This window comes from Sphingobium algorifonticola (genome assembly GCF_004005485.1).
Taxonomy (GTDB): Bacteria; Pseudomonadota; Alphaproteobacteria; order Sphingomonadales; family Sphingomonadaceae; genus Sphingobium; species Sphingobium algorifonticola.
Genome location: NZ_RZUL01000003.1, coordinates 400,078 through 457,748 on the forward strand (window position 1 = coordinate 400,078; position 57,671 = coordinate 457,748).

Below are 57,671 nucleotides of genomic sequence, written 5' to 3' on the forward strand. Positions count from 1 at the left end.
CGTCAGGGACTTGAGCTGCGCCTTGCAATAGGGGCACCAGGCCGCCGACCGGAAGAAAACGATCAGCGCCCCTTTCCGCCCCTTCATTTGGGCAAGGGAGACAGGCTTGCCCGCGGTGTCGCGCACCACGGCCTTTGCGGGGAGCGGCGCACTTACTGCGATCCCGATGCCGCGCCCCGCCGCCTCGGCCTTTGCGAGGCTCGCGGTGTCAGCGGATGCGCCGCCGGTGCCGCTGAACGATAATGCCAGAACCAGCGCAATATGCCGCGCCCAAATCCCTTTATTGCCCACCATCCGTAACGCCCTCTGCATCGACACCTTGCGGCAGCACGACTGCGGACCAGCTTTTGTCCGCAACCAGATACTTCTTCGCCAGGGTTTGCAGGTCGGTTACAGTGACGGACAATATGTCGCTGCCCAGACTTCGGGTAACGTCGATATAACGGGAATCGCGCGTCGATCCGGCGACCTGCTGCATCCAGAAGGCGTTGCCCGTGCTCGCGCGCGCCAACAGTTGCCGCATGGGCTGCACCGCCCGCTGCAACTCATCGTCGCTGGGGGGCCGCGCTACCAGATCGGCTGCGGTGTCCTTGATCATCTGGAAGAAATAGCCGACCTTTTCCGGCCTGATCTGGCTATTCACCAATATGTAGCCGCCGCTGTCATAGGAAAAGGGCCAGCTGTTCTGGACGCTTGGCGAATAGGCCGCGCCATCGATCGACCGCATCTTCTCGAACAGGCGGTCGTTGAAAATCTGCGCCAGAATCTCGAGCTGGCGGCTTTCCTTCGCCAGCGCAAAACCGCCGGATGTCGGCCATGCCATTACCGCTGCGGCCTGATCCTTGTCGCCCAGATGACGCAGCACGACCGGCTTTTCATTATGTGCCGGAAAGCGGATGAGGCGGTTGGCGGGGGGCACGGGCTTGTCAGCGCGCTTCGGCAGGGCGCCAAAGGTCGCCGCGACCTGCGCGATTGCGTCCTCGGCCTTCACCTGCCCGAAAATCTGCACTTCGATCGGGCCGGAGGCCAGGATCGGCTGCCACGTCGCGCGGAAGGCTTTGGGCGTCAGCGCCGCGATCTCCGTCTTGTCGGGGGTGCGGTAACGCACGTCCTTGTCACGCAACAGCCAGCCAAGATCGCGCCCGAGCACCGCGTCGGCGGAGGTCGAAAGCGTATCATAAGCCGCCGTCATACCCGCCTTCACCCGCGCGATCGGTGCCGGGTCCCATCCGGGATAGGCCAGCTTCGTCGCGAACAGGCGAAGCTGGTCGGCATAGTCCGCCGGACGCGTGACTGCCGCCATCTGGAACGCATCGTCGTCGATCGAAAAGTCGAACCCCAATCGACGGCCGTTGGTCAGCTCGTCCAGCTCGCGCTGCCCGAGCTTGCCAATCCCGCTCGCCACCAGCGCATAGCCCGCCGCCCAGCTTGCGACGGGCCTGGTCGGGGAAAAGTCCTGCTGGCCATGGCCGAAACGCACGGTGATCCGCACCTTTTCCGGCTCGGCATCATTGGCGAACAGCACCAACTTTACGCCGTTGGCAAAGGTGATGGTTTCGAGCGCGAGAACGCCGACCGGCTCGCGCGACACGACCTTGCCCGGCGCGCCGAGCTTCGGCAGGTCCGCCATGGTCACGGCCTTTTCCTTCAGCCGCACGCCCTGCGCCGCCGCCACCGGTGCCTTCAGCGCAGCGTCCAGCCGGGCCTGCGCATCGGGCTGTGCCGCAGGCAAAGTCAGCAGCGCGCGCGACACGTCGGCGGTGAACAGCCGCTGTGTCGATTGCAGCAGCTTTTCGGGCGTCATGGTCGCCTTCGCACCCCGAAAAATGTCGAGCGCCGCCTGCGGACTGACCACAGTCTCGCGAATGTCCACGGCGTTGACGAGGTCCCAGGCCTGCTTTGAACCGGCTTCCGTCCCTGCATTTTCCACCTGAATGGCAAGCGCGGTGTCAAACTGCGCATATTCGCGCGCTATCTCTGCGGCGGTCGGCGCGATCGTCTTGGCATCCTCGATCACGGCGCGCACGTCGGTCAGCGCCTTGGCCCAGTCATCACCGATCGGCATGATGCTGATGAACGTGCCATCCACCGAACGCGCGACGTCCTGCTGCTCGACATTCGCCTGCAGGAAGCTGCCCCCTGCTCGCGCCGCCTGCTCCAGCCGCCGGTTGATGATCTGGAGCGCCAGCACATCGGTCAGCTTGTTCTGGTTGTAGACAATCGTATCGGCGCGTGGCCGCCAGGGCCGCAGAAAGGCGTAGCTGATCCCCGTCGGCACCCCCGGCTCGACGATGACGCCAGCGGCAGGTCGCGCGGGATCGGGATCGCCGAAATCGGGCGCGGGTGCGCCCTGTCCTGCAACGGTCCATGCCGTGAAATGCTTCGCGATCAAAGCCTCGGCCGTCGCCGGATCGATATCACCGGCGATCGAAATCACGGCGTTTTCAGGCCGATACCAGCGGCTGTGGAATGCCTCCATCCGCGTGGCGGTGGCGGCGTTCAATGTTGGCGTGGTGCCGATCGGCGTCCGGTTTGCCATCCGTTGCCCGGCGAACAGAAAGGCGCGGGTGCCGTCGCTGACGCGCGAACCGGGGCCTTCGCCTTCGCGCTTTTCCGCCAGGACGACCGCCCGTTCGGCATTCACCGATGCATCGACGATATTGGGATCGGTCATCATGCCCGCCAATATCTTCATGCTTTCGTCCAGCCCCTGCGGTGTCGCCTGCGGCAGGTCCAGCGCATAAGTGGTGCCGGTCGCGGTCGTCTGCGCATTGCTGTCGCTGCCGAAGGTCACCCCCAGCCGCTGCCAGATGCGCTTGGATTCGCCGTCGGGTACGTATTTGGACCCGCGAAAGGTCAGATGTTCCATGAAGTGGGCGTAACCCAGTTCGTCAGGCTCCTCCATGAGCGCACCGGCATCGATGCGCAGCCGGATCGCGACCTGGCCCGGAGGCACGCCATTGCGCCTGACCGCATAGCGCAGGCCATTGGGCAATATGCCGAAATGCCACGCGGGATCGATCGGGACATCGCTGTTCTCATACAGCCAGGGCCGCGTCTGCGCGCTGCCCGTCGCCGACGATGATGCCGCCGTGGTGGCCGTGTCCTGTGCCTGCGCCGGAAGCGGCAGGCCCGTCAGCAGCAAGGCGAGGACGGAAAGCGAAGTGGCGGAGCGCCGGAGGGATATTGTCATATCCCGCCAGCGTAGCGCGCTTTTTCTGAATGACCACTGACAAAGCTATCGAGGACCATTCCGTTTCCGGTCATTCCCCAAAGCATGTTCGGTTCCCCCTCCCCAGCCGTTCGGTTCGAGCCTGTCGAGGACTAGTTGTCGACAGACGCATCTCGACAGGCTCGATGCTGCTCGAAACGAACGGCTTTGGGAGATTGGCCAGATCAGTCTTACCGACCGCCGACCCTTTGCACGGCGCCCTTGTGTGCGCCCACGCCGTTGCGGTTGCGGGGACGAAACGGCCGCTTCGCCGGTCCTGTGGCATCGCCGCCTGCGCGATGACCGCGGTCGGCCCCGCCCCGGCCCTGATCGCCACGCCCATGCGCGCTGCGACCATTGCCACCTTCGCTGCCCTTCTTGGGCGGCGCGGGCTTGGGCAGGTTGCGAACCGCTTCGGCGAAGTTTTCGGGCAGCGGCGCTATTTCACAGCGTACCCGCGTCACTTTCTCGATGGCTTTCAGATACTGCCGCTCGTCATCCGCCACGAAGCTGATGGCGATGCCTTCCGCCCCGGCGCGGGCCGTACGGCCGATGCGGTGGACATATTGCTCGGCCACATTCGGCAGTTCGAAGTTGATGACATGGCTGACGCCCGACACGTCGATACCGCGCGCGGCGATATCGGTCGCGACGAGCAACTTCACCTGCCCCGCGCGGAACGCCTGCAACGCCGCGGTGCGCTGACCCTGGCTCTTGTTGCCATGGATAGCGGCCGCCGGGATGCCCGCCCCTTCAAGGAAACGTACGACCCGATCTGCCCCATGCTTGGTACGGGTAAAGATCAGCGCCCGCTCGATCGGCTCGTTCTTGACCGTGATCGTCAGCAGCGCCTGCTTTTCCGCCTGATTGACATAGGTCGCATATTGCTTGACGCGCTCGGCCGTGGTCGATTGCGGCGCGACTGACACTTTGACCGGGTCGACCAAGAACTGGCTGCCCAGATCGGCAATGGCCTTGGGCATGGTGGCGGAGAAGAACAGGCTCTGGCGCTGCTTGGGCAGCATCTTGTCGATGCGCTTCAGCGGCTGGATGAAGCCCAGGTCCATCATCTGGTCGGCTTCGTCGAGCACGAAGATTTCGACATGGCCAAGGCTCAGCGCGCGCTGCTCGATCAGGTCAAGCAGGCGTCCGGGTGTCGCCACCAGAATGTCGATGCCGCCACGAAGCTGGTTGATCTGCTTGTTGATGGGCACGCCGCCGAACACAGTCGCAACGGACAGCTTCATGAACCGGGCATAATCGCGGAAGCTGTCGGCAATCTGCGCCGCCAGCTCGCGCGTCGGCGAGAGCACCAGCATGCGGCACCCCTTCTGCGGCGTCAGCTTCGGGTTCTGATGGAAATAGTCGAGGCTGGGCAGCGCAAACGCGGCGGTCTTGCCGGTGCCGGTCTGGGCGATGCCGCACAGGTCGCGGCCGTCCATCAGCGCGGGAATCGCCTGCGCCTGAATCGGCGTCGGCACGGTGTAATTCTTGGCGGCAAGCGCCTGCAGGATAGGCTCGGCAAGGCCGAGTTGCTGGAAAGTTGTCAAAATGATGTACTCACAGTGGAGCGTCGCGCCCTGGTCATTGCGACACGCAATGCGGGCACGAGGCGGGTTACGAAACGACCCGCGTGAAAAGGGAAGCCTCAGGCAAAGCGCAGGTCATTGGCCGGTCCTTTGCTCTTCGGGAGCTGGGACGATCACGCTACCAATCGCTACGGGGTCATAATGACCCGGATGCTGCGCTGCATCGCCGCTAGACCTAATCACCAAATAATGCAAGAAAATTACGCAGAACGTCAAAAGCCCGCCACGTGCGATCAGCAGGCGGCGGGCTTGATGCGCGTTGGCATCGCGCGGTTCAGAGCTGCAATTCGGCGTGCTGCCCTTTCATTTCGGACTTCACATCGCCACCGATCAGCAGCTTGAACATCCCCTTCAGCGAGATGTCCGCCGACCATATTTCGGCGTCGCCAAGGTCGAACCGCAACATCAGAAGGTTGGGATCGTCGCGCCCGCCTTCATACCAGGCGGCGACATCTTTGGACCAGTGCGCATCGATTACGCGCGCGTCGGTTTCCTCGACCAGATTGCCCGATATGCATGCAAACAGATGATGATCCTTGCCGGCGAACTGCGCCATCGCCGGACCGCCCGATGCCAGACGATTGTCGCGTGAGGTATAGAACCAGAAGGCGCTGTCGGCATCGCGGTCAAGCTGCGCCGTCATCGGCACGCTATGCTGATGCCCCGTGCCATCCGCGGCATGTGCGCCAGTCAGGCCGACCATCAGGAACGGGCTGTCGGCCAGCGCGGTCCAGAACTTGTCCTTGATCATATTCGTGTCGGTCATGCCGCACTCTCCTTGTCGTTGTCCGGTTTGTGGTAAGCACCTGACGCGCAGGCTAGTTCCCTTTGGACGGCCGAAAGAAAAGCGCGCTTGATCTCGATCATTTCCCGCCCCACATGGCAGTGATGCTGATAGAGACAGAAACCACACCGAATCCGGCCACCTTGAAGTTTTTGCCGGGGCAGCCGGTGATGACCAGCGGCACCCGCGATTTCGCCGACGCCGATGAAGCGGAAGCATCGCCGCTCGCGGCTGCGCTGTTCACGCTGGGCGATGTGGTTGGCGTATTCTTCGGTTATGATTTCGTGTCCGTCACGCTGGCACCGGGATCGCACTGGCCCGATGTGAAGCCGGACGTGATCGGCATCCTGCTCGATCATTTTTCGGCGGACATGCCATTGTTCCACGGCACCGCGTCCGGCTTTGCCGTGCCTGCGGACGAAGCGTTCGAGGATGATCCTGCCGATGCGGAGATCGTCGCACAGATCAAGGAACTGATCGAAACCCGCGTGCGTCCTGCCGTGGCCAATGACGGCGGCGACATCGTCTACCGCGGGTTCGACAAAGGCAAGGTGTTCTTGAAGATGCAGGGCGCCTGTGCAGGCTGCCCATCATCCTCCGCGACGTTGAAGCAGGGCATCGAATCGCTGCTCAAACATTATGTTCCTGAAGTGACTGAAGTCCGCGCAGTCTGATAACGGTTGCGCCGCACACTCATTTCACAGCCGTTACCCGTCCAATCATAGCTAGGGGAGTTTACGACATGGCCGACGCTTTGCCGCAGGAGGCTCTCGACCAGATTTTCGTGCAGGCCCGCAGCTACAACGGCTATTTCGACAAGCCGGTTCTGGAAACCGATCTGCATGCGATCTGGGACATGATGAAATGGGGGCCGACATCGGCCAACCAGCTGCCGGCGCGCCTCATATGGTGTGTAAGTCAGGAATCGAAGGATAAGCTGGCGGCGCTGTCATCCGGCACGAATGGCGACAAGATCCGCAAGGCCCCCGTCACGGTCATCATCGGCATGGACGAGAATTTTCACGAACATCTGCCCGAACTATTTCCGCCTGCCGATGCGAAATCATGGTTTGACGGCAATGAAGCCTTGCGCAAGGCAAGCGCATTTCGCAATTCCAGCCTGCAAGGGGCCTATTTCATCATTGCCGCGCGGGCGCTCGGTTTCGATACCGGGCCGATGTCAGGCTTTGACAATGCGGCCGTCGATGCTGCCTTTTTCGGCGACACGCCTGCCGTCAAGTCGAACTTCATTTCGACGCTCGGCTATGGCGATCCTTCGACGGTCCACCCGCGCCTGCCGCGCCCGGCATTTGGCAAGTTCAACCGGATCGATTAACGGCCGTAACGACCGGTAAGGCGGGAAGGCTTGATGAGGCGCGGCAGTTGCGGACCCTGGTGATAGAAACGGCGACGCAGGCGCTCTCGCTTGCGTTGCTGGACGATGATGTCGTGAAAGCCGCCGCTCATGAGGCAGTCGGGCGTGGTCATGCGGAAAAGCTCGTTCCCGCCATTGCCGCACTGCCCGGCGGCGGGCGCGCCGATGCGATAGCCGTCGACGTGGGTCCGGGCAGTTTCACGGGTGTGCGTATCGGCCTGGCGGCAGCGCGGGCACTGGCGTTCGCCTGGAATGTCCCGATCACCGGCTACAGCGCGCTGGCTTTGGTGGCGGCTGCGGTGTGCCGGGAGCATGCTGTCGGACAGGATATTGTGGTGGCCATGACCGGCGGCCATGGCGAACTGTTCTGGCAGCGTTTCGATTGCGCCAAGGGCACCGCAAGGACTGACCTTGCCTCAACACCGATCGAGACGCTGGCCTCCATGATCGATGATGCCCGCGTGTACGGCAGCGGCGCTGCAAGCCTGATCGCTGCGCGCGGCCATGGCCAGGCGATCGATGCGGACGTCCGGGCGACCGACTATATCCTGCTCCGCCCCCATGAGCGGCATTTGCCCGTCATGCCCTTGTATGGACGCGGCGCCGATGCCCGGCCGATGGCGGATGGTCCGCTTGCACCCGTGCGATCGTGATCCACGGCCTCGTCCTTGAGCGGCACGAGCAGAGTGACCGCAAGGCGCAGGCCGCTGCCATGTCGGTAATGGACAAGGCGTTCGATCCGGCCTTTGGCGAGGCCTGGAACCTCTCGCAACTCGCCGGGATGATGGCGATGCATGGCAGCTGGCTTACGCTCGCAAAGCTGGATGCTGCGGTCCTCGGCTTTGCGCTCGTGCGGTCGATCTTCGACGAGTCGGAACTGCTCCTGCTGGCGGTCGATCCGGGCTGGCGCGGTCGCGGGATAGGATCGGCGCTGTTGAACGATTGTATCGCATTGGCACGTACGCGCGGCATCGCCATGATGCATCTGGAAGTACGCGCGGATAATATTGCGACAAAACTCTACAAGAATACAGGGTTCTTGCACGTCAATACCCGTCCCGATTACTATCGCGGAAATGATGGAAAATTGCGTGATGCGTTAAGCTATCGACTGGATTTGTGATTTATCCGCCTATTCACCTTGAAACTGTGAAACCGTGGTACTATTGGCAACTGACCTGCTCCGCACCATAATTCTGGACAGGGTCGCTGGATAAATCTCGGGAGTTGCATGATGGAAGAACAAAATGCCCAGTCGGAAATGCTCATTACGTTGACATCCGACATTGTTGCCGCGCATGTTTCGAACAACAGCGTGGCCGTCTCTGATCTTCCCGTTCTGATCCAGAATGTTTACGGCGCACTCGCCGGACTTTCGGTGGTGGCCCCTGTGCCCGAAGTGAAGCAGGAACCTGCGGTCTCCGTCCGCGCCTCGATCAAGCCCGACTACATCGTCTGCCTGGAAGACGGCAAGAAACTCAAGATGCTGAAGCGGCATCTGATGACGCATTATCAGATGACGCCGGATGACTATCGCGCCAAATGGGGCCTGCCTGCGGATTATCCGATGGTCGCGCCCAACTATGCCGAACAGCGCCGTACCCTTGCGAAGAAGATCGGCCTGGGCACCAAGCGTCGCCGTCGCGGGGCCGCGAAGTAATCGTCACGATCAACCCGCAAAAGAGGGGCGCAGCCATTTCGCTGCGCTCCCTTTCGCATCTGCGATAAATTGGCTAGGCTTGCTTCATGCATCCCTTGAATCGCAAAGCAGGCCGTCATGAACCGCAAAATTGATGTCGAGGCCCTGTGCGCCGAAAAAGGTCTGCGCATCACCGAGCAGCGCCGCGTGATCGCGCAGGTGCTGTCCGATGCAGAGGATCATCCCGACGTCGAAAAGCTGCATGCCCGCGCCGCGGCGATCGATCCGGGTATCTCGATTGCGACCGTCTACCGCACGGTGCGGTTGTTTGAGGAAGCGGGGATATTGGAGCGGCACGATTTCGGCGACGGCCGCGCGCGTTATGAAGCCGCCCCGGAATCGCACCACGATCATCTGATCGACGTGGAAACCGGCAACGTCATAGAGTTTGTCGATCCGGAACTGGAACAGTTGCAGCGGATGATTGCCGCAAAGCTAGGCTTCCGCCTCGTCGATCACCGGATGGAACTGTACGGCGTCGCCATCGACCGAAAGAGCTGAATTGCAGACGCTGCCACTGGCGGCGCGCTTTCGCCGCACCCGCCGCATCGCGGCACTGCTCGACGTACTGCTGCTGTGCCTGATACCGCATCTGTTGTGGCGCCTTCTGCGTCTGCGGTCCCCCTGGCCGCGCATTTTTCTGCGCCTTGCGACTTTCGCCGTAGGCGCGCGGACACGCATCATCGGCACACCGCTGCGCAAGGACGTGTTCTTTGTCGCTAATCACTTGAGCTGGATCGACATTCTGGCAATGGGTGGCGTCACCGGCACCGCCTTCGTCTCGAAAGACGACGTGGGGGACATGCCGCTCGTCGGCTGGCTCGCCCGCCAGAACAACACGCTCTTCATATCGCGCACTCGCCGCCAGGATGTGCGCGAGCAGGCAGAGACATTGCGTGCCGCTCTCGCGGGGCATCAGCCGGTCACGTTGTTTCCCGAAGGCACCACGGGGTTCGGCCATGAACTGCTGCCGTTCAAGCCCGCTCTGCTCTCGGTGATGTTGCCACCCCCGCGCGATCTTCGGGTGCAGCCGGTCTACATCGATTACGGCCCGGCGGCGGCGGACATTGCCTGGCACGAACCCAGCCTTGCGGACAACGCGCTGCGCCTGCTGACGCGGCCGGGCACGCTGACCGTGACGCTCCATTTCCTGGCGCATTTCGATCCACGGGACTTTGCCGATCGTAAGGCCCTTGCCGCCGAAAGCAGAAAAAGGATCGCGGCGTGTCTGCCGCCTATCGCCACCCCGCCCGGCACTGTATAGCCGGGGGGATGAATCGCCCCCTTTTGCCCAGCAAGCACGTTCCTGCCGTCCGCATTTCCGGCACGCCCGCAACATTCCACGTCAAGTCGTTCGGCTGCCAGATGAACGTCTATGACGGCGAGCGCATGGCCGAAATGCTGGGTGCACAGGGCATGACGGCCGCGACGGGTGCCGACAGCGCCGATCTGGTTGTTCTGAACACCTGCCATATCCGCGAAAAGGCGGCGGAAAAGGTCTATTCCGACATAGGCCGTCTGCGGCGGGAGGATGGCACGCGCCCGATGATCGCCGTTGCCGGCTGCGTGGCGCAGGCCGAGGGAAGCGAGATATCGCGCCGCGCGCCGAGCGTCGACATCGTCGTCGGCCCCCAGGCCTACCACAATCTTCCTGCCCTGATCGGCAAGGCTGTGCGGGGGGAAGTGGCGCTCGATACCGACATGCCGGCCGCCTCCAAGTTCGGCAGTCTGCCCGACCGACCAAAGCAACCGCGCCCCATGGCCTTTCTGACCATTCAGGAAGGCTGCGACAAGTTCTGCACCTATTGCGTGGTGCCCTATACCCGCGGCGCGGAAATCAGCCGCCCATGGTCCGCCATCCTCGACGAGGCGCAGGCACTGGTCGACGGCGGCGTCCGGGAAATCACGCTGCTCGGCCAGAATGTCAACGCCTGGCAGGGCACCGACCCGGCCGGAAGAACACAAGGCTTCGACGGGTTGATCCGCGCGCTCGCTGCGCTGCCCGATCTGGCGCGTATCCGTTACACCACCAGCCACCCCAATGACATGACCGAAGGCCTCATCGCGGCCCACGCCGAAGTGCCAAAGCTGATGCCGTTCCTGCATCTGCCGGTGCAATCGGGCAGCGACCGCATCCTGAAGGCCATGAACCGCAATCACAGCGTGGAGAGCTATCTCGCCATCCTCGAAAAGGTCCGCGCAGCGCGCCCCGATATTGCCCTGTCGGGTGATTTTATCGTCGGATTTCCCGGTGAGACGGACGCCGATTTCGAAGCGACCATGGCGCTGGTCCGCGATGTGGGCTATGCCATGGCCTACAGCTTCAAATACAGCGCCCGCCCCGGCACGCCCGCTGCCGACATGGCCGACCATATCCCCGCAACCGTAATGGACGCGCGTTTGCAGCGGCTTCAGGCCCAGCTCAACGCCGATCAGATCGCCTTCAACAGCCGCGCCGTCGGGCAGTGCGTCCCCATTCTCCTCGAACGCGAGGGCCGCTATCCGGGCCAGCGCATCGGCAAGACTCCCTGGCTGCAATCGGTGCATGTGACGGCGCCCGATTATGCGCTGGGTGACATGATCGACGTAGACATCACGGCGACCGGGCCGAACAGCCTGGCGGGTGACCTGAAGAAAAGGATTGCTGCTTGAGCGAAACCGCCCGGAGGAAACCCTGATATGGCCAAGAAGCACCACGCCCGCGCCGAACCCGGCGAGCGCGCCCGGCTTGAAGTGGTCTTTGAGCGATCGGACCTCCTTGGCACGCTGTTCGGACAGTTCGACCAGAATCTCGTGGCGATCGAAAACCGCCTCGGCGTGTATATCGCCGCGCGCGGCAATCGCCTGCAGATCGAAGGCATGGCGGAAGCCGCCGCCCGCGCGCGCGATGTCCTGACCGGTCTCTACAACCGTATCATAGAGGGGCAGGCGATCGATACCGGCGCTGTCGAGGCCGTGATCGCGATGTCGGCGGAACCGACGCTGGACGGCATCATCCGCCACGATGTCGCCGAACCGCCCAAGGTGATGATCCGCACACGCAAGAAGACGATCGTGCCGCGGTCGCCCACGCAGATCACCTATATGGAGGCACTGTCACGCCATGATGTGATTTTCGCGCTCGGCCCGGCCGGCACCGGCAAGACATATCTCGCCGTCGCCCAGGCCGTCAGTCAGCTTATTTCCGGCAGTGTCGACCGGCTCATCCTGTCGCGTCCCGCGGTGGAAGCGGGGGAGCGTCTGGGTTTCCTGCCCGGCGATATGAAGGACAAGGTCGATCCCTATCTGCGGCCACTGTATGATGCGCTGTACGATACGTTGCCGGCCGAACAGGTCGAACGGCGCATCGCCTCGGGTGAAATCGAAATCGCGCCGCTGGCCTTCATGCGCGGCCGGACGCTCGCCAACGCCTTCATCATCCTCGATGAAGCCCAGAACACCACCATCGCGCAAATGAAGATGTTCCTTACCCGCTTCGGCGAGAACAGCCGGATGGTCATTTGTGGCGACCCCAAACAGGTCGATCTTCCGCAACCCGGCGCGTCCGGCCTGGCCGATGCGGTGGCGAGGCTTGAAGGCGTGGAAGGCATCGCTGTCGTCCCGTTCGGCATTTCTGACGTGGTGCGCCACCCCGTCGTCGGACGCATTGTCCAAGCCTATGAGGGGCCAGATGCTTGACGTCGCCCTCATCCGTGAAAGCGCCGATTGGCCGGGCAACGTGGACTGGGACGGGCTGTCACTGGCCGCGGTGACCACCGCGATTCGCCACAGCCTGAACGCGGATTTTGAAACCCAGGCCGCGACCTACGAGATCGCCGTGAAGCTGACCGACGACGACGAGGTCCAGTCGCTCAACCAGGCCTATCGCGGCAAGGACAAGCCAACCAATGTGCTGTCCTTCCCGATGGTCCAGCAGGATTTGCTGGAAGCGACGGCCAATACCGACGACGGCGAAGTCCTGCTCGGCGACATTGTGCTCGCGAGCGGCGTCGTGGCCGCAGAGGCTGCCGAAAAGGGCGTCAGCATCGCCGATCATGCGACACATCTGATCGTCCACGGCACGCTGCACCTTCTGGGCTATGACCATATGAACCCGGTGGATGCGGAAGCCATGGAAGCGTTGGAAATACGCGCACTTGCCTCTATGGGCCTTCCTGACCCATATTCGGAACATTAACCGCAAGGACGAACAGACATCATGGCTGACGATGGCCCGGCACCCGCAAAGGAAGCGGACAGTAGCAGCGGCAATGAAGGCGGCTTATGGAGCGGCCTCAAGAGCCTGATCTTCGGCGAGGAAAGCGAGCACAGCCTTCGCAAGGAGATTGAGGAAGCCATCGACGAATATGACGAGGACGACGAGGATCGCCGCGCGCCGGCATCCAAGGGCGATCTTTCGGCGATCGAGCGGCAGATGCTGCGCAATCTCCTGCATTTCAGCGAGCATACTGTCGATGATGTCGCCGTGCCGCGCGCCGACATCATCGCTATCGAGGAAAAGGCCAGTTTCGCCGAGCTGGCGGCGTTGTTCGCCGACGCGGGGCACAGCCGCATTCCGGTCTATCGCGACACACTCGATACGATTGTCGGCATGATCCATATCCGCGATGCCTTCGCCATATTGGCGGGCAACGCCCCTCCCCCAACCACGCTCGCACCATTGATCCGGCAGCCGCTCTACGTGCCCGAAAGCATGGGCGTGCTCGATCTGCTGGCGGAAATGCGCGCCAAGCGGACGCATCTTGCAATTGTGCTCGATGAATATTCGGGCACCGAGGGGCTGCTGACATTCGAGGATCTGGTCGAGGAGATCGTTGGCGAAGTCGAGGACGAGCATGACGACGCGCCTCAGGCGCTGCTGATCGCCCTTGATGACGGCATCTGGGACGCTGACGCCCGTGCTGAGCTGGAAGACGTCGCCGAAGAGATCGACGCGCGCCTCGCGGACATAGAGGAAGACGTCGACACCCTGGGTGGCCTTGCCTTCGTCATTGCCGGTCGCGTGCCGGAAGTGGGCGAAATATTGCTGCACGAGGACAGCGGATGGCGGCTGGAAATCACCGCCAGCGACAGCCGTCGCGTCACGCGGCTGCGGCTGCATCCGCCGGTCGATCGCGATGAAGCGACCGAGGATTGAGCGCTTCCCTTGCGTATCGGCGTCGAGCGATGCAGCTTGGCCTCGTAACCGACGGGGGATCCGATTCGATGGATAGCGTGAACTGGGATGCCCCGGCGCAGCTGCATGAACGCGATGACGCGGGATCAGACATGTTCGTCGAGTTCCGAACGCTGAAGACCGGGGCACTCGCCGACCTCATTGCCCATGTCCAGACTTTGCCAAGCGAACAGAAGGCGCGGCTCGTAATCGACGCGACGGGCGTCGGATCGCTCAATATTCATGACATCACGGCTCTCGCCGCCCGCCCGGATTTCCCCGCGTCGCAAACCGACGCTTAAGCCGCCGGACGCTTAAGCCCCCGAAAGATTGCGCGCGCGCTGCCGCCATGCGTCGGCCAGCAGCGGCATGTCGGCCAAGTGTCGTACCGCCCCCTTGTCCTGCTTGTGACCGCCGCCGATCAGCAGCCGGAATACACGGGCAACCGGCCATTCCGGATGCGGCCGCGCGATCATGTCCATCGTCATGTCTCCGTCCGCGTCGGCTTCGCCCTCACGCACGACGCGGAAATAGAGGCCGGACCGCCCCGTCTTGACGATCGTCGCCATGACATCGCGTCGCCCGAACCGGTGGTCGAGCTTTGAACAGGGCTGACGGCCATGGCTCACTTCGATGATCGCGGTGCCCAGAGTAAAGCGGTCGCCGATGCACAGCTGTTCTTCGTCCAACCCCACCGATGCGATATTCTCGCCAAAGGCTCCGCAGGATTCCAGCAGCGGATGATTGCCCATGTGCGCCGACCAGAACGCATAATGGTCTTGCGGATAGAGATGGATGGCCTTGTCCCAGCCACCATGATGCACCGTATCGGCTACGCTGTCGCCTTCGAGACCGAGCCAGCCGATACGCACCCGGCCTGATACCGGTGTTTTGGCGATGGCACTATACTGGCCATCCCTGAAGGGCACGGGCTTGCCGGTAAGCAAAGCGATGACGGACAGGCGACTCATGACGTCTTGTCGCAAATCCATCGCCTTTTTTCCAGCCGACCGGATCGCCTAATGTCCGGTCAGTTCCGAACCGAGCTTAAGCACCTGCGCGCCATTGTCGCTGTCGATCAGATAGGCCGGGTTGTCGTCGCTGCCATTGCGGGAGACTTTTGCGCCTTCGATGGTTCGTTCGACATGCCTGTCAAACCGCTCCACCACTTTCCCGCGCCCGACGCCCGTGCCCCAGTTCCATCGCACCCGCTGCCCTTTGCGAAAATGCGTATCCTGCCGCACCGTAGCCGTCATGCACACTCTCCTTTCCTGACGCATAAAGCAGCGGAGGCACCGCCGGTTCCCTTGGCCTTTGTGCCGCTGTGCGTTAAGGCGCGGCGGATGGACGCCACCGCCCTTCGCATCGCCCTGTTCAGCGGAAACTATAATTATGTCCGTGACGGCGCGAACCAGGCGCTCAACCGGCTGGTCGGCTATCTTCTGCGTCAAGGCGCGCAGGTGCGCGTTTATGCACCCACCGTGCGCCAGCCTGCTTTTCCGGCGACCGGTGATCTCATGAGCGCGCCATCCTGGCCGATTCCGGGGCGCGGCGAATATCGCATTCCGCTTGGTCTGTCCCCTGCCCTTCGTCGCGATCTGAAGGCCTTCGCGCCCAATATCGTCCATGTGTCCAGCCCCGATCCCCTCGGGCACCGGGCGCTCAGTTGGGCGCGCAAGCGCGGATTGCCGACGGTCGCCTCGGTCCATACCCGTTTTGAAACCTATCCGCGCTATTACGGTCTGGCCTTCATGGAGCCGTTGATCGAGGCGATGCTGCGTCGCTTTTATCGCCGCTGCGATGCGATCGTCGCCCCGTCCGATTCGATGGCGCAACTGCTGCGCGATCAGCGCATGAATTATGATGTCGGCATCTGGACGCGCGGGATCGACCAAGACATCTTTCACCCGGACCGTCGCGATCCGGCCTGGCGGCGCAGCCTGGGCATCGCCGACGAGACGCCCGTAATCGGCTTTGTCGGTCGTCTGGTGATGGAAAAGGGTCTGGATGTCTTTTCCGACAGCATCATGCTGTTGCAGCAGCGCGGCGTGCGGCATCATGTCATGGTGGTGGGCGATGGCCCCGCACGAAGCTGGTTTGAAAACCGGCTGCCAGATGCAAGCTTCTTGGGTTTCCAGAGCGGCCCCGACTTGGGGCGCAGCGTTGCTTCCATGGACATGCTGTTCAACCCATCGGTCACCGAAACGTTCGGCAACGTCACGCTGGAGGCGATGGCCTGCACGCTGCCGACGGTCGCCGCCCGGGCGACCGGCAGTGAGTCGCTCGTCACCGATGGCGTGACGGGGCGTCTTATCCGCCCCGGCGCGATCAGCCAATTCGCGGATGCGCTGGAAACATACTGCACCGATGCCGACAGCCGCCAGCGCGCGGGCGCGGCCGCCCATCGCATTGCTGCGCGCTATGGATGGGATCAGGTCAATCAGGCCCTCGTTGATACCTATGTGCGTATCATTCGCCAGCGCGAACGCGGCGCTCTCGCGCTCGCCAGCCCGGTGCCCTGAGCCTGGGATGGCGGATCTGTTCGGCAGCATCGAAACGAACGCTACGCCGCCCGAGCGTGCCGACGCGCCGCTGGCCGACCGCCTGCGCCCGCGCACTCTGGCCGACGTCGTCGGGCAGGAGCATCTGACCGGACCGGATGGCGCGATCGGGCGGATGGTGGCGGCGGGCCGGTTGTCCTCCATCCTCTTCTGGGGTCCGCCCGGAACCGGAAAGACGACCATTTCCCGCCTGCTCGCCGATGCCGTGGGCATGCGGTTCGAGCCGATTTCTGCGGTGTTTTCGGGCGTCGCGGACCTTAAGAAAGTCTTCGCGGCCGCGCGCGACCATGCCCGTATCGGTCAGAAGACCTTGCTGTTCGTCGATGAAATCCATCGGTTCAATCGCGCGCAGCAGGACAGTTTTCTGCCCTTTGTGGAGGATGGCACGGTCACGCTGGTCGGCGCCACGACCGAAAATCCCAGCTTCGAACTGAATGCCGCGCTGCTCTCCCGCGCGCAGGTGCTGATTTTGCGGCGGCTGGATGCTGTCGCCCTTGAACAGCTTTTGGCGCGCGCCGAAGCCCTCATCGGCCTCCCCCTGCCGCTGACCCGGCAAGCGCGCGAGGCGCTGATCGCGAGCGCCGACGGCGACGGGCGTTTCCTGCTCAACCAGGCGGAGACGCTCTATTCGGTCGCGATTACCGAGCCGCTCGATCCCGCCGCGCTGTCCGCCCTGCTGCATCGCCGTGTCGCGGTGTATGACAAGGATCGCGAAGGCCATTACAATCTGATTTCCGCGCTCCACAAATCGTTGCGCGGGTCGGACCCTCAGGCGGCGCTTTACTATCTGGCGCGGATGCTGACCGCCGGGGAGCAGCCGCTCTATGTCCTGCGCCGTCTGGTCCGCTTCGCGAGCGAGGATATCGGCCTTGCCGATCCGCAGGCGCTGGTCCAGTGCCTTGCCGCAAAGGACGCCTATGACTTTCTCGGGTCGCCCGAAGGCGAACTGGCGATCGTGCAGGCATGCCTCTATTGCGCCACTGCGCCCAAATCCAACGCTTCTTATGCTGCACAGAAAGCGGCGTTCCGCACTGCGCGCGATACCGGATCGCTGATGCCGCCGCAGAACATCCTGAACGCGCCGACAAAGCTGATGAAGGACATCGGCTATGGCGCCGGCTACGCCTATGACCATGATGCGCCCGAAGGCTTTTCCGGGGCAAATTACTGGCCGGACGACCTTGCGCCGCAGATCTTCTACACGCCCACCGATCGCGGGTTCGAGCAGCGCATCGCCGAACGCATGGCCTGGTGGGACGCCCGCAGGGGCAGTGACGAAGCGGAATGAACGCCACGCCGCGGTTCGAGCATTTCGCCGTCATCGACTGGTCGGGACAGGCCGTGGAGCGACCGGCGGGCCTTGCGCTGGCGCATGCGCGGGCGGGCGATGACGCGCCGACACTGCTGCGCCCCGAACGCGGCTGGAGCCGGGCGGCACTGGCGCAATGGATCGCCGACCATGGCCGCGCCGCTACCCGCATGCTGATCGGGATGGACCTGTCACCTGCCTTCCCCTTTGTCGATCACGGCAGCTACTTTCCGGGATGGGATGCATCACCCCCCGACGCACATGCGCTGTGGGATCTGGTCGAGGCCCTGTCCGCCGACGATCCGCACCTCTCGGTCGGCAGTTTCGTCTCCCATCCGCAGGCACGCCGCCACTTCCGTCAGCATCGCGATTGCGGCGATTTGTTTTCCGGCGGACGCGGCCGCTTCCGGGTCTGCGAACATGGGCAGGCGGCAATGCGCCTTTCGCCCTACAGTTGCTTCAATCTCGTGGGCGCGGCGCAGGTCGGCAAATCCAGCCTCACCGGCATGCGTGTCCTGCATCGCCTGCGCAATATTGTGCCGGTCTGGCCGTTCGATCCGGTGCCCGGCAATGGCCCGGTGATTGTGGAAATCTACACCGCGCTTGCCGCCCGTGCGGCAGGGCTGCGCAAGGGACTTTCGAAGATTCGCGACGGGATGGCGCTCGATGCTGCTCTGGCGGCGCTGGACAGCCGCCCCCATGTGCCGCTTGCCCGCTATGACGATCACAGCACAGACGCGCTGCTCACGACCGCATGGCTGCGTCGGGCGGCGCAGGACGTCCGGCTGTGGCATCCCGCCACCATGACGCGTGAAATTGCCCGCACAGAGGGCTGGACCTTTGGCGTATTGTGATAGTAAGGGCATGGCGCGCGACTGGAGCGCCGGATTAGCACAGTGGTAGTGCAGCGGTTTTGTAAACCGAAGGTCGCGGGTTCAAATCCTGCATCCGGCACCAGCCTTCAACCGATGAGCAGGCTGAGCATCATCCATCCCGGCAGCGTCGCCACGCACAAATAGGTGCCCAGCGGAATGGGGCGCGCCCTATCCAGCCGTCCCTGGCGCACGGCGGTGATTGCCGTAACCAGCAACGCACTCAGGCTGGCGATGAGGAGGACGAACGGCAACGCCTGCCAACCCATCCAGGCGCCAATCGCGCCGAGCAGCTTTGCGTCGCCCAGACCCAGCCCCTCCTGCCCGCGCCACGCCCGATAGGCCAGAGCCGCCGCAAGCAGCGCGCCATAGCCCGCCGCTGCACCGATCACCCGGTCCCAAAGCGCCAGGTCGGTCGTCCACAGGCCAAGCGTGAAGCCCAGGAAGGCAAGCGGCAAGGTCAGCCGGTCGGGCATCCAGAAATGCCGCCAGTCGAGCACCGCCAGCGTCAGCAGTATCCAGCCCAGCACGGCCCATCCGGCGGCAGCCGGGAACGGCGCAAGCAGGAAGGCACCCGCCCCGATCGCCGCGCACCCCAGTTCCATGGCGAAATGCAGGGCCGCGATGGACCCGCCGCATCGTCGGCATCGACCGCGCAGGGCCAGCGCACTGAGCAGCGGGATCATCTCCAAAGGTCCCAATGGCGCGCCGCAGCTGTCGCAGGCGGAGCGGCCGGTCACGACCGATCGCCCCTGCGGCCATCGCATCACCAGTGCGCCCAGAAAACTGCCGATGATCGCCCCGGCACCGGCACCAATGCCCAGCATTGCCAGAGGCGTCACAATGTGCCGTCGACCTTCAGCACAAAGCCGTCACCCGCCGCCGTGAAGCCCGCGGCGCTCAGGCCCTGCGCCAGCGCCGGATCGCTGTTGCGCACCCGCATCGTCGCGCTGTAGCGGCCATCGCCGGTAATGCGCAGGTTGAGTGTCTCCAGCCCGGACTGGCTGACGAGCGGCACCATCAGGGCGCCACCTTCGCAGCGCACATCGCCAGTCAGGCCCTGGCTCAGATTGACGCCGGGTATCTCCCCGGCGATGGCCACCCGAACACGGCCTTCGGCATCGCCGCATATATCGCCGGTAAAATAGGCGCTGACATCCACGAACTCGGCGGAGCCGATCGGCAAGGGCGCGAATGTCGTGCCCAGCGGCACCCGGCCGGTGACGTCGTCGATACCGACACGCCCGCCTAGGCCAAAGGTGAGCGCGCCCGCGATATCATCGGGCGTGCCTGTCTTGCGCCACAGATCGATGCGTGCGCGGCCAAGAAGAAGCGGGAAAGGCGAAAGCCCCGCATTGACCGTCCCGATCGGAACATCGCCGATCGCAAGCTGCACGATCCGTCCCGACCACAGGCTGCCACTGATGCCACGCGCGCTGACACCCTGCTTCTCCAGCCCGATCATCGTCGCCGCCGTGCGGAGCGGCAGAAACAGGACAAGCCCGATCACGAAGGCGAGCACCAGCCCCCAACGCGCCCGCCTGCTGAGCGTCAGCCCCATCATGGTGCAGCTTTCTTCAAAATGGCGCGCACCGACAGCGCGCCGCTGGCAGTGGACGGCTGCACCGTCAGGCTTTCGACGACCACGCCCTGCGCCTCTATGGCGGAAAGCCAGCCGAACAGGGCCGTCGGCCGGGCGGCGGCGATTGCGATTTCGACGCGCGCGTCGCCCTGCGCCTGTATCCGCTCCAGCATGAACCCGGCGTCGCCCGCACTCTGGCCGATCATCTGGTCGAGCGACCCGGTGACGCCCGCCACGGCGGCTTCTGGCGTTTGCAGCGCCTTCACTTTCGCGCGTATAGCCATATTGCGGTCGAGCGCCGCCGCTTGTCGCTCACGCGCCGTTTGCATGCCGCGTTCCACCGGCCGGGCAATGCCCAGCCAGATCACCACGATCGCAAGCAAAACGCCCATCACAGCGATCAGCAGCCGCTCACGCTGGCTAAGCGCGGTCCACCAGGCGCGCATCCCGCTCATGGCCGCACCGTTATGTCGGCAACGATGCGGCCGCTGTTGTCCTGAGACGATGTTGCGGTGATCGTGAAGCCCGCCGCCTGCAATGCCAGCAGCACCACGTTGATATCCTCCGCCTTGGACGCAGCCAATGTCGCCTTCACCATGCCGTCCGCGCTCCGGTCTAGCAAGGTCAGCGCCACCGAAGGTGCGCCGCGCATCGCAGAGAACAGACCCGAAACCGGCCCGGAAAAGCCATAGGCGCCGGTTCCGCGCGCCGCCAGCATAGCGTCGATTTCCCGCTCCGCCTGTTCCGCATCACTCGCTTGCGGCAGGACGGCGCGGGCGACCGCGATCGTTTCCGCGTCAAGCCGCCGCGCATCGCCGTTCAGGCGCAGTAGGGCGATCAGCGCGATGCAAAGGCTGACGAGCGCGATGAAGCCACACCACATAGCGATGCGCGCAAGCTGACGCCCGTCCACCGCCTGTCGCGTGCGTTTCGCAAAAACCGATGTGCGCACATTGACATGCGGTGCCGATAGCGCCGCAATCGTGGCGGCGCGGACTGTGTCTTGCGGCAGGTCGATCACGGCCGCATCCCCGATCAGGACCGGTGCCAGCGGATCGTCGGCATCGAGGGCCAGCGCCGCGCCGCGCAGCACCCGCGCCGGGCCGATCTGCCCCCGGACCAGGCCGTCCTCGGGCAGGGGCAACAGAAAGGCCGTGGGAATGACGATGTCGGGATCGATCGCATGATGCTGCGCCCACAGCAGCCAGTGTTGCATGTCGGCGCGCGCCACCACAACCACCTGATGCGCGCCTGCTGTCGCGTCCGGCTCCAGCGATACCGCCAGCAGCGTGTCGGCCGGTGCCATGCTGCGGTCCAGCGCCGCGATCCGCGCCGCTGCGCGCGCCTGTCGCGGCGGCAGGTCAGGCATCGTCACGCTGTGCAACACGGCTGCCGCAGTCGGCACCACCAGCATCACCATCGCACCGGACGGCAGCGCCTGTAGCCCGCATGCACTCAGCCAGTCGGTGCCGGTGCCGGTCTGCACGACGCCGCCATCGGCCACGCGCCACCATGTCGGGGCGTCATCGGCCGCATCGGGCAGCATCACGATCAGGGCATCGCGCGGCGTCATGACTCTTCGCCCCAATGGCGATAGACGATACGGGCGGGGATGGCCTGCGCGTCGATCAACGCTGTATCGTTCAACTCCACGCCCCCCAGTTCGACCAGAACATCGACACGAAACCAGCGGCTGGTCAGCTTGGCCTGTGCATTGACATCACCCGACGGCACGATGCCGGATCGCCCCGGCAAAGCCCAGAATGTGTTGAGGCTCCCATAGCCATCGGCCGGGCGTTGCGCCAGCCATTGCCGCGCCTGCTCGACGGTCACTTTGCCAGGCAAAAGCATGGCGAAAAGCGGGGCCTGCTGGGGCAGCAGCGTGTTGACGTTGATCGGTGACAGGTCGCTGACGGGCAAGGCGCATACCCAGGGGCGCAGGACGCCGTAAAGCGCAGGCGTGACACCCTGGACCGCGCGCAGCTCGCTCGCGTCGACCATGAAGCGATTTGCGGTGCGATAGGGCTGCGCGAGGCGCAGATAGCTCTCGTCCTCTCCACCGCCCGGTTGCGGAACGGCATCGCTGTCGATCCAGTCGGCAAGCGACGCGGCAACGCCCTGCGCCCGGCGCTCGTCGATGCCGAGCGCCTGCATCAGCGCCACGAATTGTACTATGCCCACCGGCCGGGTCTTCAGGTCTGCGGCATTGTCGCCGGTCACTACGCTGTTGAGGTTGAAGCAATTGCCGCTGTCGGTCACGCGCGCGGTCGCGGTGCCGCCCGGCACCGGCACGGCCTGCGCCGCGCCGAGCCATCCGCCCGCCAGCGTCGTGCGACCGGGGCTGGCAGCAATCAGGTCGGCGATGCGCTGGCGGGCGATGGTCTGCGCTGCATCGGCATAAGCGCGGGCCTGCGCCTGCGCCCCGGCGTTGGCCGTCAGACGGGTAGCGAGGGCCACGCGCTCCAGCGCGCCTGCGGCAATGATCGCCATTACTGCAACGAGCAGCAGCACGGTCAGCAATGCCGCACCGCGTTCCCCGGGATGGCACCGATCACGCACCGGGCACCCCGCCATCGCTTGCAACCCTCGTCTGTTCCTCCGGGCCGGGACCGACGGCATAGACCAGGGTCACCGGCGGCGCGCCTCGGCGCGCGAGGCGCAGTTCCACGGCCAGCGGCAGCAGATCGGGCTGCGTCGGCATCCATTGGCCGATCCATTCGCCGCGCGCATTGCGAAAGCGTAGTGCGGCACTCTCCAGATCGGTCAGCAGCGGCGCCGGTTCGCGCGCCGTCGCGCCATCCACGGCATCATAGCTGCGCCGTTCCAATCGCCCCTCGCGCAACCAATATTCGACCTTTTGCAGCGACGATCGCGGGCTGTCCCCCAGATTGGCGCGGCCGCCGCGCACGAACTGAAGGATCGGCGCGGACTCGCCGCCGGGATTTGCAAAGAACGCGGGGGCCAGCGTACCCAATTCGGTCCGGCTGATGCGCGCCGTCGCCTGCCCAAGATCGGCGGAGAGGGTACCATCGGCGCGCTGCACGGCGGCGAGATCATCAAGCCGCAGTTTGATCGCCCCCTGCGCCGAAACGCTGTTCCCCAGCAGCAGGACACCCGCCCCCGCGATCAGCGCGAATATCGCCAGCGCCACCATCAACTCGATGAGGGTAAAGCCGTTTGCGCGGTCGCTCATGGCGCGGCAGCCCGCACGAACGTCAGCACGGCGGGCGATCCCCCGCCATTGCCCGCGACCTGAAGGTCAACACGCACGAGGCGGCTGTCGTCCAGGCGCGTGACCGCGCGCGTCCAGCGCCAGCGTTGCCCGCCATTGTCGACAATGCCATCGTCCTTGCCGACCGGCGTCGGCCGCGGGTCGGTCTGCCACTCGACCATCAGGTTGCGGGCCACGATCTGTGCCATCACCTTGCGGTCCAGATCGGCGGCGGTGCGAATGGTCACGCCCTGCAAGCGGATCAGCGCGAGCGCGGCGAGGCTGAACACCGCCAGCGCGACGAGCATTTCCAGCAACGTAAACCCGGCGTCCTGCCAATCACGCCTAGCCATCGACCAGCACTTTCCCTGCCATGTCGACCCGTACCGTCACGGCCTCGCCGTCGCGTTGCAGCCGCACGGCCAGGATGTCGTCGGGCAATCCCGTGCCGTCGAAAATCAGTTGCCGCTGCCCCGCTTCGCCCAGCACGGCGCTGGTTCCCTGACGCCAGTCGGTCGTGACGAACGGCTTGTCCTCGATCGGCACCCATTGCCGGTCGCGTCGCCGCTCGAAACCATAGCCGGAGGGCGATACCCAGACGGCCATCGGCTGCGCGCCGACGATCGCATTGTCCCGCGCCGCCGCCACCCGAGCGGCAAAGCGTTCGGCATCGTCCATCACGCGCCCGCGCGGATCGGGGATAGACAGCATCACTGCGACCGACGCCAGCCCGATGATCGCGATAACGACCATCAGTTCCACCAGCGTGAAGCCGCGTTCGGCGGAACGCCTCACGGGCGTGAAGCCGCGCTGGTTGACACTCCAGCGCGTCCCCGCGACGGCGGGGACCCAGGTTTTGGGACGCGGTTCCCCGTTCACACCAAAAAGCCCTCGCTGCAGCCTGGACTATATCTCGCTGGAATAGATGTCCGCATTGTCACCCTCGCCGCCCGGCTGGCCGTCCGCGCCCAGCGAATAGATGTCGAACGGTCCCTTCCGGCCCGGCACCGCATAGCGATAGGCGCGTCCCCAGGGATCGTCGGGCAGTTTCTTGATATAGCCCCCGCGCCGGTAGCGTGCCGGTTGCGCCAGGGTCGCGGGTGGCGTGAGCAGCGCCTGCAATCCCTCGGTCGCACCGGGATAATTGAGATTGTCGAGCCGATACTGGTCGAGTGCCTGCTCGATGGTCGCGACGTCGGCCTTCGCCTTTTCGACACGCGCCTGATCGGTCGCCGGAATGACGTTGATCGCCACGATTGTCGCCAGAAGGCCGATGATGACGATGACCACGAGCAGTTCGACCAGCGTGAAGCCGTGTTCGGCGGAGCGCCGGTCAGGCACGCCATGTGCGCCTGCGAAAGCAGGAGCAGAGGGTTCCGGGCGCTGCGCGGGATGCTCAGGAATCCTGCTTTCGCCGCAGTACGACGGAGTGGAAACAATCTTGGTCATTCAAATACCTGTCAGGCTCTGCAATTGCAGGATGGGGAGGAGAATGGACAATATGATGACGGCAACGATGCCCCCCATCAAGATGATGATGATCGGCTCCAGCATCGCCAGCGCCGTCGCGGTAAAGCTGTCGAACTCGCGCTCGAGATAGTCCGCCGCGCGCTCCAGCATCGTATCGAGCCGCCCGGCCGCCTCGCCGCTCGCCGTCAGATAGACGAGCAGCGGCGGGAAAACGCCGGTCCGCCGCAGCGCCGCCGACAGGCTGCCGCCGCCGCGGATCGCTTCCACGATATCGTCCGATGCCTTGCGCAGCACGCGGTTGTGGACGGTGTTGGCGGTCAGCACCAGCCCTTCCATCAGCGGCAGGCGACTTGCCACCATCGTCGACAATGTGCGCGCCATCCGCGCGGCATGCAGGTCGCGGATCAGCCGTCCGATCACCGGCAGGCGCAACAGTATCCCGTCGAAGCGATAGCGGATCGCCGGTCGCCGCAGGGCCTGAAAGGCCGCGAAGCCGATCACGATGCCGACGACCAGAAACACATACCAATAGCCCACCAGCATGTTGGAAATGCCAATGACGACGCGCGTCAGCACCGGCAGTTGCTGCCCGATGGTGTCGAACTGATCGACGATCCGCGGCACCACGAACATCATCAGCGCGATCACCACGCTGACGGCAAACACCGCCAGCACCGAGGGATAGGCAATTGCGGTGATGACCTTGGACCGGATTTCCGCCTGCCGCTCCAGCAGCGCGGCCAGCCGCTCCATGATGGTCGGCAGGCTGCCGGAGCTTTCCCCGGCGGAGATCATCGCGCGGTAAAGTGTCGGAAAGCTGCGCGTATCGGCACCCAGCGCCTCCGACAGACGTCGCCCTTCCATCACCCCGCCGTGGACCCGGCCTACGATCGCCCGGACATGGTCCTGCTCGCTCTGACGGGATATCGTGCGCAACGCCTCCTCCAGCGGAGACACCTCCACCAGCGTCGAAAGCTGTCGGGTGAACAGCGTCAACTCCTTCGACGACAGCCGCTTGCCGCGCCGGGCAAACAGGGCCGGGCCGGAACGGGGCGTTGCGGCAAGCGCGACGCCCGCCTCCATCCGCACGACGAACAGCCTGCGCGCATCAAGACGCGCCTTTGCATCGTCGGCGCTGTCGGCGCGCAGTGTGCCGCGCCGCTCCCGCCCGGCCTCGTCGATCGCCAGATAATCGAAATCAGGCATCGGCGGATGGTGTGGCCGGTGTCATGTCCGGCACGGCTGACGCGATGTCCGGCTCAGCCTCTCGTCGGGATATGCGGATTGCTTCCTCGGCCGTGGTCTGCCCGTCGCGCACCAGCGCGCGCGCCGCCGATCCCAGATTGGGCGCGTTGAGAAAGGCATGGCGCGCAATCAGCGATTCGTCGCCCCCGTCGTTGATAAGCCGACGGATGGTGTCATCGATGCGGATCGCCTCGAACACGCCGATCCGCCCCTTGAACCCGCTGTCGTTGCATTCCGGGCATCCCTTCGCGCGATAGACGATGGTTCCCAGGTCAAAGCCCAGCAGCGCGGATGCCGACTTGTCGGCCTGCACCGGCTCCCGGCAATGCTGGCACAGCCGCCGCACCAGCCGCTGCGCGATCACCGCGCGCAGGGTGGACGCCAGCAGGAACGGTTCGACGCGCATGTCGCGCATCCGGGTGATGGCGCCCACAGCGTCGTTCGTGTGGACCGTCGAAAGCACCAGATGCCCGGTGAGCGAGGCCTGGACGGCAATTTCTGCCGTCTCGCGATCGCGGATTTCGCCGACCATTACGACATCGGGGTCCTGCCGCAGGATCGCGCGCAGCCCGGCCGCGAATGTCAGGCCGACCTTGGGATTGACCTGCGTCTGCCCGACGCCGTCGATGGCATATTCGACCGGGTCCTCGACCGTCAGGATGTTGCGGCTGCCGTCGTTGAGCTGGCGCAGGCCGCCATAGAGCGTGGTTGTCTTGCCCGATCCGGTCGGCCCGGTGACAAGGATGATGCCATTGGGTTCGGCCAGCGCCTCGCGGAAAATGCGGTCGGTATTGCCCGTCATGCCCAGCACGTCGAGCGAAAGGCCCGCATTCTCCTTGTCCAGGATACGCAGGACGACGCGCTCCCCGGCCCGGCTCGGCAAGGTCGATACGCGCACGTCCAGCAGCTTGCCGCCCAGGGTCAGGCCTATCCGCCCGTCCTGCGGCACCCGCCGTTCGGCGATGTCCAGCCGCGCCATCACTTTCACGCGGCTGACGACGACCGGCGCGACATGCGCGGGCATGCGCAGCGTTTCGCGCAGCACGCCGTCGATGCGCATGCGTACGACCAGCCCCGTTTCATAAGGCTCTATATGAATGTCGCTGACGCCCTGCCGCGCCGCTTCGGCAATAATGCCGTTGATGAGGCGGATGGCAGGCGCATCGTCCGCACTGTCGAGCAAATCGTCGGCCGTCGGTATGTCGCTCGCGATCAGGTCCAGCTCGTCGGCACCGACTTCCATCGATCCGGCCATGGCGGCGGCGCTGCCATCCATCGCATAATGATCGGACAGATGCCGGTCGAACTGTACGGGATCGACAAAGCGCACGTCGAAACTCTGTGCGAGATGCCGCCGGACTTCGAGCAGCACGCGCGGGTCGCCGCCTTCGCGAAAGGCGACCGACAGACGCGCGCCATCCGCGCCTCCCAGCAGCACCACGCCATAGTTGCGGGCGAAAGCATAAGGAATGTCGATCAGGCGCGGCGCAATGGCATGCGACAGGGCAAGCGGATTGTCGGCCAGCGCATCGGACGGCGCGGTCAGGCCCTCCTCACCGCTGGTGCCGCGGCCGATTTTCACGATCCCGCTCCGGCCGTCATTGCTGCACCGCGCTTGGCGGCAGGACAACAGGCCGCACGACGCTGGTTGATGTCCGCACCTGCGGCGTCAGCACTTGCGGCGGCGAAGCAGCCGCCTGCGACGGCGTCATCTGCGGCGGCTGAGCAGCGGCCTGCGGCACGCCTTCGACCGTCACATCGTCGGGCTTGACCGCCACGGGCGGCACGGCGCCCATATAGTCGCGCACCAGCGCATCTAGGCTTGGTTCGGCGTCGGGATTGCCCAGCAGTTGCTGGCCGCGAATATAGCCATAACGCTGCGCCGTCATGCGCTGGGCGTCCGCCTTGCTGCGCAGAATGGTCGGGCGGATGAAGACCATGAGGTTGGTCTTGGCGCGCGATCGGCTGCGCGATTTGAACAATTCGCCCAGCAGCGGAATGTCGCTCAGGAACGGAATACGCTCGATCGTGCGCCGCTCATTGTCGTCCAGCAGGCCGCCCAGCGCCAAAATCTCGCCATCATCGACCGTCACCGTGGTCTCGATTTCGCGCTTGTTGATGATGAGGTCGCTGTTGTTGCTGCTCACCGGCCCGGCGATGCTGCTGACTTCCTGCCGCAGAAACAGCTTGATCGCGCCGCCCGCGTTGATTTGCGGCTTCACGTCCAGCTGAATGCCGACATTCTGCCGCTGCACCGTGCGGAACTGGTTATCGAAGTTCTGGCTCAGCGCCTCGCCCGTCGTCAACGGCACATCCTGCCCGACCAGAATGCTGGCCTTCTGATTGTCCAGCGTCATCACCGACGGCGTGGAAAGGATGTTGCTGTCGGTATCGCTGCGCACGGCGTTGATGATCGCGCCGAATATGCCGTTTTGGCCCAGGCTGGTCGCAACGCCCCCGAAGCCGCCGGTGGCGTTCAACAGCGAATCGACCGCTGCCTGCTGCAACGTGTTGGAAAGATCGCCATTTTCGGTCGTGCGGGTGGTGGTGCGGGTGCCATCGGGCGCCACGACGGTCGTTTCGGTCTGGCCCAGCTCGGTCGATGCATAGGCCCCGGCCAGCGTCAGGATGTTGGGATTGGCATTGCTGTAGTTGGTGGCCGCAAAGCCCGTGCTGGTGCTGCCCAGCAGAAACTGGACGCCCAGTTGCCGTGCGGCGCTGTCGCCGATCTCGACGATGATCGCCTCGACCAGCACCTGTTCCCGCCGCGTGTCGATCTGCCGGATGGTTTCGCCCAGCATGCGCTGCACATCGCTGTTGGCGGCAACGATGATGGCGTTTGCCCCTTCGTAGCGGGTGACGATCGCCGGACCGCGCGTGGCAATGCCGTTGCCCGAAGCTGTCGAAACACTGGCGGAGGGCGCTGCGGCCGGTGTGGCGGACTGCGGCCCACCCTTGCCCACCGCAGCGGCGGCTTCCACTGCCTGCGTGCCGCCGCCTTGCCCGACAAGCTGCTGGAGCACGGGAAGCAGTTTTTCGGCATCGGCATGTTCCAGCCAGAAAACCCGGATCTCGGTGCCGCTTGCCGCCTGCCGGTCAAGGTCGCGCGCCATGGCCGCGAGCCGCGCGACGGTGCCCGCGTCGCCGCGAATGGCAATGGCGTTGCTGCTGTCGATCGGCACCACGGTTGCCGGTGCCATGGCGGCTGGCGCGCCTTCACCGCCGCCACCGGCCCCGCCGCCCACCAGCGCCTGAAGCGAGGTCGCGATTTCGCGCGCGCCGGCATTTTTCAGCATCACCATTTCGGTTGCCGCGCTGTCGCGGTCGATGCGTCCGATGACCTGGCGTATGCGCTGGATATTGTCCGCATAATCGGCGACCACGATACTGTTGCCTGCGCGGTTGGCGGTGACCGATCCGTCGCGGCTGACCAGCGGCCGAAGCGTTTCGAGCGCCGATGCCGCATCGATCGAGCGCAGGCGGAAGACTTCGGTCACGAACTGGTTGCGATTCGCGGCACGGCCCACGCTGGACGGCTGGCCCGCCGCGCCATCGGCCGGCTGGATGCGATAGGCCCCTCCGGCGGACGGCACGGCAACCAGCCCGTTGGCGCGCAGGGTGGACAGGAATATCTCGAAATATTCCGATTTGCTGAGCGGCCGATCGGTGACGACCGACACCTTGCCCTGCACCCGGCTGTCGATGATGAATGTCCGGCCGGTCACGCGCGCCGCATCCTGAATGAAGGCCCGGATGTCGGCATCGCGCACGTTAAGCGTCTGCTGCGCCGTCACCGGCGATGCCAGCGGCACCGCCAGCGCAAGCGCCAGCGCCGCGCCGCGCAGCAGGAAAGCGGAAGGGAAACGGGAAATGGTCATGAACCTTGCAACGTGAGGGCGATGGGCACCGTGGTGGCGCCGCGCTCCACCATCAGCGAAATGCGGGCGCCCGGCGCGATCTGGGTCTGTAGTGCCTGAAGATCGGCGGCCGATCCGATCGGTCGGCCATTGATCTGCGTCACGATGTCCCCTCGTGCGAACCCGGCCGTCTGAAAAGCCGGGCCTTTGGGCGACAGCACAAGGCCGGTGACTTTCCCGTTTTCCAGCCGTGGCGCAAATCCGATGTCGGACTTGACGGCGGCGGCTGTGATGCCTTGTGCAGCCTGCGCGGACGAGACCGCCGACGGCACAGGCGAAGCCGAGGGCGCGCTGCCATCCGGGCTGGCGACCGGCGCGGCGACGGACTGATCGAGAAACACGCTTTCCTGCGCGCCGCCACGGTCGATCAGCACGTGATCGAAGGCGACGCTTTTCAGGATCACACCGGGCATGATCTCGTCGCCCACGGCATAGCTGTTCTGCACCCCGTCCGGCGTCGCGATAATCGCGCTGCCCTGCCCCGACCCTTCGTTCACGCGGATACCGAAGACCGTGAGCGCAAGTGAGGTGACCACCGGGCTGGATGACGCGCCGCTATCGGGCGCGCGGAAAAACGGATCGAAACGACTGAACAGCGCCTGCCGCGCGCCCGCATCGGCAATCACGGCCTGGCGTCCCGTCCATGCCCCATAAGGACCGACGGGCGTGACCACCGCCCACAGCAACCGTGCCACCTGCACGGCCAGCAGCGCGAGCAAAAGATATTCAAGCAAAGTCAGCGGGCTGCGCGGTGCGGCCGGCAGATGACGCAGACGCCCGGATACAGCCGCCGCGCGATCGCGCATCGTCGCTGTGAACGCCGTCAACATGGCCCGGTCGAGTCCCCCTGCGCTGTCGCACTGAGCGCGTGCTAGGCGTCATTTCTTACGTTTGGATGACGCAATTAAGACACTATTGTTGCACCGATTGTGACACAACGACAGGCGGTTGGCTGCATCTGATTTTTTGGCTAGTCCAGGCCGCATGACGATCCATTCCGCCTCCCGCTGGGCCGCCGACGCCGATGCGGCCTACATCGCCGCCCATCGCGGTGTGCAACGGTTTCCCGGCAGGGATCTCACGCTGTTCATCCAGCGCAATTTCCTGACGCCGGATCAATGCGATGCGCTGATCGAACGGATCGAGGCGGACCGTCGCCCCTCCACAATAGCCGACGCCAATGGCGACGGCTACTTCCGCACCAGCGAAACCTGCGATCTCGATCCGCTCGATCCGTTCGTGGCGACTATCGACCGGCAGATTGCCGACTATGCCGGGATCGATCCCATCTATGGCGAACCGCTGCAAGGCCAACGCTATGCCGTGGGGCAGGAGTTCAAGGCGCACACCGACTATTTCGAACCGCACGGCCCGGATTTCCAGAAATATTGTGCGCTTTCAGGCAATCGCACCTGGACGTTCATGGTCTATCTGAACATACCGGAGGCAGGCGGCGCGACACGCTTCACCAAGGTCGGCAAGATGGTGCAGCCCGAAACGGGCAAGCTGCTCGCGTGGGACAATCGCCGTCCCGACAGGACATTCAACCCCGCCACGCTCCATCATGGCATGAAGGTGCGCAGCGGGGTCAAATATGTGATCACTAAATGGTATCGGGAGCGGCCCTGGACCAGTTAAAGGGCCACAGCCGCTCCCGTTAAGCGTCAGAACTTGATGCTGGCCCCGAAAGTAAAGGCACGGCCCAGCTTGTAGGTGTTGACGTCGATCCGGTTGGCGCCGTTGACCTGATATTCCTGGAACTTCGTGTTGGTGAGGTTGCGCCCCTCCAGTTTAAGCTCCAGTTCACGGCCGTAGAAGTCGAAGCCCTCGCGCAACACCACGTCGAGCTTGATGCCCGGCTTCTCGAAAATGTCCGGCTGGTTTTCCGGCCCGCGATTGGTGACGCGCTTGCTCGCATAGGTCAGCAGGATCGTCTGTTGCGAGAGACGATCGGTATCCTCGATACCGAACTGAAGATTGACCAGATGCTTGGACTGGCCGGTCAAGGGCGCGCCATTGTCGAAGAAGTCCGATGCCTGGCGTGCTTCGCCGAACTCGCCGAACGGCAAAATGATCGTGTCGTCGGCGCCGACGATGATCTTCGACTTTGAGTAGGTGTAGTTGCCGCTCAGCACGAGGCGACGGCTGATGAAGGCCTTCGCACTGGAAATCGTGTCCAGCGGAACGAACTTCTGCACTTCAAGCTCCGCACCATAAAGCTCGGCTTCCGGCGCATTGGCAAAGCTCGCCGTCAAGGAGCCGGACGGAATGAACGCAAAGGTCTCGATCGGATTGTCGATCTTCTTGTAGAAACCGCCGATGCTCAACCGCTCGCCACGCCCGAAGTAATATTCATAGCGTGCTTCCACGTTGAACAGCTCGCTGTCCTGCAGGAACGGGTTGCCGAAAAACTGACGGTCTGCATCGACATCCTGATACAATTGCCGCGCCAATTCACGGAACTGCGGCCGTGCGATGGTCTTGGACGCGGACGCGCGCAGCTGCATGTCTTCGGCAAAGTTCCAGGTGATCGTCCCGGCGGGCAGCCAATAGCTGTTCGTGATCCGGGTCGGTCGCAGGAACGTCAGGTCATTGCTGTTGAACAGGTTTGTCGGCGTCACCGACTGGTCGCCGTCTTCATAGCGGACCCCGGCCGTCAGGCGCAGACCATCGACCACCTCGGCTTCGAACTGGCCATAGCCTGCATGCACCTGCAGCGCGGCATCATAGGCCGCCGCACCGGACTGCCCCGATGTTTCCGTCAAAAGGATATTGTACGTCTGGATATTGTAATCGGACAGCAGATAGTCGGGCCGCTGCTGCGCGACCGCCAGGTTCAGCGATCCGGATGGCAGGAAGCGGAAATCGCGACGAACCGCGCTGCGCTTGGTGTCGTTGAACGCATAGCCACCGGTTATGGAAATCGGGATGGCGGTCGGCAGCCGGTACGACAGATCGACCCCGGCCCCGTACACATCTTCGTTCAGGTCGCTGAACGATATGCGCGCATTCTGATTGACCGACCGCAGATCGTTGACAAAGTCGTTGATGCCGTCCTGCCGCGTAAAGGCATAAGTGAAGCTGCGCTCATAGGGCGCCTCGCGCTGCGAATTGGCGTAGGTGCCGCGCAAATCCAGGCCGAAATCGCCGAACTTGAACTCTCCGACCAACTGCGTGGTAATGAGTTGCCGCTCATACCATGCGGTATCCTGCTTCAGATTTTCGATATCGTCTGCGCTCGCGATCAGGTCGATGCCGCGCGACAGTTTTGCCTGCTTCACGGTGTCGCGGATGTACAGGTTGGTCCAGCGAATCTTGTTCTTCCCGAACTCCAGACCCAGGCCGAGCAGGCCGTTCACGACGATGCGATTCTGGGTCAGCACCGAACGATAGTCGTTGCCGATCGAAAGATCGGTACTGTTCGAGAATTGCTGGATGGCATCACGCGTCTGCCAGCCATTGCGATAGCCGGCAGTGGCGATAACGCCAAGATCGACATCGCCCAGCGCATAGGTATCGCCAGCGGACAATTCGGCCGAGAAGTTGGCCGGGATATTCCCGTTGCGCTGCACCACGCTGGTCGCGCTGTTCAAAAGGCTGATGCCGATGGTCTTGAGCTGCGCCGGGGAGAAGTTCGCCCCTTCGGTCACGACATTACCGCTGGCGAGCGCCGCGCGCAAAGGCGCGGGAATGTCGCGCGCGCCATTGTCGAAGCCGGTCCAGTCGGACCCGCTGCCATAATAAGTATAGCCCAGCTGGCCGGTGGTTTCGAGGTTCGCGCCGACCGACCCGCTCAGCGTCACAAAGCCTTCTTCCGGCTGAGACTTGGTGGTCAGGTTGATGACACCGCCCCCGAACTCACCGGGATAGTTGGCAGAATAGCTCTTCTGCACCAGCGCCGATGCGACGACGCTGGTCGGAAAGATGTCAAGCGGCACCACGCGCTTCAGCGGTTCCGGCGAAGGCAGGGGCAACCCGTTCAGCAGCGCCAGCGAGTAGCGGTCGCCAAGGCCGCGCACATAGACATAGCCGTTGCCGACCACGCTGAGGCCCGTGACACGGTTGAGCGCCTCGGACACATCGCCATCGCCGGAGCGGGCGATATCCGCCGACGACAGGACAGAGATGACTTCGGCGGTCGCGCGTACCGGCTCGGGAATGAACCGGCCGGTCACGATAATGTCTTCGCCGATGTCGCTGCCGGTCGTCGAAATGTCGATCTGTTCTTCTTCCGGCGGCGTGCTGTCCTCCGGCGCGACGGCGGAGGGCGGCGGCGCGGCGGTCGGTGCGCCGGCGGCATCCCCGCCGGACGATTGCGCATAGGCTGCGGGCGCAGACAATGCAGTGGTCAGGAGCAGCAGGCACCCCAGGCTGAGCGGCTTCGACATTGCTAATCCCCGAATTAGAATAAAAGGCAAACGGGGCAGCGGCGCATGGCGGCCGCTACCCCGTAACAGGCCGCCGTGCTTATGTGGTCGGCAGTGCCGTGCAGGCTGCGTTGCTGCCGAAGGACGCCGTCGAGGAATCGCAGGTCCAGCCGCGATACCAGGTGTCGTTCGCATCCCGCACCGCACCGATATAGGCTGTGGTGTCGAAGAAGGTGCTGAGCGTACGCGCATCAAACGGCGTGACCGCGGTTTCGTTGGCACCGTTCACGAAGGTATTCGTTAGTGTCGATGTTCCAGCCGCGACGTTGCCGTTCGTCCCCGTCCCAAAGATGGTCGCAATCTGCGCTGCGGTTACATCCGTATCGTCTTCGAATGGGTTGGTGCAGGCCAGATACATCGAACGGAACACCGGCGGACCGGCTTCGTCCGTACCTGTTGTTGCGATCGTCTGGGCGTTGTCGATGTCAAAGCAGTTGACAGCGCCTCGGATCGTGCCGTTGATGAATGTATAGTCAGCGCCGCCATGCAGGGTGACGGCACGCGTGCCGCCGTTGCCCACGAGCGTGAAGTTGGCAAGGCGGACGTTCTGGCGCGGCAGGCGATCAACGTTGCCGGTCGAGTCGAGTTCGAGCAAACGGTCACCGACCGAACGCTGCACGGCGATTACATACTGGATGAATGCCTTGTAACCGACATCGGTATCGAGGCTGTCGTCTTCCGCGCCGGTAATGACCAGACGCTTCATGTTCGTGCGGCCACCGAAGACTTCGATGCCGTCATCCGAACTGTTGTGCACATGGATGAAGCTCACATCGGTGCCCGATCCGGTGCCGCCCAGCGTCAGACCCTGAAGCTCGCTGCCCGCCGACAGTTCGAAACCGGAATAGCGGATCTGGACGTAGCGCATCGTGCCACTGTTGTCCGCCGGGTTGGCACCGCCGAAGCGAACGTCGGATGTGCCTTCCAGGATGCGCTCGCAGGTTGCGTTGCCGCCGTCCGTATCCGGGTTGGCAAGGCAGTCGGAGATCGGCGCGCGGCCGAGCAGAACGACGCCGCCCCACTGACCCGAGCTGGTGTCCGTCGCGGTGCCCAGCACATTCTGGCGCGACGTGAAGATGATCGGCTGCGTCGCGGTGCCCACGGCATTGATGCGGTGGCCACGATTCACGACCAGATAGTCAAGACCGCTGGATGCGAAAATGATGACGCCCGGATCGATGGTCAGCGTCACGCCGCTCGAGGTGCTGGCGCCGCCGGCATCGGCACCGACGTTCACGCGACCAGCGAGCGAATAGATGACGCCGGTCTGCTTGGCGAGCGCAAGGTTGCTCGAAATCGTGCCGCTCAGCTCGCAATTGCGGAAATTGCCGATCGTGCCGCGATCAGTGAACGGACCGGTGGGGCAGCTTGCGGCGGGTCCGGGTGTGGGTGTCGGGGTCGGCGTGGGGGTAGGCGTGGGCGTCGGTGTCGGTGCCGGGATCACGATCGTGCCTTCACCGGGCGAAGCAATGCTGTCCGCACCGCAGGCGCTGAGCGCCGCACAGGCAACGCCTGCCAGCAGGATGGTCGAAATGCGTGAAATATTGGACATGTCGTCTCCGCTCCGGCCCTGACCGGGTTGTGATTTGGATCGGAGCGTCAGGAGGCGATATCGCGCGAATCAGCGAAGGCCCCCTGTCGCCCTCGGTGAAGGCAGGTAGGCGCGCTGCATGACAGGCTGATTGTATTTAAGTGTCAGTTTAGCGTCATTTATATGACGTACGCATGACAATCCACGCGATGTGCAGCAGCCAATAACCTGATATTCTTGCCCAAATGCGCCCGGCTCAGAGTGCGCGGCTGTCCAGCGCCATCTGGTTGACGAACAGCCCGTCCATTTCCACCAGTTGCGGGAAATGCCCCTTGTTGTTCGCAAAAAACGCGCTCGGCACGAAGTCATGTGTCTCCAGCATATCGATCATCGCGCGATAGCCGGTGCCGTTGCGATAGATCGGCCGGATCGCCAGCTCCGTCTGAATGCCCGTCATCGTGCCCAGCGTCGCGCCCGCCCCTTCGCACACCAGCGCGTCATGCCCCTGCGTATCCATTTTCAGCAGAAAGCGGGTCAGGCCCCGTGCCGCCTCCAGCTCCGGCAGCAGGGTGTCGAGGCGGCGCAGCGCGACATCGACAGTCCGCGTGACCCGGTTGCGCGTCGCAAACACCGCGTCCAGCGTCTCCGCCGGGGCTTCGAGCGAACTGAACTGGTCAGCGGCCATCACGTTGAACGCGGCGGTGCCGTCGCTGTTCGACAGCGCCATGTTGAAGACATGCCAGCGCGGGTCGGAGGCGGCACGGCGCGCGAGACGGGCGAACACGTCGGGGTTCGGCTCGAAGGAGAGGATCGTTCCACCAAAGCCCACGTCACGGCGCAGCATCGTCGCATATTGGCCTGCGTTCGCGCCTACGTCCAGAATCGCCTCGATCGCGAAGGCGCGGACGAAACGGCGCAACGTCAGCACTTCGGGATAGGCATGCACGCGCCCGGCGAGCGCCAGCCGCAGCCCCAGCCAGCGGTCGGCCAGCTCCCGACCGATCCGGCCGCTCATGCGCCGTCCCGCCCGCGGCCTGTCGCCACATGTGCCTGCGCCTGCCTGTAGATATCCACCGTTGCCGATCCTGCCTTGTCCCAAGTCGCCAGGCTTTCGCCCAGCGCCGCCGCGCGGGCGCCCATGGCCTGCCTGATGGCAGTGCTGCCGACCAGCGGCAAGAGGGCTTGCGCCAGTGCGGCGGCATCCTCGATCGGGACCAGCGTGACCGGCGGCGATCCCGACGCATCGGGCGGCAGGCTGGCGAACAGCCCGGTCGCGGTGCAGACCATCGCCTTGCCATGGTGCAAGGCGGAGAGGAACGCCCCGCTCGAATCGATATGGCGATAGGGAAAGACCATGATGTCGGCGCTTTCCATCCAGGCGCTCAGCCGGTCCTCGCCCAGAAAGCCAAGGTCGCAGTGCAGCCGGTCGGCATATCCCGAGGCATGCACGGGGCGCAGCATCGCCGCCATGTCGACGAACGGCTTGCCCGCGATCGCCAGCTCAAAGGTCGCGCCGTCGCGCCACAGCCGAAGGCAGGCGTCGATCAGCAGGTCGAGACCCTTGTAGGGCCGGATCGTACCGAAAAAGAGGATGCGCGGGGCACGCGGCGGCGGCACCTGCGCCCGGCTCTGCGCGGTCGCGGGCGCCAGCCGCATCGGCGGGTGCGGCACGATGCCGATCCGCTCGGGTGCGATCTCCGCCGCGACCAGCGCGTCGCGCGTCGCTGCGCCATGCACGATCAGCCGGTCGAACTGCGCCAGCAGCCGCATGTATCCATGGCCCTGCACGGCGGCGTCGCCATGATAGGCGGTCGCATTGTGGACGGTGTGGACGAGCGGTACGCCGCGCGCGCGCAGCCGCCGCAGGCCGTGCCGGTCGGCCGGCGCGAACGGCAGCCACTGATAATGCACGACATCGGCGCAGGGCAGAGAGCCGATGAGGCAATCGATCATATAGTCCGCCGCCTTGATCGCGCGGAAGCTGACGCCTTCGCCGATCAGCGGGCGCAGCCTCTCCCCCAGCCGGAAATAGCGGGGCGTATAGCGATAGCCCGCGGGTATCAGCGCATCGGTTGCCCGCAACGGCCGCCCCAGCAACGTGACGGCATGGCCCTGTGCCGCGATCGCCGCGCACAGGCTGTCGTCGTAGCGGCCGGTGAACAGCGAAGGGTCGATCATGGCGACCCTCACTGCGGCATCTCCCGCATTAGGCGGCGCAGAGCTAGGCCATGCAGCGCACCGGTTCCCGCGAAGGTCGCCAGCAGGAGCAGCGAAAATCCGGTGGTAATGGGCAGGCCCTGCCCCGCGAGCACCGACGCCAGCGGCACGCTGAGCAGTGATCCGGCCAGAAACGGCAGCGACTGCCGCAACAACCGACGAAATCGACCCAGCGCGCCCTGCACATAAACCGAGACGCAGGTGATCGCGAGGGCGAGAAGCAGCAGCGCGAGCAGCAGCAGCATCCACGGCGCGATCGCGAGCCTGCCGTCGAACAGCGCAGCGACCAGCGGCACTCCAAACAGCATCAGTGCGGCACCGATCGCCAGCGCCATCAGCAGCGCAGCGCCGGTGCCCCGCGCAATCAACTGACGAAAACGCCGCGCATCGCCGCGATACCAGGCCGCCGTGATGCGCGGCAACGCCGCCTCGATCATCGCGCGCACCAGCGCGCTCAGCGCCCGGCTCATCTTGAACAGAAAGTCGAAGAACAGCAACGGGCGCGGGTCCGACGTCGCCAGAGCAATCAGGAAATAGGGCGCATTATAGGCCGCCACTTCGGATGCCGTCAGCGCAGCAGACGCCCCGAAATCCGCCAGATAATGGCGCCGTACATGGCCGCCGCCCACCCGCAGCGCCAGCCAGTCGCCCATCCGCAGGCCCAGCCGCCGGTGCAGCATCGCAAGACCAGCGCCGATGGCGATCAGGCTGAGCAGCCCCTGCAGCGCGACCGACAAAGTAAGATCCATCCCCGCCAGCGCCGCGATGAGCAGGCCGATTGCAGCGACGCGGCGCGCCATGTCGATCGCCTCCCACAACAGGTTGCGATCGACGGCCGCCAGCGTCCGCTTGGCGAGTGTCGCGAACAGGTTGAGACAGGTCGTCACGAAGAACAGCAGGAACAAAAGCGGCATGTCCGTCACGATCAGGCGCATCTGGATCGCGCCGAACAGCGCAATCGTCGCGGCGATCGTCAGCCCGGCGAGCAGCATCGTGATGACGCCCAGTTCCTCCGCGCGGAAATCCTGCGCTGTCCCCTCCCCGCGCAAGGCCAGCCAGTGCCGTCGCAACCGGTTGTAGACAATGCTGGTCAGCCCCAGTTCGGCCGACACCGTGAAATTGCCGAACGCCACAAGCAACAGAAAGGCACGGAAAGTCTCGATCGGCAGCAGCCGCACGAACACATAGGTAACCGCAAAGCCCCACAGCATGACGAGCGCGACATTGGCGAGCTTCACGAGCGCCAGCAGCCGCGCCGATCCTTCCAGCCGGGCGAACAGGGTCATGCTATGGCCGCAGGGAACGGCAGCGGCATCAATAGGCCCGGTCGTGGACAAGCACGCGCAGCGTCGCCAGCATGATCCGCACATCGCGCCAGATGGACCAGTTGGTCACATATTCCAGGTCGGACTGGAGCCGGTCGATCAGGTCCTGCTGCACATTGGTGGCGCCCCTGTGCCCCCGCACCTGTGCCAGGCCGGTAATGCCCGGCTTGATGCAGTGCCGTTCCCAATATCGGTCGTCGACTTCCCAGTAGAGCTTGTCAGCGGCGCGCGCGGCCGGCGCATGCGGGCGCGGGCCGACGATGCTCATGTCGCCTTTCAGGACATTGAAGATCTGCGGCAACTCGTCGATGCTGGTGCGGCGCAGAAATGCGCCGATCCGCGTGACACGGGGATCGTCGCGCCGGGTCAACTGGCTGGCACGGTCGTCGGCCATGTCGTTGCGCATCGTGCGAAACTTGAAGATGCCGAACAGCCGGGCGTCGCGGCCCATGCGCTGCTGCCGGAAAAAGACCGGACCGGGGCTGTCCAGCTTCACGGCCAGCGCGACGGCGATCAGGATCGGCGACAACAGCACCGTCGCCAGCAGGGCGACGACCAGATCGAACAGCCGCTTGACGATCCGGTCGCGATATTGCAGCGGGCCGCCCGCCACCACCAAGGTCGGGTGCCGTGCATATTCGTCGAGCTTCGCGGGGGCGAAACGCGCCAGTTCGGGCACCAGTATTTCACCACGTGCCTCCAGCGATTTGAGCGCGACCGACCAGTCGGCAATGCGCGCGTTGGGACAGGCGACGACCACGCGCTCGGCATGGCCCACCGCCGCCGCCAGACGCGCGGCCATTTCCGCGTCGTGCCGGGTGGGATCGATGCCAAGGGCCACAGCGTCGATCCGCATGGCGTCATCGCGCGGCGCAAAGGCGACGCCATCAACAATCAGGACGACCATCGTCGGCAAGGCACCCGCCAGGCGGCGCACCAGCCAGGCCATCCCCGGCCGCAGCGCGGCGAGACCGATCAGGCTGAGCGACACGCCCACGGCAAAGGTCAGACGCGAAAGCTGTTCGGCGATCTTCCCGAAATAGACGATGACGAGCATCAGCAGCACGGCCTGCGCGAAGGCCCAGCAGGCGCGCAGCGCGCTGCTCCGCACCGCCGTGATGCCGCGAATGCCGTAAACGCCCGCCTGCACCGCCAGCAGCGCATAGACCGGCGCGATCATCGCGAACATCACCAGCCCGTGCGGCTTGGCCGGTTCGCCCACGATCCGCCCGATCACCAGCAGGTTGGCCAGGGCGAAGGCGATCCCTAGCATCAGCACGTCCGCCATCACGCCGCCCAGATACAGACGGACGCGCAGGCCCGACAGGCTGGGACCGGCGCGCATCAGCTTTTTGGTGGGTACAGGTGCGTTCACGCTCAATTCGTCCGAAAATCCGGCCTTTCCCTATCAGCATGGTCGAAAAAGCGAAAGGGTGCGCGATCTGCCCACCCGCACCCTGCGCGTCGCCTGCCAGCCTGGCCCCTTGCCCGCCCGCCACATCCAAACCGGCTTTACTTCGCCGGGCAGGCTGGGGCACTAGACGGGCGATGAAGCCGCTCGTCCGCCATATGATTGCTGCGCCATGGCATCTCCTGCAACTGGCGACCGGCGCCAAATCCTTCCGCGACAATCCCTTGATCGGCTCCAAGTGGCTTAACGGCAAGGGCCTGCATGTCGGGCGTATGGCGCTGGCGCATCGTCTGGCCTGGGCGCGGCGGGCCCGGCTGCGGCATCTCGTTGCGGCGGAGGACCGTATCCAGTTCGACGCGCAGGGCTATGTCGCGCTGCCCGATTTCCTGGGGCCTGCCCAGTTCGAGGCGCTGCGACGGGCGGTGCTCGATCGCCCGGCCCCTGCCCGCGAAATGTTGCAGGGGGACACCATTACCCGCCGGATCGCGATCGACGAGGCAATGCTCCGCGCCATTCCCGCGCTTGGCGCGCTGATCGCGACGCCGCGCTGGCGGGGGCTGATGCACTATGTCGCCAGCTACGCCAGCGAGCCGCTTTATTATATCCAGACGATCCTGTCCCATCGCGCCGATGCGCCGCCCGATCCGCAGGAGGCGCTGCATGCCGATACCTTCCATCCCACAATGAAGGCCTGGTTCTTCCTGACCGACGTCGCGGCGGACGAAGGGCCGTTCACCTATGTCCCCGGATCGCATCGCCTGACGCCGCAAAGGATCGCGTGGGAAAAGGCCCGCAGCCTGATCGCGCCGGAGGGCGTCGATCATCTGTCGGCGCGCGGGTCCATGCGAGTCGATGCAGCCGAACTGCCCGGTCTCGGCCTACCCCCGCCGGTCGCGCTGGCGGTAAAGGCGAATACCCTGGTGGTGGCGGACACCGGCGGATTTCACGCGCGGGGGCCGTCGCTGCGGCCGACGACGCGGATCGAGATCTGGGCCTATGGCCGCCGCAATCCCTTCTATCCTTGGACCGGTCTCGACCCGCTTTCTTGGCGCGGCCTCGCTCACCGGCGCGTCGGGCTGATGTGGGCCGCGCGCGATCGCCTGGCGCGCTGGATCGGCCAGCCATGGAATGATGTGGGCGCGAAACGACCCGGCGATATCTAGGCGCAATCGTTCGATAACATTATGGAAATATTGCCTTAACCCTTGATTGTGATGGCAGGGGGCGATTGTGCGGTGCAAGAACGGGCTTGCAATCCCGGTTTGCCGGACTAGAGATATGTACCGGGGCGGGACAGAACACATAAAGTAATTTATGCAGGGGCACCCGCGTATGAACATAGCCACCCGGATTTCTTCGATCGAGAGCGGACGCCGCGTCATAGATCAGGAAGCCTCTGGTCTCGTCGCGCTGAGTGCTGCGCTCGACGAAAAATTTTCATCCGCCGTTCGTATTGTCGCCGCCACGACCGGCCGCGTTATCGTCACCGGCATCGGCAAATCCGGGCATGTCGCGCGCAAGATCGCAGCGACGCTGGCATCGACCGGCACCCCCGCCTTTTTCGTGCATCCGGCTGAGGCGTCGCACGGCGATCTTGGCATGCTCAAACCGGTGGACAGCCTCGTCGTCCTCTCCAATTCGGGTGCGACGGTGGAACTGCGGGCGATCGTCGCGCATGCCCGGCAGATCGGCATTCCGATCATCGCCATTGCCTCGAAGCAGGATTCGCCGATCGTCCGTCAATCGACCGTGGCCCTGTGCATTCCGCGCATGGCGGAAGCCTGCCCGGTGAAGATCGCACCAACCACGTCCACGACGATGATGCTCGCTTTGGGCGACGCGCTGGCGATCGCGACCATGGAAATGCGCGGCACCTCGCGCGCCGACCTCATGCGCCTGCATCCGGGCGGCAGCATCGGGTGGAAGCTGATGCCCGTCGACACGCTGCTGCGCGAAGGCGATCCGCTGCCGCTGGTACGCCCAGGCACCGGCATGCGCGACGTGGTGCTGGAAATGACGTCGACCGGCAAGGGCGCTGCTGGTGTTGTGGACGATGACGGCAATCTTGTCGGCATCATCACCGACGGCGATCTGCGGCGCTCTTTTGACCAGATGCTGATCGCCACCGCAGGCGACGTGATGACACGCAATCCGATCACTGTGCCCAGCGGCACCCTGATCGAGGATGCGCTGACCCTGCTGTCCGAAGCGGCGATCACCGTCGTCTTCGTCATGAGCCGGGAAAATCCGCGGCATCCCATCGGTCTGCTGCATATTCACAGCATGGCGCTCGGTCTCTGACCGACACCGTCAGGCAGACCGCCTTCGCATGACCACGGCCATCGTCATCCCGGCGCGCTATGCCTCTTCGCGCTTTCCGGGCAAGCCGCTTGCCCCGCTGGTCGGGGCCACGGGTGTCGCCAAGCCGCTGATCCAGCGCAGCATAGAGGCCGCGCGTACAGTGACCGGCGTCGATTATCTGTACGTCGCGACCGATGACGCCAGAATTGCGGACGCGGCGCGGGCCTGCGGGACGGCCGTCGCCATGACGCCGCCCGAATGCGCCAACGGCACCGAACGCGTCGCCGCTGCTCTTGCGGAACTGCCGGATGATGTCGACATCTTCGTCAATTTTCAGGGCGATGCGCTGCTGACCCCGGCCGATCTGGTCGAGCGGCTGATCGCCCACATGATTGCACATCCCGATTGCGAAGTCGCGACGGTCGCCGTGCGCTGTTCGCCCTCGGCCTATGCCCATCTGGTCGCCGATCAGGCGCAGGGGCGTGTCGGCGGCACGACGGTCGTGTGCGATGCCAAGGGCGATGCCCTCTATTTCTCGAAGCGGGTCTTGCCGCATATCACGCCTGGCAGTCCGCGCGAGGCCACGCCGCCGGTCCTGCTGCATCTCGGGCTTTATGCGTACAGGCGCAGCGCGCTCGCGCGTTATGCCGCCCTGCCCGCCACCGACCTCGAACATATCGAGGGGCTGGAGCAGTTGCGGTTCCTCTATCATGGCATGGCCGTGGCCGTTGTCGCCGCCGATCCGCCCGCGTGGGACGCGATCGAGCTGAACAACCCGTCGGACGGCGACCCGATCGAGGCTATCCTCGCGACACGCGGACTAGTATAGGGCGTTGCCATGAAAATCGCCGGACATTCGATTGGCGGTGACGCGCCGCTGTTCGTCATTGCGGGGCCCTGCGTCATCGAATCCGAACAGCTCGTCCTGTCCGTTGCCGAACGGCTGCGCGGCATCGCCGAACGGCTGGGCCTGTTCCTTGTCTTCAAGAGCAGCTTCGACAAGGCCAATCGCTCCTCGGGTACGACCTTCCGCGGTCCCGGCATGGACGAGGGGCTGCGCATTCTGGAAAAGGTGCGCGCGCAGACCGGCCTACAGGTGCTGACCGACATCCACACACCCGAGCAATGCCGGGCCGCCGCCGATGCGGTCGATATGCTCCAGACACCGGCTTTTCTCGCGCGACAGACCGATTTGATCGAGGCGGCCGCCGCGACCGGCAAGCCCGTGAACATCAAGAAGGCACAGTTCATGGCCCCCGCCGACATGGCGCAGGTAGTGGCGAAGGCGCGCAACGCGGCCGTCCGCGCCGCTGTCGATCCCGATTGCGTCACCGTGTGCGAACGGGGCACCAGCTTTGGCTACAATAATCTGGTGGTGGATATGCGCGGGCTGGCGACCATGGCGGAAACCGGCTGTCCGGTGGTGTTCGATGCCACCCATTCGGTGCAGCGCCCCGGCGGCCTGGGCGATCGCTCGGGCGGCGACCGGCAGTTCGTGCCGCTGCTGGCCCGTGCGGCGGTCGCGGCGGGGATCGACGGCCTGTTCATGGAAACCCATCCCGATCCCGAACATGCCTTGTCGGATGGTCCCAATGCCTGGCCGCTCGATCAGGCGGAGCTGCTGCTGGGGGATCTGATGGCCTTGTCGCGGGTTCCGCGCCGGGTGGGCTGAGCCATGCCGCCGCGCGTCCTGGCGCTGCCCGTGCTGGCCGCGCTGCTGGCCGCCACGACCGGCTGCGGCATTGCGCGCGACGCGCTCTACGCGCCCCGCAGCGCACCGATAGCCATTGCCGACTGGACCAGCAGCCCGCCGCAGACGCGCACCGTCGCCACCGCCGACGGTCTCTCGCTTCAGGGCTTCTTCTGGCCCGGTGCGCCGGGCGATCGCGACATCTTCGTCTTTTTCCACGGCCGTGGCGCGCATCAGGGCATTGGCGCGAAATATGCGCAATATCTGCGCGACCGGGGGGATGCGGTGCTCGTCGCCTCCTACCGGGGGTTCGGCGGCAATCCCGGCCACCCCTCGCGAGACGGGTTGCTGCGTGATGCGGCCGCTTTCATGGCGGAGGCCCGTGGCCTTGCAGGACCGGGCGCGCGCCTCTGGCTGGTCGGCCATTCGCTGGGTGCGGCGGTCGCGTTGCAGGCGGCCTGCGTGGACAACCGTATTGCAGGCGTCATCACCATCGGCGCCTTTGCCGACATAAGGGAAGCCGCGCCCTCACTGGCCCGCCCTTTCCTGCCCGACCGGTGGGACAATCGGGCGGCTGTCCGCTGTGTCCGTGCGCCGGTCGTCATCCTGCACGGGGCGCAGGATGATGTCGTGCCACCTGCCAGCGCCGCCGCCCTGCTGACCAACAGCGGCGGTCCGGCCACGGCCATCCGCGTCGTCGATTGGGCGCACAAGCCGGTCATGCAGACGCTCGGACCATGGGCCGCGCAGGCAATCGAGACTTTGGCACAAGGGCCGGCCACCCCCCTGCCGCCACTGCCGCCGCAGTGGCAGATACAGGGCGTGCATGACGGTGGCGCACGGCCATGATGCCGCTGCTGCGCATACCTCCGTTTCCGGGGTCAAAACCGAATCCGCTGACGCAAGCCGGACGCTCCGACGCCGATCCCGACGATGTCGCGACATTGCTGCGCGCGGCGCGGGTCGGCGGGGCCTTCTGGGCGGCGCAGCCAGACCTGCCATCGGGCACCATCATCGGCTGTCCGTGGGATGCTGCCAGCGCCCGCGCAATGACCGCGCGGGCAGAGGCGCAGGGCCTGTCGCTGCGGCTCTGGGTCGCCGATCCCGCCCTTGCCCGTACCGCCTCCGCCGCCATCGTCGGCGATGCCGACCCCTGGCACGTCGCCCGCCACGCCCAGGCAGTGTGGGGCAAAAGCGACGATGCGCGCATCACGATCGCACGGCTCGCCGATTGCCCGGTCGAAGCCATGGACGGCATGGCGCTGCCTGCCCTGGCGGATGCCATTACGACAAGCTGCCTGCGCTTTGCTTATGCCAACCCCTTTACCGGCAACCCGGCCAGCTTCGGCGAGACGATTGCCCTGCTCGCCTACTGGCGCGGCATCATCGATGCGAACCGCCCGATCGTGGCCGCAGCGGGCATGGCCTTCTGGAAGCGGGAAACGGTCGAGCCGCTGCTGTGGAATGGCATCGCGCCGGTCCGGCATATCACCACGCCCCGCGCGCTCGACACCTTGCCGCCCGATGCCGCCGTGGCGGTGTGGAAGGCCAAGACGCCGCCCGATCTTCTGGCCGCGATAGAGGCGCGGGCCGCGCACAATCCCGCCCTCCTGCATGAAGTGGAAGATGGTTTCATCCGCTCGATCGGCCTCGGCGCCGATTGCGTGCCGCCACTGTCGATCACGGTCGATGCCGTCGGCGTCCATTTCGATCCGGCGCGGGAAAGCGGGCTGGAACGGCTACTCGAAACCGCGGCCTTCAGCGATGCGGACCTGGCGCGCGCTGCGGCAATCCGCGATTTGATCGTGGCATCGGGTCTCTCCAAATATGGGGTCGGCGGCCCCGCTCTCTCCCGCCCCGGCGGCAGCAAACGCCATGTCCTCGTCACGGGGCAGGTGGAGGATGATCGCTCGGTCATCGCCGCGCGGGGCGACGTGCGCGGCAACCTCGACCTGCTGCGTCGGGCCCGCCTGGCGGAGCCGGATGCCTATCTCATCTACCGCCCGCATCCCGATGTCGATGCGGGGCATCGCAAGGGGCATGTGCCCGATGAAGCGGCGCGGGCATATGCCGATGCCATTGACCGGGGCACGTCCATCTCGGCACTGCTCGACATGGTGGACGGCGTCCATGTCCTCTCGTCGCTCGCGGGGTTCGAGGCGCTGCTGCGCGGGCGCGACGTGACCTGCCATGGCACCCCCTTCTATGCCGGATGGGGTCTCACCCGTGACCTTGGCGCAACACCTGTCCGACGCAAAAGACGTCTCGACATCAATCGACTGGCAGCAGGCGTGCTCTTGCTTTATCCCCGTTACATGGACCCGATAACTGCGTTGCCGTGCCCGCCGGAGATATTGGTGCATCGGCTCGTCGCGGGGGTCAGGAAGGAAAGCCGTCTCATCGTGCCGCTGCGCAGGCTTCAGGGAAAAGTGAATCGCTGGCGATTCCGGGCAGGCTCCGTTGAAGAAGCTTGATCTCGGGCCAGAGAGCGGCGCGACCTTCACGGCGCGCCGCACCACACGCCCGGTCCTGCGCGATGTCAGCCGCGATAGCGGCGCGATCGCGAAACCCTCGCTCGCCGGGCGCACCTTCGTCATGTTGCAGGGACCGCCCGGTCCCTTCTTCTGCCTGCTGGGGGAACGGATGCGCAGCCTCGGCGCCACCGTCCACCGCATCAATTTCAACGGCGGCGATCGTATCGACTGGCCGGGCGAAGGGGCGATCGACTATCGCGGCTCGCCGCAACGCTGGCCGCGTTTTTTCGATCATTTCCTGCGCGACAAGGGCATTACCGACATCATGCTGTTCGGCGATTGCCGCCCCATGCATCGGGCCGCCCATGGCATGGCGAAGCTGCGCAACGTCAACATCCATGTGTTCGAGGAAGGCTATATCCGGCCCGACTGGGTGACGATGGAGCTGGACGGCGTCAACGGCCATTCGACCTTGCCGAAGGACCCGCAATGGTTTCTGCGACAGGCCAGCCTCCTGCCGCCGGTGCCCGATCTGCCGCCGATCACCGCCAGCTTCAATCGCCGGGTGCGCGACAGCTATCGCTATTTCCACCATGTCGTCACGCAATGCTGGCGCTTTCCGCACTATCGCTCGCACCGGCCCGGCTCGGTATTGGTCGAGGGCATCCGCTGGGCCTGGAAACTGGGGATTACGAACCGGTTCGTCGCGCGGCGCACGGCGCAGGCGCTCGCACGGATCGAGGGGCGGCGCTATTTCCTGTTTCCGCTGCAACTGAGTTCCGACTATCAGATTCGCGAACACAGCCCCTTCCCGGACATGACGAGCGCGGTGCACTATGTGCTCGACAGCTTCGAACAGCATGCGCCTGCCGATACGATGCTGCTCATCAAGGAACATCCGCTCGACGCCGGCACGACCATCTGGTCGCACTTCATCGCGCGCGAGGCGAGGCGACGCGGACTTGCGGACCGTATCGTGCATGTCGCGGGCGGCGATCTGGCGCTGCTCGCGGAACAATCCGCAGGCATGGTGACGGTCAACAGCACCTCGGGCACCTTCGCCCTGGCCGCGGGCGTGCCGGTCAAGGTGCTGGGCGATGCGATCTATGACGTACCCGGCGTGACGGACCAGGGGCTGCTTGATGGGTTTTGGGGCGCGCCGCAGCAACCTGATGGTCGCACATGGCGCGCATTTCAGCGGGTCCTGCAAAATGGCTGCCTGATACGGGGCGGTTTCGCTAGCCAGTCGGGCGTTGAACTCCTCATTGCTGCAGTATTGGAACGATTAGTCACGACATCCAGAGCGTTCCATCACCACGCGGAATAGTGCCGTTTTTTTATCGTCTGGCCTCATCGGCCCTGTGGTAACGACATCCATCCGGCCTTCGGCGCAACGGGGCGCCTTTTCATGATAGCCGCCAAGCCAAGGATTGGAGCGGTCGATGCCGACCGCACCGTCTAATTGATTGGATCAATCACTGCACCGCTGTCCTAACCGACGCGATCGGGAATATCGTAGAGGATATGATGCTCACAAATTTTTGAATATCGGCTAGCGGGGCATTTGAAACATACAGTACATCACCGTTATGAATCGGGAAGCTCTGCGAGATAAACAAAGTCGACGGATCCTTCATATCGATCCTGTATATTACCGGTATCTTGCCATCTGGAGTCCGTGTTGCTGTGGAAGCCAGTTCGTTTCCTAAAACCGTCGGGTCTTCAAATCTGAACAGAAATACGCCACGGACATTTGCACGCTGGTCCTGTATTCCTTGAACGCGGCCCAACGCTTGCACGAGCGTGATGCCTGTACCTTCAAACGGTATTTCATCATTCCGCCCGGTAGCACCGAGTGCCACGAAGCTGTATGGCTGGAAAAGCGCGGTCACGACATCATCAGGCTGGAGCCGGATGTTCTGCCGGGGATCACGTATGATGGTATCGAGAGGAAGCGACGCCACCCGATCCCCGCGCGTCACCTGTATTGTCGTTTTTCCTACCGGCTGCCTAACGCCGCCTGCCGTCGCCAGAATGTCCAGGAGACGCTCGCCCTTGGCTGTCAGAGGGACGCGCGAACTGTTGGCGACTTCACCGACGATCGTAACATTAGCGGCGGAATTGCGAACAAGCCGTACCACGACCTGCGGCAGATGCGCCTTCCCGCGCAGTCGCGACACTATGTCATTCTCTATCTGCTGAGGGGTGCGACCAGCAGCCATCACCTTGCCGGCGAAGGGGATTGTTATCGTACCTTCACTGCTGACCATTTGCTCGGGAAAGCCTGAACCTTGCGCGGCAGCGCCTGAAGAAGCCAGCCTGCCGCCGCTCATGCTTGCCCCGAACAACGCCGCAGGCGGCGCCTCCCAGATGGAAATGTCGAGAACATCCCCTTTGCCGACCATCGACCCCAGAACAAAGCCGTCGCCGATGCTTTCGGAAAGCAAAAGCGGGCGACTTCTCGCGATTATCGTGCGGGAAAGCGCGTCGTTCAAATCAACGATGCGTATGTTCGCATTGCCAACTGGTGCCTGGTTTGCCTCGCGAATGTCGCCACTGGATGGCCCTGCGGCACTCATCACGGCGCACCCTGGCAAAGACAGCACCGCTGCCGCCATAAGCAAAATCCTGCCAACGGCGTTGCCGGACCGGCACGAAACTAACGAACTCATAATGATCTTCCCTAAACACCTGCATCGATGCACTTGTTGTAGACACCAACAGTTCGTTCGATGCAGCGCGACCAGTCGTAATGGGCCGCGACCTCAAGCCCACTCTCTATAGCTTTCGCGCGCCAATTGTCATCATCCAAACCTTGTTCGATCGCTCGGCTCAACGTATCGAGATCGTCGGGATTCACCATCAGGGCGGCACCGCGCGTCACTTCGGGCAGGCACGAACGATCCGACACAATAGTCGGCACGCCGCAGGCCATCGCTTCGATCGGCGGAAGACCAAAACCTTCGTAAATTGACGGGTACAGAAACAGCTTGGCCCCTGCGTAGATCACCGGCAGTTGCTTATCGCTTACATATCCGAGCATGATGATGCGCCCCTTGGACCGCTCGGCATCAATAAGACGGTGGATTCCATCATTCCCCCATCCGGTTGCACCAACGAGAACCAGCGGAATATCTTGACCGGTGCGATCGCAAAACAGCGAATGGCTGCGGATCGCAGCTTCAATGCGTTTACGCGGTTCAAACGTAGCTACGCTTAAAACATAATCACCGATAACTCGGCCGAAAATCAATGCCAGCGCCTGGTCGATCTGGCAGCGTGGCAACGGTGTGAACTGTTTGGAAACACCCAGATGGATCGCTGTCACCCTATCGTCCGGGTAGCCGCAGAGCGTTATGAAATCTTTTCGTGTAGCCTCTGAATCGGTGATGACATGTTCGGCGCGTTGAAGCGAACGCATGAAGTCCCGTTCGAACGCCTTTACCCGTTCCAACGGGTGCGTGTCGGGGTGCAGGAAAACCGACATATCATGGACAGTGATTACACCACGCTCCGTCTGATCTGGCAAAAAATAGTTGGTGCCATGTATCAGGCGACCGCCAAACTCTCGTCCGGATTGCCAGCGTCGGATGAACAACGGTACCAGCGAGCCACGAACGCGGCGATTGCTGATGTAATGGCCAGGGTGCGACACCCATCGGCCGAAACGAAAATAGCGGATATCCGATATCGCTTCATGTGCCGCCATGCCGCAACACAACTGCCAGGTATAATTCCCAATGCCTGTTAACTGCGGAGAAAGCGACTCCACGGTGAGTCCAACGCGCATAATCAGGCTTCGATCATCCATCGCAAGGTGTCCCGCAGCGGTGGGACATCGAGGGGGCCAATCACACTTTCCAAGCGTGACTTATCCCCATAAAGGACAGGAACTTCGTTTACTCTGACGAAAGCCTGGTTGATGGCGATCTGCATATCATGCAGCCCGACGTTACAAGCAAGGGCGACCAATTCTCGCAAGGTCACAGGATTGCTCGAGCAGATATTGAAAACGCCATTCACGGCATACGAGGCGTTCAAAAGCCGCGCATAAGCGTCAACTACGGAGCGCACGTCTGAAAAATCACGCGCAACATCCAAGTTGCCCAGTTCTATTATTGGGGAACGATCACGAACATGCTTGATGATTTTTGGAATAAGGAAGGATTCCGACTGACCAACACCCGTATAATTGAATGGCCGTACTACAATAATTGGTAATCTTTCACTAAATATTCTCGCAATGTTCTCCACCGCCAATTTCGTTACCCCATAATCATTGGCTGGCTCGATCAACGCATCTTCGTTCAGAATGCCAGAATTGCTTTTCCCATATACGTTGGCGCTACTGGCGATCAGGATTTTCTGAGGAATTTTTGGCTGCCGGGCGCAAACTTCGAGCAACGTCCGCGTACCAATGATGTTGGTTAGGTACATTTCTTGTAGATCATCATGTCCGACGAAGGCGATAGCCGCGAGGTGAACAATGTAATCTGGCTCGACCCGACTAATGATGCCGCTAAGGGCCTCATAATCGAGCAGGTCACAAACATGGACGACATGAGCCGGAACATCCTTGGCATGACCATGTTCTCGGACGATGCCATGCACCTCGTGGCCATCCCGCTGAAGTCGTTCGGAAAGGTAATGCCCTGTAAAACCCGAAATACCAGTGATCAAAGTTTTCATCATGATATCTTTCGGGGATGCTGAAACACGCTCGACCACAGTCGAGAAATTGAACGAATACAAATGTCCATTTCAGATATGTCAATTACTCTCAACGTCGATACCAAACATCGGGCTGACCGGTTACGCAAGGGAACGCGTCGGTCATACGCATGGATGCAACCTTATTCAGAATGAAAAGCCCGCCTGATTACGCCGCAAATCGGATTCCACCATCAACCGGCACAAATCTTCGAGTGATGTCTTTGCTTTCCAGCCAAGAATTTGTTCAGCCTTTGCGGCGCTACCGATCAAAAGATCGACTTCGGCCGGGCGATGAAACCGAGGATTTATAGCCATGACTTTCTTGCCGGTAGCCGTATCCACCGCCACTTCATCAACGCCCTCACCAGAAAACGCGACTTCGATATCGGCAGCCTTGAATGCCATGGCAACGAAATCCCGCACTGTTTCGGTTCGATTGGTCGCCAAGACGAACGTGTCGGGTTGGTCGGCCTGAAGCATCAACCACATGCCTTCGACATAATCCTTGGCAAAGCCCCAGTCGCGCTTTGCATCAATATTACCTAGTTCCAGACAGTCGAGCTTGCCGAGCTTTATCTTCGCAACCGAATCCGTAATCTTCCGGGTCACAAACTCTTGGCCCCTCAAAGGGCTTTCATGATTAAACAAGATCCCGCTACACCCAAAAATGTCGTAGCTTTCTCGATAGTTGATCGTAATCCAGTGCGCATACAGCTTAGCTACCCCATATGGGCTACGCGGCCAGAACGGCGTACTTTCATCCTGAGGGATGGCCTGGACCTTGCCAAACATTTCCGACGTGCTCGCTTGATAAAAGCGTATCGTCGGGTCGACGATCCGGATCGCCTCAAGCAGATTCAATGCCCCAATGCCCGTTATTTCCGCAGTCGCCACCGGCTGATCGAAAGACACGCCCACAAAGCTCTGCGCCGCTAGATTATAGACTTCACGTGCTCCGGTATGCTTGAGCAAGCGAATTGCGCTCGGCAGATCCGTCAAATCATATTCAACCAGATGCAAATTTGGATTTGAACGGATAGCGAGCTCGTCAATACGCCAAAAGTTCACTGAGCTCGTCCGGCGATAAGTGCCGTAAACAGTATATCCCTTTTCCAATAGGAGTTCAGCCAGATATGCGCCGTCCTGACCAGATATTCCTGTTACTAAAGCTATTTTCATCGCTTCCTCAATGCTACTATAATTTCGAAAAATTCAACTAAAACAGTATGATGTTTGCCAACAACACCGACGACACTCGTGGGCGCACGTGGAATTTCCGCAAAGCCTTAATCCGTATATTTGCCCGCTGAGATTTTCGGCTTGATGATCTTGCCAAGCAAATTTTTGGCGCTCTCTTCCCAGTTCAACCATCGCATCATATGTGGTTTTGGATGCTTGTCCTGCCGATACAACTCCAGCCACACAATGACAGACTGTGCAATTACGGCCGGCTCCAACCGATCTGCAAAATAAAACGCAGCATCGCCGGCGACCTCTCGGAAAACGGGAAGATCGCGCACTACAAGTGAAATGCCCTTTTGCGCTGCCTCGATCAACGGCAAACCAAAACCTTCTCCCTCTGAAGGGGCAAGGAGAAAAGTCGCCTCCGCGTAGATGCGATCGAGAAACTCATCGCTGATGCCCTCCAGCCAAAACAGGCGTTTTCCCAATTCGGGATGTTGACGGAGGCGCTTTGCAAGAGATTCAACATGCCATCCTTCCTTGCCTACGATGACAAGCGCGATGTCTACATCTTGCTTCCATAAAAGCTCAAAGGCAGACAGAGCCTGCGCACCGCCCTTCCTTGGCTCAACGGTACCAACCAGCAGGCACGTTGGACGTTCGCCCATCGTTCTAAGCATATCATGTGCACCATCCGGAAGCCCGACGCTCGGCTTAGACCCTTCGATGTCGCTACCAAGATGGAACCAATCAATCTCGAAATACGGATCTGTCTCAACGCTGTTCTCGACGATCCAGTCATGAAGATCGTCTGCAACGGCCTTTGAAATACACAATGCTCCAGAATAGCTGGCTAGCTGTCGTATCCATTTCCCGTGAAGCTTATCCACAGTATAAGGAAAATAGTGTGGAAATTTCAAAGGTAGAATGTCATAAACTACAGTGAAAATCGAGACACCTCGCCGATGCCACTCATCTAACACTGGTTTCTGATATTCGAGGACACCATGCTGAAGGTCAAGCACCAGCATCACATCGTTAGTCCATGCTTCCACCTTGGTATCTTCATGCCAAGGTGCATCAATACCGAGAAAACTGTCCGTAAATCGTCGGGCATACCGATAGCCTTGCGTAAATTCATCGGCATAGACAGGTTCAACGACCCAACCCGTCGGAGGATTCTTCAGAAAGTTCATCAATATGGACCGGACCACACGCTGAATGCCGGTTTTGGCATCCTGCTGTACCAGTTGTGAAATATCGACTAAAAGTTGTCGGCGATCCCCTTGGCGAAAACTGCGCGCTATATACATCGCCGCAACATCGCGGGGGTAGTCCAGCAGTGCCGTATTACCCGCGATTTTCGATATCGCTGAAATAGCATATTTGCGACCATGTTTCCGGGGCCGCGGCATACGTGACGTAACATCCTCAAGAAACCGATGCGCCAATGCCGCAGTGCGCTCCCAAGAAAAGTTTTTGATTTGTACCGCCGCATGATGCTCCAGATCACGCCGAAATTCGTCATCCGTCAAAATATCATTTAATGATCGGGACATTGATACCACGTCGAATGGATCAAACAACGCCTTCGGATTGCCGACGACTTCTGGCATGCTCGACTTATTTGAAGCCAAAACAGCTTTGCCAAAAAACATTGCTTCCAGGATGGGCAGCCCAAAGCCTTCATGCCAACTCGGAAAAACAACCGCTTTGCTCTGTACGTAAAGCGCGCCCAATATTGAATCGTCGATCTCACCCGTGAAGATCATATCTTCATCGGGTACACCACATTTTCGGGCATGCGCCCGAAGGCCATGACTTATATTAACGCCGATCCGTCCGCCTAAAACCAACTGGTGTGCTTCACGAACCGCATAAGGCAAAGCCGCATAGGCTGACACAAGCCCAGCATGATTTTTGCGTTGATCGCCTGCACTGACGTATAAAAGATAGGGCCGATCAATGCCAAATCTTTCCAACAGAGAGACGTCAGTTGCTGGTTCGATCTCCGTGTCGACAGCAGCACTTATATTAGTAATGCGTTCCGAGGGATATCTAAGAAGTTGTACCGCCTCGTTTAGGGTCGATTCCGAAATTGCTAGCAAGAAATCTGATTTTTTCAAATATTCAAGTTGATTTTTATAAAAAATTCTATTTTCCACATTGCGTAAGTAAATAGTATTGTAAATTAGCGGAATAAAGTCATAACAGATGGTCGCTACGAGATAATTCCGTTCCGCAGAAACACTGGCTATTGCATCATCTCCGGCACCTTCAAACAGGCTAGAAATAATCAATAAATCCGGTTCCAGCGACTCGATCACCGATTCCCAGATATCGCCCGCCAATATTCTGCGTTGGGTATTTTCCGCTCTAATCGCGGCAATGGGTGCTTCCGCCGTCCATCCTACAATACGTTCCGCGGGAACGAGATCGCCGACATCCTTGCGAAGGCGATTGTACGCATCCGGCAACATCGCATTGAACACCAAATAGATCTCATGCTCTTTTGCGGCCTTGATGAATTCCCGCATGAAGCATCGTGTATAACGACCGATCCCCCGATCGCGGCTCTCTCCGAGAGCACCCTGAGGATCAATTACGATACGCATCGGTCTGCCCCACTATTTACCGCCGGCCCAAACTGACTCACGTTCGCATCGCTTTCGTGATCGCCTCAGCCCAATCGCCCGTACCTGCTGTGTCTGCATTGGCCAATCTGCGCTCGGAAATATTCCCGTCGTTATTGAACAGCGCGAATGCCCTTTGAAGATGGCCAAGTTGCGACTGCAACTCTCCAATGCGTGCCTCGAGATGGGCAGACCTGTAAAGAGCTCCATCCCTCGTCGCACCTATCTCGTTCTGCAAAGACCGCAATCTCCGCTCCCGCTTGGAATTGCCTTCGTGCCTGGTCACCAAACGGACCAGCCAACCTATCACGGCAAGATTGGCATAGCGATGCCACTTAAGCGTACGATCCAGACCGGCGATGCCAGGATCATGGCACCGCCCCTCGCTCGACGTTCGAAGCTCACGGATGAGGCTAAGTTTCGCTATCCCCCTTCGCAACCGGCGGACGTAATGCAGTTCGCCATCGCGGTCAGGCTGACGGCCCAATATCGTAACATAGGCGCAGCGGACAAAATCTAGATCGTTGAAGGAACACAACTGATCGAGCGAATCTGCCCTAAGATATGGATTTCTATTATGAAAACTAGAATATTCCATAAAACCTCGAAATCGGAGTTACAGGCGAATTGTCGGTCGCAATCACTCTATTGGCTTCCTACCGAAAAACATTCGTCAAACAACCGAACCAGACCTTGCACTCCTAGCCTAAGCCTCCAGCGCCTCGCGGAAATATGCAATCGTTTCGTCGAGTCCATCATCAAGCGTCACTTTAGGCGACCAATTCAACTTGCTTTTCGCCAGGCCAATGTCAGGCTGACGCTGTTTGGGATCATCCTGGGGCAGCGGCTGGAATTCAAGTTTGGATGTCCCGCCTATTTTTGTGATGATCTTATCGGCGAGTTCCAACATCGTGAATTCACCGGGGTTTCCGATATTGATCGGGTCACCAAATTCAGGCTCAGTATTCATAACCTGATGCATGACTTCAATAAGATCGCTGACATAGCAGAACGAACGGCTCTGACTACCATCACCATATATTGTGATATTCTGTCCTCGCAGCGCCTGAACGATGAAATTGCTTATTACTCGCCCGTCATTTATGTTCATTCTCGGGCCGTAGGTATTGAAAATCCGAACTAATTTTGTGTTGACGCCAAAGTGACGTCGATAATCCATGAATAGGGTCTCTGCAGCGCGCTTGCCCTCATCATAGCAGCTGCGAATACCTACGGGATTGACATTGCCCCAGTAGCTTTCGGGCTGGGGATGGAGCACCGGGTCGCCGTAAACTTCTGACGTCGAGGCTTGCAGTATCCGCGCGTTTGTTTCCCGGGCTAGCTCGAGCACATTGAGCGCACCCAATACGCTCGTTTTCAATGTATACACCGGATTATGTTGATATTGGGGGGGCGATGCCGGGCACGCAAGATTGTATATCTCATCCCCCTGCACGTTAAGGGGCTGCGTTACATCATGCCGAATAAACTCGAACGAAACGCGATTATGACTGTATATATGTCGGATATTGTTTTTGCTGCCTGTCAGCAAGTTATCCACGCAAACGATGTCGTGGCCACGTGAAATCAAATAATCAATTAAATGAGAACCAAGAAATCCTGCTCCGCCGGTTACTATGGTTCGCGTATAATTAAAGTATCTGTTCACGCCACAAATATCCTAAACAAATTTCATCAAAAAATATAATATAAGGTATTGTTATTTTAATCTCTTATTCACTTGAACAAGTTTTTCGACAGCATTGGATCCAGCGATCATTGCATTA

At 62.6% G+C, this 57,671-nt stretch carries 56 protein-coding genes and 1 tRNA gene (2 of these 57 only partly in view); 24 read left to right on the plus strand and 33 right to left on the minus strand.

Going from position 1 to position 57,671, the window contains the following annotated elements:
* The 4 genes from ENE74_RS10995 to ENE74_RS11010 all read right to left on the minus strand — a co-directional run.
* Positions 1-294 carry the 5' end (the start) of a peroxiredoxin family protein gene (locus ENE74_RS10995; protein ID WP_164847452.1) on the minus strand. Its footprint begins 318 nt before the window's first position, so only the first 294 of its 612 coding nucleotides appear in the window; it begins with the start codon at positions 292-294; its stop codon lies beyond the left edge, outside the window.
* Positions 281-3,193: a M16 family metallopeptidase gene (locus ENE74_RS11000; RefSeq protein ID WP_127690977.1), complete on the minus strand. Its 2,913-nt coding sequence runs from the start codon at positions 3,191-3,193 to the stop codon at positions 281-283. Before ENE74_RS11000 ends, ENE74_RS10995 begins: the two co-directional genes overlap by 14 nt.
* Before the next feature lie 209 nt (positions 3,194-3,402).
* Entirely contained in the window at positions 3,403-4,761 is a 1,359-nt protein-coding gene (locus ENE74_RS11005) for a DEAD/DEAH box helicase (protein WP_127690978.1), read from the minus strand.
* Between the two features lie 313 nt (positions 4,762-5,074).
* Positions 5,075-5,566: a pyridoxamine 5'-phosphate oxidase family protein gene (locus ENE74_RS11010; protein ID WP_127690979.1), complete on the minus strand. Its 492-nt coding sequence runs from the start codon at positions 5,564-5,566 to the stop codon at positions 5,075-5,077.
* A 122-nt stretch (positions 5,567-5,688) separates the two neighbouring features.
* Here ENE74_RS11010 and ENE74_RS11015 point away from each other — a divergent pair, with 122 nt between their 5' ends.
* From ENE74_RS11015 to ENE74_RS11070, 12 genes are all read left to right on the plus strand, one after another.
* Positions 5,689-6,258, plus strand: coding sequence for a NifU family protein (locus ENE74_RS11015; protein ID WP_127691179.1), 570 nt, complete (start codon positions 5,689-5,691; stop codon positions 6,256-6,258).
* 68 nt (positions 6,259-6,326) lie between these two features.
* The gene (locus ENE74_RS11020) at positions 6,327-6,920 is read left to right on the plus strand and encodes a malonic semialdehyde reductase (protein ID WP_127690980.1); all 594 of its coding nucleotides are present in this window, start codon (positions 6,327-6,329) and stop codon (positions 6,918-6,920) included.
* Between the two features lie 47 nt (positions 6,921-6,967).
* On the plus strand, positions 6,968-7,612 hold the full coding sequence (gene tsaB, locus ENE74_RS11025) for a tRNA (adenosine(37)-N6)-threonylcarbamoyltransferase complex dimerization subunit type 1 TsaB (RefSeq protein ID WP_127690981.1): 645 nt from the start codon (positions 6,968-6,970) through the stop codon (positions 7,610-7,612).
* Complete coding sequence (gene rimI / locus ENE74_RS11030) at positions 7,609-8,082, plus strand: ribosomal protein S18-alanine N-acetyltransferase (RefSeq protein ID WP_127690982.1); 474 nt, start codon at positions 7,609-7,611, stop codon at positions 8,080-8,082. The genes tsaB and rimI overlap by 4 nt, the downstream gene beginning before the upstream one ends.
* 111 nt (positions 8,083-8,193) lie before the next feature.
* Positions 8,194-8,619, plus strand: a complete 426-nt coding sequence (locus ENE74_RS11035) for a Ros/MucR family transcriptional regulator (protein ID WP_127691180.1) — start codon at positions 8,194-8,196, stop codon at positions 8,617-8,619.
* Positions 8,620-8,736: 117 nt separating this feature from the next.
* Positions 8,737-9,159 (plus strand): Fur family transcriptional regulator, encoded by a 423-nt coding sequence (locus ENE74_RS11040; RefSeq protein ID WP_127690983.1) that lies wholly within the window; start codon positions 8,737-8,739, stop codon positions 9,157-9,159.
* A 1-nt stretch (position 9,160) separates the two neighbouring features.
* A complete protein-coding gene (locus ENE74_RS11045; protein WP_241241944.1) occupies positions 9,161-9,922 on the plus strand; it encodes a lysophospholipid acyltransferase family protein in 762 nt (253 codons plus the stop codon).
* An 8-nt stretch (positions 9,923-9,930) separates the two neighbouring features.
* Positions 9,931-11,310 (plus strand): tRNA (N6-isopentenyl adenosine(37)-C2)-methylthiotransferase MiaB, encoded by a 1,380-nt coding sequence (miaB, locus tag ENE74_RS11050; protein ID WP_127690984.1) that lies wholly within the window; start codon positions 9,931-9,933, stop codon positions 11,308-11,310.
* 27 nt (positions 11,311-11,337) lie between these two features.
* Entirely contained in the window at positions 11,338-12,336 is a 999-nt protein-coding gene (locus ENE74_RS11055) for a PhoH family protein (protein WP_127690985.1), read from the plus strand.
* Positions 12,329-12,835, plus strand: coding sequence for an rRNA maturation RNase YbeY (ybeY, locus tag ENE74_RS11060; protein ID WP_127690986.1), 507 nt, complete (start codon positions 12,329-12,331; stop codon positions 12,833-12,835). The genes ENE74_RS11055 and ybeY overlap by 8 nt, the downstream gene beginning before the upstream one ends.
* 21 nt (positions 12,836-12,856) lie before the next feature.
* Positions 12,857-13,795, plus strand: a complete 939-nt coding sequence (locus ENE74_RS11065; protein ID WP_127690987.1) for a hemolysin family protein — start codon at positions 12,857-12,859, stop codon at positions 13,793-13,795.
* A gap of 68 nt (positions 13,796-13,863) precedes the next feature.
* Positions 13,864-14,115 carry a hypothetical protein gene (locus tag ENE74_RS11070; RefSeq protein WP_127690988.1) on the plus strand — a complete coding sequence of 84 codons (252 nt, stop codon included), beginning with the start codon at positions 13,864-13,866 and terminating at the stop codon, positions 14,113-14,115.
* A 12-nt stretch (positions 14,116-14,127) separates the two neighbouring features.
* Here ENE74_RS11070 and ENE74_RS11075 read toward each other — a convergent pair whose 3' ends face one another.
* Complete coding sequence (locus ENE74_RS11075) at positions 14,128-14,784, minus strand: MOSC domain-containing protein (protein ID WP_127691182.1); 657 nt, start codon at positions 14,782-14,784, stop codon at positions 14,128-14,130.
* 48 nt (positions 14,785-14,832) lie between these two features.
* Positions 14,833-15,069 carry a hypervirulence associated TUDOR domain-containing protein gene (locus ENE74_RS11080; RefSeq protein ID WP_127690989.1) on the minus strand — a complete coding sequence of 79 codons (237 nt, stop codon included), beginning with the start codon at positions 15,067-15,069 and terminating at the stop codon, positions 14,833-14,835.
* Positions 15,070-15,156: 87 nt separating this feature from the next.
* On the opposite strand from ENE74_RS11080, the gene ENE74_RS11085 reads away from it, so the two are divergent.
* The 4 genes from ENE74_RS11085 (at position 15,157) to ENE74_RS11100 (ending at position 18,640) form a co-directional block, all read left to right on the plus strand.
* Positions 15,157-16,335: a glycosyltransferase family 4 protein gene (locus ENE74_RS11085; RefSeq protein ID WP_127690990.1), complete on the plus strand. Its 1,179-nt coding sequence runs from the start codon at positions 15,157-15,159 to the stop codon at positions 16,333-16,335.
* A gap of 7 nt (positions 16,336-16,342) precedes the next feature.
* Positions 16,343-17,662, plus strand: coding sequence for a replication-associated recombination protein A (locus ENE74_RS11090; protein WP_127690991.1), 1,320 nt, complete (start codon positions 16,343-16,345; stop codon positions 17,660-17,662).
* Positions 17,659-18,537: a hypothetical protein gene (locus ENE74_RS11095; protein WP_127690992.1), complete on the plus strand. Its 879-nt coding sequence runs from the start codon at positions 17,659-17,661 to the stop codon at positions 18,535-18,537. Before ENE74_RS11090 ends, ENE74_RS11095 begins: the two co-directional genes overlap by 4 nt.
* Positions 18,538-18,565: 28 nt before the next feature.
* Positions 18,566-18,640, plus strand: a tRNA-Thr gene (locus ENE74_RS11100).
* A 4-nt stretch (positions 18,641-18,644) separates the two neighbouring features.
* Here the strand turns inward: ENE74_RS11100 and ENE74_RS11105 are convergent.
* The 13 genes from ENE74_RS11105 to ENE74_RS11165 all read right to left on the minus strand — a co-directional run bounded on the left by ENE74_RS11105 (position 18,645) and on the right by ENE74_RS11165 (position 30,810).
* Positions 18,645-19,382 carry a prepilin peptidase gene (locus tag ENE74_RS11105; RefSeq protein WP_241241945.1) on the minus strand — a complete coding sequence of 246 codons (738 nt, stop codon included), beginning with the start codon at positions 19,380-19,382 and terminating at the stop codon, positions 18,645-18,647.
* An 11-nt stretch (positions 19,383-19,393) separates the two neighbouring features.
* A complete protein-coding gene (locus ENE74_RS11110) occupies positions 19,394-20,119 on the minus strand; it encodes a type II secretion system protein N (RefSeq protein WP_127690994.1) in 726 nt (241 codons plus the stop codon).
* Positions 20,116-20,592, minus strand: a complete 477-nt coding sequence (gspM, locus tag ENE74_RS11115) for a type II secretion system protein GspM (RefSeq protein WP_127690995.1) — start codon at positions 20,590-20,592, stop codon at positions 20,116-20,118. Before gspM ends, ENE74_RS11110 begins: the two co-directional genes overlap by 4 nt.
* Entirely contained in the window at positions 20,589-21,710 is a 1,122-nt protein-coding gene (gspL, locus tag ENE74_RS11120) for a type II secretion system protein GspL (protein ID WP_127690996.1), read from the minus strand. Before gspL ends, gspM begins: the two co-directional genes overlap by 4 nt.
* Positions 21,707-22,696 carry a type II secretion system minor pseudopilin GspK gene (gspK, locus tag ENE74_RS11125; RefSeq protein WP_420902582.1) on the minus strand — a complete coding sequence of 330 codons (990 nt, stop codon included), beginning with the start codon at positions 22,694-22,696 and terminating at the stop codon, positions 21,707-21,709. The genes gspL and gspK overlap by 4 nt, the downstream gene beginning before the upstream one ends.
* On the minus strand, positions 22,689-23,330 hold the full coding sequence (gspJ, locus tag ENE74_RS11130; protein ID WP_127690998.1) for a type II secretion system minor pseudopilin GspJ: 642 nt from the start codon (positions 23,328-23,330) through the stop codon (positions 22,689-22,691). Before gspJ ends, gspK begins: the two co-directional genes overlap by 8 nt.
* A complete protein-coding gene (gene gspI, locus ENE74_RS11135) occupies positions 23,327-23,701 on the minus strand; it encodes a type II secretion system minor pseudopilin GspI (protein WP_127690999.1) in 375 nt (124 codons plus the stop codon). The genes gspJ and gspI overlap by 4 nt, the downstream gene beginning before the upstream one ends.
* Entirely contained in the window at positions 23,694-24,227 is a 534-nt protein-coding gene (locus ENE74_RS11140) for a GspH/FimT family pseudopilin (protein WP_338142987.1), read from the minus strand. Before ENE74_RS11140 ends, gspI begins: the two co-directional genes overlap by 8 nt.
* Positions 24,228-24,254: 27 nt before the next feature.
* Complete coding sequence (gene gspG, locus ENE74_RS11145; RefSeq protein WP_241241946.1) at positions 24,255-24,689, minus strand: type II secretion system major pseudopilin GspG; 435 nt, start codon at positions 24,687-24,689, stop codon at positions 24,255-24,257.
* A gap of 108 nt (positions 24,690-24,797) precedes the next feature.
* Positions 24,798-26,024: a type II secretion system inner membrane protein GspF gene (gspF, locus tag ENE74_RS11150; protein WP_127691002.1), complete on the minus strand. Its 1,227-nt coding sequence runs from the start codon at positions 26,022-26,024 to the stop codon at positions 24,798-24,800.
* Complete coding sequence (gene gspE / locus ENE74_RS11155) at positions 26,017-27,588, minus strand: type II secretion system ATPase GspE (protein WP_206517698.1); 1,572 nt, start codon at positions 27,586-27,588, stop codon at positions 26,017-26,019. Before gspE ends, gspF begins: the two co-directional genes overlap by 8 nt.
* A 73-nt stretch (positions 27,589-27,661) precedes the next feature.
* A complete protein-coding gene (gene gspD / locus ENE74_RS11160) occupies positions 27,662-29,941 on the minus strand; it encodes a type II secretion system secretin GspD (RefSeq protein ID WP_127691003.1) in 2,280 nt (759 codons plus the stop codon).
* A complete protein-coding gene (locus ENE74_RS11165) occupies positions 29,938-30,810 on the minus strand; it encodes a type II secretion system protein N (RefSeq protein WP_127691004.1) in 873 nt (290 codons plus the stop codon). Before ENE74_RS11165 ends, gspD begins: the two co-directional genes overlap by 4 nt.
* Positions 30,811-30,964: 154 nt before the next feature.
* Here ENE74_RS11165 and ENE74_RS11170 point away from each other — a divergent pair, with 154 nt between their 5' ends.
* Complete coding sequence (locus ENE74_RS11170) at positions 30,965-31,618, plus strand: prolyl hydroxylase family protein (protein WP_127691005.1); 654 nt, start codon at positions 30,965-30,967, stop codon at positions 31,616-31,618.
* A 26-nt stretch (positions 31,619-31,644) separates the two neighbouring features.
* On the opposite strand, the gene ENE74_RS11175 is transcribed toward ENE74_RS11170, so the two are convergent.
* The 6 genes from ENE74_RS11175 to ENE74_RS11200 form a co-directional block, all read right to left on the minus strand.
* On the minus strand, positions 31,645-34,368 hold the full coding sequence (locus ENE74_RS11175; protein ID WP_127691006.1) for a TonB-dependent receptor domain-containing protein: 2,724 nt from the start codon (positions 34,366-34,368) through the stop codon (positions 31,645-31,647).
* Between the two features lie 79 nt (positions 34,369-34,447).
* Positions 34,448-35,959, minus strand: a complete 1,512-nt coding sequence (locus ENE74_RS11180; RefSeq protein WP_164847453.1) for a hypothetical protein — start codon at positions 35,957-35,959, stop codon at positions 34,448-34,450.
* A 235-nt stretch (positions 35,960-36,194) separates the two neighbouring features.
* A complete protein-coding gene (locus ENE74_RS11185) occupies positions 36,195-36,953 on the minus strand; it encodes an FkbM family methyltransferase (protein ID WP_127691007.1) in 759 nt (252 codons plus the stop codon).
* Positions 36,950-38,128: a glycosyltransferase gene (locus ENE74_RS11190; RefSeq protein ID WP_127691008.1), complete on the minus strand. Its 1,179-nt coding sequence runs from the start codon at positions 38,126-38,128 to the stop codon at positions 36,950-36,952. The genes ENE74_RS11185 and ENE74_RS11190 overlap by 4 nt, the downstream gene beginning before the upstream one ends.
* Positions 38,125-39,441, minus strand: a complete 1,317-nt coding sequence (locus ENE74_RS11195) for a hypothetical protein (protein WP_127691009.1) — start codon at positions 39,439-39,441, stop codon at positions 38,125-38,127. The genes ENE74_RS11190 and ENE74_RS11195 overlap by 4 nt, the downstream gene beginning before the upstream one ends.
* A 28-nt stretch (positions 39,442-39,469) precedes the next feature.
* Positions 39,470-40,825 carry an exopolysaccharide biosynthesis polyprenyl glycosylphosphotransferase gene (locus tag ENE74_RS11200; protein ID WP_127691185.1) on the minus strand — a complete coding sequence of 452 codons (1,356 nt, stop codon included), beginning with the start codon at positions 40,823-40,825 and terminating at the stop codon, positions 39,470-39,472.
* A 203-nt stretch (positions 40,826-41,028) separates the two neighbouring features.
* Between ENE74_RS11200 and ENE74_RS11205 the strand changes: the two genes are divergently transcribed.
* The 7 genes from ENE74_RS11205 to ENE74_RS11235 all read left to right on the plus strand — a co-directional run bounded on the left by ENE74_RS11205 (position 41,029) and on the right by ENE74_RS11235 (position 48,683).
* Positions 41,029-42,054 (plus strand): phytanoyl-CoA dioxygenase family protein, encoded by a 1,026-nt coding sequence (locus tag ENE74_RS11205; protein ID WP_127691010.1) that lies wholly within the window; start codon positions 41,029-41,031, stop codon positions 42,052-42,054.
* A 169-nt stretch (positions 42,055-42,223) separates the two neighbouring features.
* On the plus strand, positions 42,224-43,192 hold the full coding sequence (locus tag ENE74_RS11210; protein WP_127691011.1) for a KpsF/GutQ family sugar-phosphate isomerase: 969 nt from the start codon (positions 42,224-42,226) through the stop codon (positions 43,190-43,192).
* 28 nt (positions 43,193-43,220) lie between these two features.
* Positions 43,221-44,021, plus strand: coding sequence for a 3-deoxy-manno-octulosonate cytidylyltransferase (locus ENE74_RS11215; protein ID WP_127691012.1), 801 nt, complete (start codon positions 43,221-43,223; stop codon positions 44,019-44,021).
* Between the two features lie 9 nt (positions 44,022-44,030).
* A complete protein-coding gene (kdsA, locus tag ENE74_RS11220) occupies positions 44,031-44,864 on the plus strand; it encodes a 3-deoxy-8-phosphooctulonate synthase (RefSeq protein WP_127691013.1) in 834 nt (277 codons plus the stop codon).
* Between the two features lie 3 nt (positions 44,865-44,867).
* A complete protein-coding gene (locus ENE74_RS11225) occupies positions 44,868-45,731 on the plus strand; it encodes an alpha/beta hydrolase (protein WP_127691014.1) in 864 nt (287 codons plus the stop codon).
* Entirely contained in the window at positions 45,728-47,356 is a 1,629-nt protein-coding gene (locus ENE74_RS11230) for a capsular polysaccharide export protein, LipB/KpsS family (protein ID WP_127691015.1), read from the plus strand. Before ENE74_RS11225 ends, ENE74_RS11230 begins: the two co-directional genes overlap by 4 nt.
* Positions 47,343-48,683 (plus strand): capsule biosynthesis protein, encoded by a 1,341-nt coding sequence (locus ENE74_RS11235; RefSeq protein WP_241241947.1) that lies wholly within the window; start codon positions 47,343-47,345, stop codon positions 48,681-48,683. Before ENE74_RS11230 ends, ENE74_RS11235 begins: the two co-directional genes overlap by 14 nt.
* Before the next feature lie 148 nt (positions 48,684-48,831).
* Here ENE74_RS11235 and ENE74_RS11240 read toward each other — a convergent pair whose 3' ends face one another.
* The 8 genes from ENE74_RS11240 to ENE74_RS11275 all read right to left on the minus strand — a co-directional run.
* Positions 48,832-49,974, minus strand: coding sequence for a polysaccharide biosynthesis/export family protein (locus ENE74_RS11240; protein ID WP_241241948.1), 1,143 nt, complete (start codon positions 49,972-49,974; stop codon positions 48,832-48,834).
* A gap of 65 nt (positions 49,975-50,039) precedes the next feature.
* Complete coding sequence (locus tag ENE74_RS11245) at positions 50,040-51,167, minus strand: glycosyltransferase family 4 protein (RefSeq protein ID WP_127691017.1); 1,128 nt, start codon at positions 51,165-51,167, stop codon at positions 50,040-50,042.
* A complete protein-coding gene (locus tag ENE74_RS11250) occupies positions 51,149-52,048 on the minus strand; it encodes an NAD-dependent epimerase/dehydratase family protein (protein WP_127691018.1) in 900 nt (299 codons plus the stop codon). The genes ENE74_RS11245 and ENE74_RS11250 overlap by 19 nt, the downstream gene beginning before the upstream one ends.
* A gap of 165 nt (positions 52,049-52,213) precedes the next feature.
* Positions 52,214-53,248: a GDP-mannose 4,6-dehydratase gene (gmd, locus tag ENE74_RS11255; RefSeq protein WP_127691019.1), complete on the minus strand. Its 1,035-nt coding sequence runs from the start codon at positions 53,246-53,248 to the stop codon at positions 52,214-52,216.
* 107 nt (positions 53,249-53,355) lie between these two features.
* On the minus strand, positions 53,356-55,866 hold the full coding sequence (locus ENE74_RS11260; protein ID WP_127691020.1) for a glycosyltransferase family 4 protein: 2,511 nt from the start codon (positions 55,864-55,866) through the stop codon (positions 53,356-53,358).
* Between the two features lie 37 nt (positions 55,867-55,903).
* Entirely contained in the window at positions 55,904-56,482 is a 579-nt protein-coding gene (locus ENE74_RS11265) for a DUF4214 domain-containing protein (RefSeq protein WP_127691021.1), read from the minus strand.
* 108 nt (positions 56,483-56,590) lie between these two features.
* Positions 56,591-57,553 carry a UDP-glucuronic acid decarboxylase family protein gene (locus ENE74_RS11270; RefSeq protein WP_206517691.1) on the minus strand — a complete coding sequence of 321 codons (963 nt, stop codon included), beginning with the start codon at positions 57,551-57,553 and terminating at the stop codon, positions 56,591-56,593.
* Positions 57,554-57,604: 51 nt separating this feature from the next.
* Positions 57,605-57,671, minus strand: partial view of a glycosyl transferase family 90 gene (locus ENE74_RS11275; protein WP_127691023.1) — the end only. 1,271 nt of this gene lie beyond the right edge of the window; only the last 67 of its 1,338 coding nucleotides appear in the window; the start codon falls outside the window, past its right edge; the stop codon is at positions 57,605-57,607.

Coding starts and splice junctions, on each gene's coding strand:
- ENE74_RS11000 (WP_127690977.1), bottom strand. CDS start 3,193: ATGACAATATCCCTCCGGCGCTCCGCCACTTCGCTTTCCGTCCTCGCC.
- ENE74_RS11010 (WP_127690979.1), bottom strand. CDS start 5,566: ATGACCGACACGAATATGATCAAGGACAAGTTCTGGACCGCGCTGGCC.
- ENE74_RS11015 (WP_127691179.1), top strand. CDS start 5,689: ATGCTGATAGAGACAGAAACCACACCGAATCCGGCCACCTTGAAGTTT.
- ENE74_RS11020 (WP_127690980.1), top strand. CDS start 6,327: ATGGCCGACGCTTTGCCGCAGGAGGCTCTCGACCAGATTTTCGTGCAG.
- ENE74_RS11035 (WP_127691180.1), top strand. CDS start 8,194: ATGGAAGAACAAAATGCCCAGTCGGAAATGCTCATTACGTTGACATCC.
- ENE74_RS11040 (WP_127690983.1), top strand. CDS start 8,737: ATGAACCGCAAAATTGATGTCGAGGCCCTGTGCGCCGAAAAAGGTCTG.
- miaB (WP_127690984.1), top strand. CDS start 9,931: ATGAATCGCCCCCTTTTGCCCAGCAAGCACGTTCCTGCCGTCCGCATT.
- ENE74_RS11055 (WP_127690985.1), top strand. CDS start 11,338: ATGGCCAAGAAGCACCACGCCCGCGCCGAACCCGGCGAGCGCGCCCGG.
- ybeY (WP_127690986.1), top strand. CDS start 12,329: ATGCTTGACGTCGCCCTCATCCGTGAAAGCGCCGATTGGCCGGGCAAC.
- ENE74_RS11065 (WP_127690987.1), top strand. CDS start 12,857: ATGGCTGACGATGGCCCGGCACCCGCAAAGGAAGCGGACAGTAGCAGC.
- ENE74_RS11070 (WP_127690988.1), top strand. CDS start 13,864: ATGGATAGCGTGAACTGGGATGCCCCGGCGCAGCTGCATGAACGCGAT.
- ENE74_RS11075 (WP_127691182.1), bottom strand. CDS start 14,784: ATGAGTCGCCTGTCCGTCATCGCTTTGCTTACCGGCAAGCCCGTGCCC.
- ENE74_RS11080 (WP_127690989.1), bottom strand. CDS start 15,069: ATGACGGCTACGGTGCGGCAGGATACGCATTTTCGCAAAGGGCAGCGG.
- ENE74_RS11085 (WP_127690990.1), top strand. CDS start 15,157: ATGGACGCCACCGCCCTTCGCATCGCCCTGTTCAGCGGAAACTATAAT.
- ENE74_RS11090 (WP_127690991.1), top strand. CDS start 16,343: ATGGCGGATCTGTTCGGCAGCATCGAAACGAACGCTACGCCGCCCGAG.
- ENE74_RS11095 (WP_127690992.1), top strand. CDS start 17,659: ATGAACGCCACGCCGCGGTTCGAGCATTTCGCCGTCATCGACTGGTCG.
- ENE74_RS11105 (WP_241241945.1), bottom strand. CDS start 19,382: ATGCTGGGCATTGGTGCCGGTGCCGGGGCGATCATCGGCAGTTTTCTG.
- ENE74_RS11110 (WP_127690994.1), bottom strand. CDS start 20,119: ATGATGGGGCTGACGCTCAGCAGGCGGGCGCGTTGGGGGCTGGTGCTC.
- gspM (WP_127690995.1), bottom strand. CDS start 20,592: ATGAGCGGGATGCGCGCCTGGTGGACCGCGCTTAGCCAGCGTGAGCGG.
- gspL (WP_127690996.1), bottom strand. CDS start 21,710: ATGACGCCGCGCGATGCCCTGATCGTGATGCTGCCCGATGCGGCCGAT.
- gspJ (WP_127690998.1), bottom strand. CDS start 23,330: ATGAGCGACCGCGCAAACGGCTTTACCCTCATCGAGTTGATGGTGGCG.
- gspI (WP_127690999.1), bottom strand. CDS start 23,701: ATGGCTAGGCGTGATTGGCAGGACGCCGGGTTTACGTTGCTGGAAATG.
- gspF (WP_127691002.1), bottom strand. CDS start 26,024: ATGCCTGATTTCGATTATCTGGCGATCGACGAGGCCGGGCGGGAGCGG.
- gspD (WP_127691003.1), bottom strand. CDS start 29,941: ATGACCATTTCCCGTTTCCCTTCCGCTTTCCTGCTGCGCGGCGCGGCG.
- ENE74_RS11165 (WP_127691004.1), bottom strand. CDS start 30,810: ATGTTGACGGCGTTCACAGCGACGATGCGCGATCGCGCGGCGGCTGTA.
- ENE74_RS11170 (WP_127691005.1), top strand. CDS start 30,965: ATGACGATCCATTCCGCCTCCCGCTGGGCCGCCGACGCCGATGCGGCC.
- ENE74_RS11175 (WP_127691006.1), bottom strand. CDS start 34,368: ATGTCGAAGCCGCTCAGCCTGGGGTGCCTGCTGCTCCTGACCACTGCA.
- ENE74_RS11180 (WP_164847453.1), bottom strand. CDS start 35,959: ATGTCCAATATTTCACGCATTTCGACCATCCTGCTGGCAGGCGTTGCC.
- ENE74_RS11185 (WP_127691007.1), bottom strand. CDS start 36,953: ATGAGCGGCCGGATCGGTCGGGAGCTGGCCGACCGCTGGCTGGGGCTG.
- ENE74_RS11195 (WP_127691009.1), bottom strand. CDS start 39,441: ATGACCCTGTTCGCCCGGCTGGAAGGATCGGCGCGGCTGCTGGCGCTC.
- ENE74_RS11200 (WP_127691185.1), bottom strand. CDS start 40,825: ATGCGCGCCGGTCCCAGCCTGTCGGGCCTGCGCGTCCGTCTGTATCTG.
- ENE74_RS11205 (WP_127691010.1), top strand. CDS start 41,029: ATGAAGCCGCTCGTCCGCCATATGATTGCTGCGCCATGGCATCTCCTG.
- ENE74_RS11210 (WP_127691011.1), top strand. CDS start 42,224: ATGAACATAGCCACCCGGATTTCTTCGATCGAGAGCGGACGCCGCGTC.
- ENE74_RS11215 (WP_127691012.1), top strand. CDS start 43,221: ATGACCACGGCCATCGTCATCCCGGCGCGCTATGCCTCTTCGCGCTTT.
- kdsA (WP_127691013.1), top strand. CDS start 44,031: ATGAAAATCGCCGGACATTCGATTGGCGGTGACGCGCCGCTGTTCGTC.
- ENE74_RS11225 (WP_127691014.1), top strand. CDS start 44,868: ATGCCGCCGCGCGTCCTGGCGCTGCCCGTGCTGGCCGCGCTGCTGGCC.
- ENE74_RS11230 (WP_127691015.1), top strand. CDS start 45,728: ATGATGCCGCTGCTGCGCATACCTCCGTTTCCGGGGTCAAAACCGAAT.
- ENE74_RS11240 (WP_241241948.1), bottom strand. CDS start 49,974: ATGGCGGCAGCGGTGCTGTCTTTGCCAGGGTGCGCCGTGATGAGTGCC.
- ENE74_RS11245 (WP_127691017.1), bottom strand. CDS start 51,167: ATGGATGATCGAAGCCTGATTATGCGCGTTGGACTCACCGTGGAGTCG.
- ENE74_RS11250 (WP_127691018.1), bottom strand. CDS start 52,048: ATGATGAAAACTTTGATCACTGGTATTTCGGGTTTTACAGGGCATTAC.
- gmd (WP_127691019.1), bottom strand. CDS start 53,248: ATGAAAATAGCTTTAGTAACAGGAATATCTGGTCAGGACGGCGCATAT.
- ENE74_RS11260 (WP_127691020.1), bottom strand. CDS start 55,866: ATGCGTATCGTAATTGATCCTCAGGGTGCTCTCGGAGAGAGCCGCGAT.
- ENE74_RS11265 (WP_127691021.1), bottom strand. CDS start 56,482: ATGGAATATTCTAGTTTTCATAATAGAAATCCATATCTTAGGGCAGAT.